Origin of the sequence: Serratia sp. OS31 (assembly GCF_014164835.1) — a bacterium.
In the GTDB taxonomy this organism is placed as follows: domain Bacteria; phylum Pseudomonadota; class Gammaproteobacteria; order Enterobacterales; family Enterobacteriaceae; genus Serratia; species Serratia liquefaciens_A.
In genome coordinates, this window is the sequence record NZ_JACJFQ010000005.1 from 114,910 (window position 1) to 169,932 (window position 55,023).

At 55.3% G+C, this 55,023-nt stretch carries 59 protein-coding genes (1 of these 59 only partly in view); 36 read left to right on the forward strand and 23 right to left on the reverse strand.

All coding sequences use genetic code 11. The features are described from left to right. On the forward strand, positions 1-534 hold the 3' portion of the coding sequence (locus H5P17_RS06580) for a glycosyltransferase (protein WP_182821987.1). The gene continues 474 nt to the left of window position 1, outside the view; 534 of the gene's 1,008 nt are visible here — the last part of the coding sequence; its start codon lies off the left edge, out of view; the stop codon is at positions 532-534. 63 nt (positions 535-597) lie between these two features. After that, positions 598-843, forward strand: a complete 246-nt coding sequence (locus tag H5P17_RS06585; protein ID WP_044551884.1) for a YoaH family protein — start codon at positions 598-600, stop codon at positions 841-843. A gap of 33 nt (positions 844-876) precedes the next feature. On the opposite strand, the gene purT is transcribed toward H5P17_RS06585, so the two are convergent. Next, positions 877-2,055, reverse strand: coding sequence for a formate-dependent phosphoribosylglycinamide formyltransferase (gene purT, locus H5P17_RS06590; protein WP_182821989.1), 1,179 nt, complete (start codon positions 2,053-2,055; stop codon positions 877-879). A gap of 241 nt (positions 2,056-2,296) precedes the next feature. On the opposite strand from purT, the gene dbpA reads away from it, so the two are divergent. The 4 genes from dbpA (at position 2,297) to yebF (ending at position 4,869) form a co-directional block, all read left to right on the forward strand. Next, positions 2,297-3,679: an ATP-dependent RNA helicase DbpA gene (gene dbpA, locus H5P17_RS06595; protein ID WP_182821991.1), complete on the forward strand. Its 1,383-nt coding sequence runs from the start codon at positions 2,297-2,299 to the stop codon at positions 3,677-3,679. A gap of 88 nt (positions 3,680-3,767) precedes the next feature. Then, complete coding sequence (locus H5P17_RS06600) at positions 3,768-4,091, forward strand: YebG family protein (protein ID WP_182821993.1); 324 nt, start codon at positions 3,768-3,770, stop codon at positions 4,089-4,091. Between the two features lie 39 nt (positions 4,092-4,130). Further along, positions 4,131-4,439, forward strand: coding sequence for a N(4)-acetylcytidine aminohydrolase (gene yqfB / locus H5P17_RS06605; RefSeq protein ID WP_182821995.1), 309 nt, complete (start codon positions 4,131-4,133; stop codon positions 4,437-4,439). 70 nt (positions 4,440-4,509) lie between these two features. Continuing rightward, a complete protein-coding gene (yebF, locus tag H5P17_RS06610) occupies positions 4,510-4,869 on the forward strand; it encodes a protein YebF (RefSeq protein WP_044551875.1) in 360 nt (119 codons plus the stop codon). 82 nt (positions 4,870-4,951) lie between these two features. On the opposite strand, the gene H5P17_RS06615 is transcribed toward yebF, so the two are convergent. The 5 genes from H5P17_RS06615 to mdtH form a co-directional block, all read right to left on the reverse strand. Then, a complete protein-coding gene (locus H5P17_RS06615; protein ID WP_044551874.1) occupies positions 4,952-5,515 on the reverse strand; it encodes a lipoprotein in 564 nt (187 codons plus the stop codon). A gap of 154 nt (positions 5,516-5,669) precedes the next feature. Then, positions 5,670-7,310, reverse strand: coding sequence for an AarF/ABC1/UbiB kinase family protein (locus H5P17_RS06620; protein ID WP_182821997.1), 1,641 nt, complete (start codon positions 7,308-7,310; stop codon positions 5,670-5,672). Between the two features lie 26 nt (positions 7,311-7,336). Then, positions 7,337-7,984 (reverse strand): glutaredoxin 2, encoded by a 648-nt coding sequence (gene grxB, locus H5P17_RS06625; RefSeq protein WP_182822000.1) that lies wholly within the window; start codon positions 7,982-7,984, stop codon positions 7,337-7,339. Between the two features lie 129 nt (positions 7,985-8,113). Beyond that, complete coding sequence (locus tag H5P17_RS06630; RefSeq protein ID WP_044551868.1) at positions 8,114-8,362, reverse strand: hypothetical protein; 249 nt, start codon at positions 8,360-8,362, stop codon at positions 8,114-8,116. An 86-nt stretch (positions 8,363-8,448) separates the two neighbouring features. Continuing rightward, a complete protein-coding gene (gene mdtH / locus H5P17_RS06635) occupies positions 8,449-9,654 on the reverse strand; it encodes a multidrug efflux MFS transporter MdtH (RefSeq protein WP_182822002.1) in 1,206 nt (401 codons plus the stop codon). A gap of 345 nt (positions 9,655-9,999) precedes the next feature. On the opposite strand from mdtH, the gene rimJ reads away from it, so the two are divergent. The 4 genes from rimJ to murJ all read left to right on the forward strand — a co-directional run bounded on the left by rimJ (position 10,000) and on the right by murJ (position 13,809). Beyond that, positions 10,000-10,584 carry a ribosomal protein S5-alanine N-acetyltransferase gene (gene rimJ / locus H5P17_RS06640; protein WP_153860958.1) on the forward strand — a complete coding sequence of 195 codons (585 nt, stop codon included), beginning with the start codon at positions 10,000-10,002 and terminating at the stop codon, positions 10,582-10,584. Positions 10,585-10,593: 9 nt separating this feature from the next. Then, positions 10,594-11,238 carry a YceH family protein gene (locus H5P17_RS06645; RefSeq protein WP_182822004.1) on the forward strand — a complete coding sequence of 215 codons (645 nt, stop codon included), beginning with the start codon at positions 10,594-10,596 and terminating at the stop codon, positions 11,236-11,238. Next, positions 11,231-12,151, forward strand: coding sequence for a Gfo/Idh/MocA family protein (locus H5P17_RS06650; protein WP_255477862.1), 921 nt, complete (start codon positions 11,231-11,233; stop codon positions 12,149-12,151). The genes H5P17_RS06645 and H5P17_RS06650 overlap by 8 nt, the downstream gene beginning before the upstream one ends. Positions 12,152-12,273: 122 nt before the next feature. Further along, positions 12,274-13,809, forward strand: coding sequence for a murein biosynthesis integral membrane protein MurJ (gene murJ, locus H5P17_RS06655; RefSeq protein WP_182822006.1), 1,536 nt, complete (start codon positions 12,274-12,276; stop codon positions 13,807-13,809). Between the two features lie 71 nt (positions 13,810-13,880). On the opposite strand, the gene argS is transcribed toward murJ, so the two are convergent. Further along, positions 13,881-15,611, reverse strand: a complete 1,731-nt coding sequence (argS, locus tag H5P17_RS06660) for an arginine--tRNA ligase (protein WP_044551858.1) — start codon at positions 15,609-15,611, stop codon at positions 13,881-13,883. A 918-nt stretch (positions 15,612-16,529) separates the two neighbouring features. On the opposite strand from argS, the gene H5P17_RS06665 reads away from it, so the two are divergent. Further along, positions 16,530-17,093 carry a VOC family protein gene (locus H5P17_RS06665; RefSeq protein WP_182822008.1) on the forward strand — a complete coding sequence of 188 codons (564 nt, stop codon included), beginning with the start codon at positions 16,530-16,532 and terminating at the stop codon, positions 17,091-17,093. Here the strand turns inward: H5P17_RS06665 and H5P17_RS06670 are convergent. Then, positions 17,090-18,241: a MalY/PatB family protein gene (locus H5P17_RS06670; RefSeq protein WP_182822010.1), complete on the reverse strand. Its 1,152-nt coding sequence runs from the start codon at positions 18,239-18,241 to the stop codon at positions 17,090-17,092. The genes H5P17_RS06665 and H5P17_RS06670 overlap by 4 nt on opposite strands. 100 nt (positions 18,242-18,341) lie before the next feature. Between H5P17_RS06670 and cutC the strand changes: the two genes are divergently transcribed. Both cutC and H5P17_RS06680 read left to right on the forward strand, forming a co-directional pair. Then, positions 18,342-19,100 (forward strand): copper homeostasis protein CutC, encoded by a 759-nt coding sequence (cutC, locus tag H5P17_RS06675; protein WP_182822012.1) that lies wholly within the window; start codon positions 18,342-18,344, stop codon positions 19,098-19,100. Positions 19,101-19,450: 350 nt separating this feature from the next. After that, positions 19,451-19,948 carry a hypothetical protein gene (locus tag H5P17_RS06680; protein ID WP_182822014.1) on the forward strand — a complete coding sequence of 166 codons (498 nt, stop codon included), beginning with the start codon at positions 19,451-19,453 and terminating at the stop codon, positions 19,946-19,948. 51 nt (positions 19,949-19,999) lie between these two features. On the opposite strand, the gene cmoB is transcribed toward H5P17_RS06680, so the two are convergent. From cmoB to H5P17_RS06705, 5 genes are all read right to left on the reverse strand, one after another. Further along, a complete protein-coding gene (gene cmoB, locus H5P17_RS06685) occupies positions 20,000-20,971 on the reverse strand; it encodes a tRNA 5-methoxyuridine(34)/uridine 5-oxyacetic acid(34) synthase CmoB (RefSeq protein WP_182822016.1) in 972 nt (323 codons plus the stop codon). Further along, positions 20,968-21,711, reverse strand: coding sequence for a carboxy-S-adenosyl-L-methionine synthase CmoA (gene cmoA / locus H5P17_RS06690; protein ID WP_182822018.1), 744 nt, complete (start codon positions 21,709-21,711; stop codon positions 20,968-20,970). Before cmoA ends, cmoB begins: the two co-directional genes overlap by 4 nt. Before the next feature lie 103 nt (positions 21,712-21,814). Further along, positions 21,815-22,210: an MAPEG family protein gene (locus H5P17_RS06695; RefSeq protein ID WP_044551845.1), complete on the reverse strand. Its 396-nt coding sequence runs from the start codon at positions 22,208-22,210 to the stop codon at positions 21,815-21,817. Positions 22,211-22,312: 102 nt separating this feature from the next. Beyond that, the gene (locus H5P17_RS06700; protein WP_182822019.1) at positions 22,313-23,128 is read right to left on the reverse strand and encodes a DUF72 domain-containing protein; all 816 of its coding nucleotides are present in this window, start codon (positions 23,126-23,128) and stop codon (positions 22,313-22,315) included. 78 nt (positions 23,129-23,206) lie between these two features. Next, positions 23,207-23,785, reverse strand: a complete 579-nt coding sequence (locus H5P17_RS06705) for a hydrolase (RefSeq protein ID WP_182822021.1) — start codon at positions 23,783-23,785, stop codon at positions 23,207-23,209. 241 nt (positions 23,786-24,026) lie between these two features. Here H5P17_RS06705 and H5P17_RS06710 point away from each other — a divergent pair, with 241 nt between their 5' ends. The 7 genes from H5P17_RS06710 (at position 24,027) to ruvB (ending at position 29,635) form a co-directional block, all read left to right on the forward strand. Next, on the forward strand, positions 24,027-24,218 hold the full coding sequence (locus H5P17_RS06710; RefSeq protein ID WP_044552971.1) for an FmdB family zinc ribbon protein: 192 nt from the start codon (positions 24,027-24,029) through the stop codon (positions 24,216-24,218). Positions 24,219-24,292: 74 nt separating this feature from the next. After that, positions 24,293-26,083 (forward strand): aspartate--tRNA ligase, encoded by a 1,791-nt coding sequence (aspS, locus tag H5P17_RS06715; RefSeq protein WP_182822023.1) that lies wholly within the window; start codon positions 24,293-24,295, stop codon positions 26,081-26,083. Then, on the forward strand, positions 26,083-26,529 hold the full coding sequence (gene nudB, locus H5P17_RS06720; protein WP_020827265.1) for a dihydroneopterin triphosphate diphosphatase: 447 nt from the start codon (positions 26,083-26,085) through the stop codon (positions 26,527-26,529). The genes aspS and nudB overlap by 1 nt, the downstream gene beginning before the upstream one ends. Positions 26,530-26,548: 19 nt before the next feature. Continuing rightward, a complete protein-coding gene (locus H5P17_RS06725) occupies positions 26,549-27,292 on the forward strand; it encodes a YebC/PmpR family DNA-binding transcriptional regulator (protein WP_182822024.1) in 744 nt (247 codons plus the stop codon). A gap of 73 nt (positions 27,293-27,365) precedes the next feature. After that, positions 27,366-27,887 (forward strand): crossover junction endodeoxyribonuclease RuvC, encoded by a 522-nt coding sequence (ruvC, locus tag H5P17_RS06730; protein ID WP_044551835.1) that lies wholly within the window; start codon positions 27,366-27,368, stop codon positions 27,885-27,887. Between the two features lie 108 nt (positions 27,888-27,995). Beyond that, a complete protein-coding gene (gene ruvA / locus H5P17_RS06735) occupies positions 27,996-28,610 on the forward strand; it encodes a Holliday junction branch migration protein RuvA (RefSeq protein WP_020827262.1) in 615 nt (204 codons plus the stop codon). A 20-nt stretch (positions 28,611-28,630) separates the two neighbouring features. Then, on the forward strand, positions 28,631-29,635 hold the full coding sequence (gene ruvB / locus H5P17_RS06740; RefSeq protein ID WP_182822026.1) for a Holliday junction branch migration DNA helicase RuvB: 1,005 nt from the start codon (positions 28,631-28,633) through the stop codon (positions 29,633-29,635). A gap of 69 nt (positions 29,636-29,704) precedes the next feature. Here ruvB and znuB read toward each other — a convergent pair whose 3' ends face one another. Together znuB and znuC are read right to left on the reverse strand one after the other, a co-directional pair. Then, positions 29,705-30,490: a zinc ABC transporter permease subunit ZnuB gene (gene znuB, locus H5P17_RS06745; protein ID WP_182822028.1), complete on the reverse strand. Its 786-nt coding sequence runs from the start codon at positions 30,488-30,490 to the stop codon at positions 29,705-29,707. After that, on the reverse strand, positions 30,487-31,245 hold the full coding sequence (znuC, locus tag H5P17_RS06750) for a zinc ABC transporter ATP-binding protein ZnuC (protein ID WP_182822030.1): 759 nt from the start codon (positions 31,243-31,245) through the stop codon (positions 30,487-30,489). The genes znuB and znuC overlap by 4 nt, the downstream gene beginning before the upstream one ends. 78 nt (positions 31,246-31,323) lie before the next feature. On the opposite strand from znuC, the gene znuA reads away from it, so the two are divergent. From znuA to lpxM, 3 genes are all read left to right on the forward strand, one after another. Next, positions 31,324-32,289, forward strand: coding sequence for a zinc ABC transporter substrate-binding protein ZnuA (gene znuA, locus H5P17_RS06755; protein WP_182822032.1), 966 nt, complete (start codon positions 31,324-31,326; stop codon positions 32,287-32,289). 21 nt (positions 32,290-32,310) lie between these two features. Further along, positions 32,311-33,633, forward strand: coding sequence for a murein DD-endopeptidase MepM (gene mepM, locus H5P17_RS06760; RefSeq protein WP_182822034.1), 1,323 nt, complete (start codon positions 32,311-32,313; stop codon positions 33,631-33,633). 149 nt (positions 33,634-33,782) lie between these two features. Continuing rightward, entirely contained in the window at positions 33,783-34,751 is a 969-nt protein-coding gene (gene lpxM / locus H5P17_RS06765) for a lauroyl-Kdo(2)-lipid IV(A) myristoyltransferase (RefSeq protein ID WP_182822036.1), read from the forward strand. A gap of 67 nt (positions 34,752-34,818) precedes the next feature. Here lpxM and H5P17_RS06770 read toward each other — a convergent pair whose 3' ends face one another. The 3 genes from H5P17_RS06770 to H5P17_RS06780 form a co-directional block, all read right to left on the reverse strand. Beyond that, positions 34,819-35,703, reverse strand: a complete 885-nt coding sequence (locus tag H5P17_RS06770) for a leucine-rich repeat domain-containing protein (protein WP_182822038.1) — start codon at positions 35,701-35,703, stop codon at positions 34,819-34,821. 107 nt (positions 35,704-35,810) lie between these two features. Beyond that, positions 35,811-37,253 (reverse strand): pyruvate kinase, encoded by a 1,443-nt coding sequence (gene pyk, locus H5P17_RS06775; protein ID WP_044551827.1) that lies wholly within the window; start codon positions 37,251-37,253, stop codon positions 35,811-35,813. A gap of 188 nt (positions 37,254-37,441) precedes the next feature. Continuing rightward, entirely contained in the window at positions 37,442-38,314 is an 873-nt protein-coding gene (locus H5P17_RS06780; RefSeq protein ID WP_182822114.1) for a MurR/RpiR family transcriptional regulator, read from the reverse strand. 418 nt (positions 38,315-38,732) lie between these two features. On the opposite strand from H5P17_RS06780, the gene zwf reads away from it, so the two are divergent. From zwf to mdtI, 4 genes are all read left to right on the forward strand, one after another. Further along, complete coding sequence (zwf, locus tag H5P17_RS06785) at positions 38,733-40,208, forward strand: glucose-6-phosphate dehydrogenase (RefSeq protein ID WP_020827252.1); 1,476 nt, start codon at positions 38,733-38,735, stop codon at positions 40,206-40,208. A 154-nt stretch (positions 40,209-40,362) separates the two neighbouring features. After that, the gene (locus H5P17_RS06790) at positions 40,363-41,004 is read left to right on the forward strand and encodes a bifunctional 4-hydroxy-2-oxoglutarate aldolase/2-dehydro-3-deoxy-phosphogluconate aldolase (RefSeq protein WP_182822040.1); all 642 of its coding nucleotides are present in this window, start codon (positions 40,363-40,365) and stop codon (positions 41,002-41,004) included. Between the two features lie 565 nt (positions 41,005-41,569). Further along, positions 41,570-41,938, forward strand: coding sequence for a multidrug/spermidine efflux SMR transporter subunit MdtJ (gene mdtJ, locus H5P17_RS06795; RefSeq protein ID WP_046373350.1), 369 nt, complete (start codon positions 41,570-41,572; stop codon positions 41,936-41,938). Continuing rightward, positions 41,925-42,254: a multidrug/spermidine efflux SMR transporter subunit MdtI gene (mdtI, locus tag H5P17_RS06800; RefSeq protein ID WP_182822042.1), complete on the forward strand. Its 330-nt coding sequence runs from the start codon at positions 41,925-41,927 to the stop codon at positions 42,252-42,254. Before mdtJ ends, mdtI begins: the two co-directional genes overlap by 14 nt. 57 nt (positions 42,255-42,311) lie before the next feature. Here the strand turns inward: mdtI and H5P17_RS06805 are convergent, their stop codons facing one another. Continuing rightward, the gene (locus H5P17_RS06805) at positions 42,312-42,656 is read right to left on the reverse strand and encodes a RidA family protein (RefSeq protein WP_044551823.1); all 345 of its coding nucleotides are present in this window, start codon (positions 42,654-42,656) and stop codon (positions 42,312-42,314) included. Positions 42,657-42,789: 133 nt separating this feature from the next. On the opposite strand from H5P17_RS06805, the gene H5P17_RS06810 reads away from it, so the two are divergent. The 5 genes from H5P17_RS06810 to rnd all read left to right on the forward strand — a co-directional run bounded on the left by H5P17_RS06810 (position 42,790) and on the right by rnd (position 49,279). After that, a complete protein-coding gene (locus H5P17_RS06810; protein ID WP_044551821.1) occupies positions 42,790-44,694 on the forward strand; it encodes an ATP-dependent DNA helicase in 1,905 nt (634 codons plus the stop codon). A gap of 80 nt (positions 44,695-44,774) precedes the next feature. Beyond that, positions 44,775-45,476 carry a tRNA (adenosine(37)-N6)-threonylcarbamoyltransferase complex dimerization subunit type 1 TsaB gene (tsaB, locus tag H5P17_RS06815; protein ID WP_182822044.1) on the forward strand — a complete coding sequence of 234 codons (702 nt, stop codon included), beginning with the start codon at positions 44,775-44,777 and terminating at the stop codon, positions 45,474-45,476. 102 nt (positions 45,477-45,578) lie between these two features. Continuing rightward, positions 45,579-46,169 (forward strand): Slp family lipoprotein, encoded by a 591-nt coding sequence (locus H5P17_RS06820; protein WP_304621576.1) that lies wholly within the window; start codon positions 45,579-45,581, stop codon positions 46,167-46,169. Between the two features lie 210 nt (positions 46,170-46,379). Continuing rightward, positions 46,380-48,068, forward strand: coding sequence for a long-chain-fatty-acid--CoA ligase FadD (fadD, locus tag H5P17_RS06825; RefSeq protein ID WP_182822047.1), 1,689 nt, complete (start codon positions 46,380-46,382; stop codon positions 48,066-48,068). 89 nt (positions 48,069-48,157) lie between these two features. Then, on the forward strand, positions 48,158-49,279 hold the full coding sequence (gene rnd, locus H5P17_RS06830) for a ribonuclease D (protein ID WP_044552967.1): 1,122 nt from the start codon (positions 48,158-48,160) through the stop codon (positions 49,277-49,279). Positions 49,280-49,512: 233 nt separating this feature from the next. Here rnd and minE read toward each other — a convergent pair whose 3' ends face one another. From minE to minC, 3 genes are read right to left on the reverse strand one after another with little or no spacing between them, the layout of a single operon-like run. Next, entirely contained in the window at positions 49,513-49,782 is a 270-nt protein-coding gene (gene minE, locus H5P17_RS06835; protein WP_012145482.1) for a cell division topological specificity factor MinE, read from the reverse strand. 3 nt (positions 49,783-49,785) lie between these two features. Continuing rightward, positions 49,786-50,598 (reverse strand): septum site-determining protein MinD, encoded by an 813-nt coding sequence (minD, locus tag H5P17_RS06840; RefSeq protein ID WP_020827242.1) that lies wholly within the window; start codon positions 50,596-50,598, stop codon positions 49,786-49,788. A 25-nt stretch (positions 50,599-50,623) separates the two neighbouring features. After that, the gene (minC, locus tag H5P17_RS06845; RefSeq protein ID WP_044551817.1) at positions 50,624-51,325 is read right to left on the reverse strand and encodes a septum site-determining protein MinC; all 702 of its coding nucleotides are present in this window, start codon (positions 51,323-51,325) and stop codon (positions 50,624-50,626) included. Between the two features lie 136 nt (positions 51,326-51,461). On the opposite strand from minC, the gene H5P17_RS06850 reads away from it, so the two are divergent. The 3 genes from H5P17_RS06850 (at position 51,462) to H5P17_RS06860 (ending at position 53,594) form a co-directional block, all read left to right on the forward strand. Beyond that, positions 51,462-51,734, forward strand: a complete 273-nt coding sequence (locus H5P17_RS06850) for a YcgL domain-containing protein (protein WP_182822049.1) — start codon at positions 51,462-51,464, stop codon at positions 51,732-51,734. 66 nt (positions 51,735-51,800) lie between these two features. Continuing rightward, positions 51,801-52,853, forward strand: a complete 1,053-nt coding sequence (locus tag H5P17_RS06855; RefSeq protein WP_182822051.1) for a lytic transglycosylase domain-containing protein — start codon at positions 51,801-51,803, stop codon at positions 52,851-52,853. A gap of 84 nt (positions 52,854-52,937) precedes the next feature. Continuing rightward, positions 52,938-53,594 (forward strand): fumarylacetoacetate hydrolase family protein, encoded by a 657-nt coding sequence (locus H5P17_RS06860; protein WP_182822053.1) that lies wholly within the window; start codon positions 52,938-52,940, stop codon positions 53,592-53,594. Between the two features lie 67 nt (positions 53,595-53,661). Here the strand turns inward: H5P17_RS06860 and H5P17_RS06865 are convergent, their stop codons facing one another. Continuing rightward, entirely contained in the window at positions 53,662-53,910 is a 249-nt protein-coding gene (locus tag H5P17_RS06865; protein WP_182822055.1) for a CsbD family protein, read from the reverse strand. Positions 53,911-54,320: 410 nt separating this feature from the next. Here H5P17_RS06865 and H5P17_RS06870 point away from each other — a divergent pair, with 410 nt between their 5' ends. After that, on the forward strand, positions 54,321-54,767 hold the full coding sequence (locus tag H5P17_RS06870; RefSeq protein WP_044551809.1) for a YcgN family cysteine cluster protein: 447 nt from the start codon (positions 54,321-54,323) through the stop codon (positions 54,765-54,767). Positions 54,768-55,023: the final 256 nt, after the last annotated feature.

Genomic DNA, 55,023 nt, shown 5'->3' on the forward strand with positions numbered 1-55,023 from the left:
TTTATTCATGTGGTCTGGCTGGCGGTATATCGCCTTGATTTTATTAAACAGCATCGGTTGTATTTTGAACCGGGTTTGCACCACCAGGATATTCCCTGGACCACCGAGGTGATGTTTAATGCGCAGCGGGTGAAATATCTAAGTAAAACGTTGTATCGCCAACGAGTGCACGATAAATCGATCAGCAACCGTCGTCGAACCGGTCAGGCCAACGTCGAATATCAACGCCATTATATGAAAATAGTGGAGATGCTGGTGGCGCTGAACCAGCGCTATGCGCGGAAAATCAGTATCCGCCCGGCTTTTCACTGGCAGATCACCCGTGAAGCCCTAGGGATCTGTCACAGTATTCGCCGCGAACCCGAACTGGCGGCGCAGTGCCGGATCACCGATGAGTTCTATCAGCGTGGTATCGATCGGGCGATGGCCACCAATGCGCGCGGCCTCAAGCAGAATTGGCACGTCATGCTCTGGTTACACCGCCTGAAACAGTGGCGACATGGCGATCATTGCTCACAACCCGCCGCTGAATAACAGGCGTTGGGATCCGCCGGTTTAAGGGGTATACTCGCCCTCCATTTTACCGGAGAGAAACACATGCTTGCAGGTATGCCGTCGTTAAGCCATCTAGAGCAGCAGGAAGCTGCGGATCGTATCCATCAGCTGATGGAACAAGGCATGAGCAGTGGTGAAGCCATCGCGCGCGTCGCGCAGGAAATCCGCGAAAAACATCAGGGTGACCAGGTCAGCGTGATGTTCGATGACGAAGATGACGATGAAGAGTATCAGGAACGCCCGGAAGACCAGGGTGATGACGACTCGGAAGAAGACGAAAACTATTGATGTTGCAGGGGCCGGCCAGCCGGCCCCAAAGCCTTAACCTTCAATGACCACCGCAGCGGCGGCCTGCTTGGCCGACTCTACCGCCAACTCGATATTTTCAGCTGTCGCCAGCGCGACGCCCATCCGACGTTGACCTTCAATTTCCGGCTTGCCGAACAAACGTAGCTGATTGTGACCGGTCAGTGCTCGATCCAGCCCGCTGAAACGCAGGTCGCTGCTGGTAAGCTGTGGCAGGATCACCGCCGAGGCAGAAGGGCCGAACTGACGGATCGCGCCAATCGGCAGACCGAGGAAGGCACGCACATGCAGCGCAAATTCAGACAGGTCTTGTGAAATCAGGGTCACCATGCCGGTATCGTGCGGGCGCGGTGAAACCTCGCTGAAAATCACTTCATCACCACAGACAAACAGTTCGACGCCGAACAGGCCAAAACCACCCAGCGCCTTCACCACGTTTTCCGCAATTGCCTGCGCGCGGCTGAGCGCCAGTTCGCTCATCTGCTGCGGCTGCCAGGATTCGCGGTAATCCCCGTCTTCCTGACGATGTCCGATCGGTGCGCAGAAATGTACGCCATCGACGGCGCTGATGGTCAGCAGAGTGATTTCAAAATCGAACTTCACCAGGCCTTCGACAATCACCCGCCCCCCGCCGGCACGGCCACCCTGTTGAGCGTAATCCCAGGCGGTTTTCAGCTGTTCCGGGCTGCGGATCAGGCTTTGGCCCTTGCCGGAAGAACTCATGACAGGTTTGATTATGCACGGATAGCCGATTTCGTCGACGGCCTGACGGAAGGCATCTTCACCGTCGGCAAAACGGTAGCTGGAGGTCGGCAGACCGAGGGTTTCTGCCGCCAGGCGACGGATGCCTTCGCGGTTCATGGTCAGGCGCGTCGCTTCTGCGCACGGCACCACGCGGTGCCCTTGCTGCTCCAGCTCAACCAGCATGCCGGTGGCGATAGCTTCAATCTCCGGCACGATATAGTCAGGGCGTTCCTGTTCAATCACGGCTTTCAGTGCGTTGCCGTCCAGCATGTTAATAACGTGGCTGCGATGGGCCACGTGCATGGCCGGGGCGTTGGCGTAACGATCTACGGCAATCACTTCCAGCCCCAAACGCTGGCATTCGATGGCAACTTCTTTACCCAGCTCGCCGGAGCCGAGCAGCATAACGCGGGTGGCGGAGGGGCGCAGGGCGGTTCCAATAGTTAACATAGTCTCGTACCTGGATCTGTGGAGAGTAACGCGGTCTGATTGTGGGCGAGCAGTATATACGAAAACGATTGCGTGTGCAGCCGGCGGCAAACGCGTTGTCGGTTTCTGGATTAAAACCCCGGCTGGCGGCTTTTTTTATGCATGAAATCCGTAATCCTGACTATCTCTGTTATCATCTGCGGTTGATTCGGTGCCGCCGTGGGCGCGCCGCCATTCCATTTGCCATATAAGAGTTATCGCCGTGAGCACAGTTTCTTTTTCTTCCCTGCCGCTGCCAGCCGAACAGTTGGCCAACCTCAACGAACTGGGGTATGCCGAAATGACACCGGTGCAGGCTGCTGCACTGCCCGCCATCCTGAAAGGGCAGGACGTACGTGCCAAAGCAAAAACCGGCAGCGGTAAAACGGCGGCGTTCGGCATTGGCCTGCTGGACAAAATCAACGTTTCCCAAGTGGCGGCCCAGGCGCTGATCCTGTGCCCGACGCGTGAGCTGGCGGATCAGGTCAGTAAGGAATTGCGTCGTCTGGCGCGCTTCACCCAGAACATCAAAATTCTGACCCTGTGCGGGGGCCAACCGATGGGGCCACAGCTCGATTCGCTGGTGCATGCGCCGCATATCGTGGTGGGTACGCCGGGGCGTATTCAGGAACACCTGCGCAAGAAAACGCTGGTGTTGGATGAGCTGAAAGTGCTGGTGCTGGACGAAGCCGATCGCATGTTGGATATGGGCTTTGCCGACGATATCGACGATGTGATCAGTTACACGCCGCCGCAACGTCAGACGCTGCTGTTCTCCGCAACCTATCCGAGCGGGATCGAACGTATCAGCGCTCGCGTGCAGCGCGATCCGTTGAATGTGGAAGTGGACGACGGTGAAGAGCAAACCACCATCGAACAACGTTTCTACGAAACGACCCGCGATCAACGCCCGGCGGTATTGGTGTCGGCGATCCGTCATTACCAACCTTCTTCTTGCGTGGTGTTCTGCAACACCAAACGCGATTGCCAGAGCGTGTATGAAGCGCTGGAAGCGCGCGGCATTAATGTCCTGGCGCTGCATGGCGATCTGGAACAGCGCGATCGCGACCAGGTGCTGGTGCGTTTTGCCAACCGCAGCTGCCGTGTGCTGGTGGCGACTGACGTTGCTGCGCGCGGTCTGGATATTAAAGAGCTGGAGTTGGTGGTCAACTACGAGCTGGCGTTCGATCCGGAAGTGCACGTGCACCGCATAGGTCGTACCGGCCGTGCCGGTTTGAGCGGCCTGGCGATCAGCCTGTGTACGCCACAAGAAATGACGCGCGCGCATGCGATTGAAGAGTATCTGCAGATCAGAGTTAACTGGGCCCCGGTATCCGAGTTAAGCGGTGCAGGAAATACCACGCTGGAAGCCGAAATGGTCACCCTGTGCATCGACGGCGGGCGTAAAGCCAAAATCCGCCCCGGCGATATTCTCGGCGCACTGACCGGCGAGGCTGGGTTGACGGCGGCAGAAGTCGGTAAAATCGACATGTTCCCGGTACATGCCTACGTGGCGATCCGCAAGGCCAGCGCGCGCAAGGCACTGCAGCAGCTGCAGCAAGGCAAAATCAAGGGTAAGAACTGCAAGGTGCGGTTGTTGAAATAAGTCGCGTCAGGGGTGCGCTTGCATCCCTGCGTAAAATCACCTTATACTGTATATAAATACAGTATTCTAACCTTTGAGGAATGCACACATGGCGGTTGAAGTTAAATATGTGGTGGTGAGAAACGGTGAGGAAAAGATGACTTTCGCGACCAAGAAAGAAGCCGACGCTTACGACAAAATGCTGGATCTGGCCGACAGCCTCGGTGAGTGGCTGCAGCAGGCTCCGCTTGAGCTGGATGACGAACAGCGAGAAGGCCTGAGCTTCTTCCTGGCGGAAAACAAAGACGTTCTGGGGCAGATTTTGCGCGGAGCGACACCGACTGAAACACCGAAGAAAACGGCCAAAGTGAAATCGGAAAAACCTGCTGCTACCTCAAAAGAGGGATCTGCGTCAGAAAAGCAGGCAGCATAATGACTTATGTTGCGGTAATGTGATGAAAAAGGATCTAGAATGAGCCGTGAAATAACTTTCTTCACTCGCTTTGAGCAAGACATTTTGGCCGGGCGCAAGACCATCACCATCCGGGACGTCAGTGAGTCTCACTTTCAACCCGGTGAGGTTTTACGCGTTAGCCGCAATGAAGACGGTGTTTTCTTCTGCATGATTGAAGTGTTGTCGGTTACGCCGGTGCGTTTGGATGCGTTAACCGAGCAGCACGCCCAGCAAGAAAACATGTCGCTCAGCGAACTGAAGCAGGTGATCAAGGAAATCTATCCGGGGCTCGATGAGCTGTTTGTCATCACCTTCGTCAAACGCTGATCTTTTGCCAGACCAGTTGTGAGCCAAGGGCTGGCGCCCGCGGATAGCGTAAATCACAACTGGAGGGAATATGAAAGCAACGGGACTGAGTTTGGCCGTAGCACTGTTGGCCACGGTAGGTTTTACCACCACGGTGCAGGCGCAGGAGCAACGTAGTGCAAAAGTGGCGCAGTGTGCAGGGTTACAACCGGCAGACGTCGCCGCTCAGGTGAAACGCGATTACCTGCAGAACCGCATCACGCGCTGGGAATCGGATAAAAAACTGTTGGGGACGGCCACCCCGATAGCCTGGATCAGTCCGGAGGCGATTACCGGCAAGGACGCGGTATGGCAGGTGCCGTTAACGGTACGCGGCACCAAAATGGATAAAACCTACAATGTCACCCTCGACTGCAACGCCGGTAAAATCACCTACAGCGAACCACAATAATTTCACCGTTTTCCGGCGCATTAACGTCTGAAAAATATCTAGCCCGCCTTAACAGCGGGCTTTTTGTTTTTGAGCGTCAGTATCAGTCCGTAAACGGAATAACCAGTTCACCTGGCTTCACTTCCAACCCTTTAGCCAACTTCTTGGCCATGGCTTCCGTTTTACTGTTATCCGGGTTCAGCACATAGGCCGGTTTTTGGTCGAAATAGGATTTCAGCGACTGATTCAGGTAAGGGGTCAGGGCCTTCATCACCGTCTGCATTTTCTCCGGCTGCACGCTGTAGTCGGTCAACTCCATGTCTTTGAGGAACACCGCGCCTTGCTCACGGTCATACACCGGTTGCGCCTTCAGCGTCAGCTTCAGGTCCGCAGTCTGCGGGCCGAGAATGGAGGTGATGTTCACTTTCGCATCGCCGGAAAGGGTAACCTTGCCCGGTTCGCTTCGCCCAATTTGGCTCTGTAACTGAGTCAGCACGATATTGGCGTCCAACAGCCCCGGCACGCCGATCTGCTTCTGGTAATCGTTGTGCTTTTGCAGGTAATCATTCACTTCCTGCTCGCTGAGCGTGTACTGGGTCAGCTGATTGCAGCCGACTAATGCGCCGGCGAACAGCAGGGCGGCTGCGCCCATCAGGATCTTTTTCATTTGTGCCTCATAGCTACTGCCAACGAAAATGCTGCAGATAATTGATTTATCATTATAAACGCTCGCTGACTGCGAAGGAAACCGTTGATGTCAGCAAACAGGGGGATAGTGCGCGCGAAATGCCTGGCTACCTATCGGATAACGCTGAAACTGTTCAGCGCCGCAGTCGCAGCACCAGCAGCAAGACGCCGCCCAGGCAAGCGAGGGCTCCCAGCGCCGGAAACAGCGGAATGCCCCACAACCGCAGCGAGGAGTGCATCAGATAAGGGGCCAGGCCCAGTGCGAAGGCGGCGGTGACAATGGCGATGGCCAGGGTGAGGGCAGCCCGTTCCAGCGCCTTGCTCAACTGATCGATGTTTTTGACGTTAATATCGGCGCTGATTTTCCCGCCTTTGAGGCGGCGCATCAGCAGGCGTAAGGTTTGCGGCAGCTCTTCACTGGCATCCAGTGCCTCACCGCCCAACGCCAGCATGCGCCGACGCACCGCCTCCGGGGTATAACGCTGCAGCATCACCTGTTGCAGCATAGGTTTCAGGGTGGCGATGATATCGAAATGGGGATCCAGCCGATGCAGCACGCCGTCGGCCGTGATTAACGCCTTGAACAGCAACACCAGGTCCGGCGGCAGTGCCAACTGATGTTCACGTACCATCACCAACAAATCGGTCAGCGCCTTGCCCAGCGTGAGAGTGGAGGAAGACTGCTTATCGAGAAAGTTTTGCGCCGCCAGCTCCAAATCCAACAGATCCAAAGGATCGCTGTCCGACCAGGCGATCAAGGTGTTGACGATGCCAGCGGATTCTCGCTCGGCGATGGCCTGCAGCAACAGCAGCAATTGATTACGTCGCCGTTCGGAAAGCTGGCCGACCATACCGAAATCGATAAAACCGACGCGATTATCCGCTAACGCCATTACGTTACCCGGATGAGGATCGGCATGATAAAGACGGTGCTCCAGCACCATTTTCATAAAGGCCTGTGCGCCATGTCTTGCGAGCAAGGGGCCATCTAATCCTGCCGCTGCCAGTTGCTGTGGATTTTCCGGTGCGATACCCGGCAGAAATTCCTGTACCAGCAGGCGTTGGGACGACCATTGCCAGTAAATCTTGGGGATGACCACATTGGGCTGCTGGGCAAACTGTTGGGCGACCCGTTCGCAGTTGTTGCCCTCGTGAGTCAGGTCCAGTTCATGAGTCAGCGCGGTTGCCAGGGCTCTGACCATCTGCCGCGGACGATAACGGGCCAGCGCCGGGCTCTGTTGCTCCACGGTTTCCGCCAGATAGGTCAGCAGGCGCAGGTCGGCCTGAATGGTTTTGGCCAGGCCGGGACGTAACACCTTGATCACTACCGCTTCGCCGCTGTGCAGGCGGGCGCGGTAGATCTGTGCCATCGAAGCAGCGGCCAGCGGCGTTTCGTCAAATTCGGCGAACAGACTGTGCGGATCACCCTTCAAGTCTGCCCGCATCTGCGGTGCCAGTTGCTCCCACGAAAGGGTGCTTGCCTGGCTGTGCAGACGGTCAAGTTCGTCGGTCCAGCTTGAGTCCAACAGATCTGAACGGGTCGCCAGGATCTGGCCGAATTTGACAAAGGTCGGCCCCAAGGCTTCCAGCGCCGCACGCAGACGCTGCGGCAACGTTTGGCCGTCTTGCTGCTCGCTGCCGCCATCACCACCGCTCAACAGGCTGCTCAGCCCCAGCAGACGAATCACATCCTGCAATCCATAACGGATCAGCACGGCGGAGATTTCTTTCAGCCTTGCCCGATCGCGGGCAGTGACCAGCACCATTTTCAACATTTGCGCGCTATATCCTTATCGCGGAGCTACTGTTCCATATCGAACAGCAGTGGGACGTCACTGCGTTGCGCCATACGGTTGCGATAGGCTTCCACGTTTTCCGGCAGCGTCAGTCCGGCGACGATCGACAGCGATCGCAACAAGGGGAACAGATGGATATCGTCTTCCGACAGCGAGCCATTCACCGCGTCTGCAGAGACGACGAGGCCGGAAAGGGTCTGCAGGTCGCCCTCCAGTTGGGCAATCAGATCGGCGCTGTCGGCAAGGTGCTCGGAAAAATCCCCAATTGAGGCCTGCTTTTTGTCGCTAAAGTACTGGCGTGCACTGTCAGTGGCGAACTCTTCGAAGTCGGCATTGGCAAAGCGCGGCAGCAGTAGATTGATGCTGTAACCTCCGACCCGTTGCAGCCAGTCGGCGATCGCCGGGTTGGTTTTACCGGTCAGCAGTGGCTTGCCGTCGAGGTTATCAACGTAGTGCACGATATCCATGCTTTCCGGAAGATAGCTGCCGTCATCCTTTTGTAAAATCGGCGCCATTTTTTTGCCAATCATGCCGACAGGCGTCGCTTCATCGTCGTTGAGCAGGGTGACCAGGCGGACGGGCAGTTTTTTCAGGCCGAAAATCATGCGGGCTTTAACGCAGAATGGGCAATGATCGTAGATAAACAGTTTCATGCTTGCTCCGGTTGTCAGGTTTTAACAGCAATAGTTATCACAGCATACTGAGGCTGTCGCGAAAAGTTCTTGCTGGAAGGTGCGTAATTGTTGTCTGGCCCGTACAGACTGTGCGGGCCAAAGCAGGGATTATTTTTTTGTCGGAACGGAATTGATCACTTCTATCAAATGCATGCGTGCTTCTTCCAAATCGATTTTATCACGCTCATTGCTGGCGTTGACTATCTGCAGCTGTTTGATGATGTCGCTCTTTAAAGCGGCATTGTCAGCGATGACGTGGGCCAGCGCTTTTTCCACCAATGTTGAGCGCGCGTAGATCATGCGCAGGTTCAGTACCATGTGTTCCAACAGCTGCGGTAATTTGTCTTCGTCACTCATCGCCAACTTCTCCCGTTTATGTTTTTACTATCAGGATAGCAGCTGTGGGTAATTCGGCTGATTTTCTGGCAACTTAGAGAAAAATCTCAGCCGCCGGGCAGCACCTCCGATGCGATGCTGCGCGGATTGAACTGCCAATAAAGGGCGAACAGGGTTATCAGCCCCACGATGCCCAGCAGTATCCAGGGCAGTTCCGGCATGCCTACCGCATGGCCGGTGTCGTACATCCAACCGCCGCCGGTGTAACCCACAGCGCCGCCCAGCGCCAGACCAAGCCGGCTGAATCCCATATAACTGCCGCGTGCGCGTGGATCCGCCAGCGAAGCGCTGAGGGTTTCACGCGCCGGTTCGGCGATGATGGAGCCGAGATAGAAGCAGCAAATCAGGGTAAATACGCCCTGAAGGCTAGTGGCCAGCCCGACCGGGATCAGGCTGAGGGTCATCAGCAACAGCCCGGCCATCAGGCGTTGCTCCAGGCGAAAGCGTTTTTCGCTCCAGCGCGCCAGCGGGTAGAGCAGCGACAATGACAGCGCGGCCTCAATGGCATACATCCATTTCACCGCCGCCGGTGAGCCAGCGATTTCATTGACCACGATCGGCAGCATCAACATCACCTGTACCGACAACATGTAGTAACCGGTCAGGGTCAGCACATAGGTCAGGAAACGGCGATCTCGCAGTACGCGCATCATGCCTTCTTTCATGGGGGCGCGAACGGTAGAAATTCGGTATGCCGGCAGCAGCCAGACGTTCCAACCCGCCGCCAACACGAAAATACCCGCGCCGACCCAGCAGACAAAGTGGAAATCATATTGCAGCAGCCAACTGCCGATCAGGGCGCCGATGACCGCCCCGGCGCTGTCTTGCATCATCAGCAGCGAGTAAAAACGGCCGCGCTCGTGCGGGCGGGTAAGCTTAATCACCAATGCGGTACGCGGCGGGTCAAACAGCGTGCCGCCGAGGGCGGAAAGGGCACAGGAGAACCACAGTATCCAGGGTTGGTCGGCCATCGCCATGGTGGCGAAGCCTGCTGCGCGCATCAGCATGCCGGTGACAATCATCGGTTTGGCGCCGAATCGGTCGGCTATTGCGCCGCCGAAGATCCCCAGGCCTTGCTGGATTAACTGCCGTAACCCCAGCGCTGCGCCGACCACCACCGCCGCCCAGCCAAGCTGATCGACAAAGCGAATCGAAATAAGCGGGAAGACCACAAAAAAGCCTAAAACCACCAACAGATTATCGAGTAATAGAAAATATTTACCCAAGCTCCGAGCTTGCGATACCAGAGACATGCTTCACCACGAGCAATTAAGAGGGAGAGGAGTGCGACCGCTCTAGTGTGTACCCAATCCCGTATTGCCGATAGGGGCGGGATAGATAATATTTTTTTATCGTCAATACGTTACCTGCGCGGCAAAACAACACGAAAATAGTCCTAAAATGACTAATCGCTTATTTACTGAGCTGCCGGGGTTTTACCTCCGGGGCAGGCTGCGGTTATATTAAATGAGGGTAAGTGCGGTTCTGCGCCGAGGATTGAGAAATAGTGGCTCAGAATAGGTTCGTCGCCGGATTATTGTCCAAACGTGCGCCCAATAAATACTTCTTATCGAACCGTTCTGACCGCGGGGGAAATGATGTTTGGCTACCGCTCTGCATCACCAAAAGTACGCCTGACCACCGATCGGCTGGTTGTCCGTTTAGTTCATGAACGCGATGCTTACCGGCTGGCGGAATACTATGCCGAAAACCGAAGCTTCCTTAAGCCCTGGGAACCGGTTCGGGATGAAAGCCATTGTTATCCTTCCGGCTGGCAGGCGCGGCTGGGGATGATCACCGAAATGCAAAAGCAGGGCAGTGCCTACTATTTTATCCTGCTCGATCCGGAAGAAAATGAGGTGCGCGGCGTGGCCAACTTCAGCAATGTGCTGCGTGGCTCATTCCATGCCTGTTTCCTCGGGTATTCACTGGCCGAGAAATGGCAGGGCCAGGGGTTGATGTTTGAAGCGCTGCAGTCCGCCATCCGCTATATGCTGCGTCAGCAGCGTATGCACCGCATCATGGCCAACTATATGCCGCACAATCAGCGCAGCGGCGCGTTGCTGACCCGCCTGGGATTCGAACGTGAAGGCTATGCCAAGGACTATCTGCTGATCGACGGGCAGTGGCAGGATCACGTACTGACGGCTTTAACCAATAAAGAATGGCTACCGCCACGCTGAGGCAAAATAATGAAATACGAATTAAGCGCCAAAGAGGCCAGGGTGATTGGCTGCCTGCTGGAAAAGCAGGTCACCACCCCGGACCAGTATCCCCTTTCCCTCAACGCCATCGCTCTGGCCTGTAATCAGAAAACCAACCGCGAACCGGTGATGGATCTTGCTGAAAACGAAGTCCAGCAGGTGCTGGATCTGCTGTTAAAGAAACACTTTCTGCGCACCCTAAGCGGTTTCGGCAATCGGGTGGTCAAATATGAACAGCGTTTTTGCAATTCAGAGTTTGGTCAGCTCAAGCTGAGCGCCGCTGAATTGGCGGTGATCGCCACTTTACTGCTGCGTGGCGCGCAAACCCCTGGGGAATTGCGCACCCGAACCAACCGCATGCATGAATTTAATGATGTTACCGAAGTGGAGCAGGTGCTGGCGCAGCTGAGTGCGCGTGAGGATGGCCCCTTTGTGGTGCGGCTGGCGCGGGAGCCGGGCAAGCGTGAAAGTCGATTTATGCATTTGTTCAGCGGCCAGATTGACGAGGCTCCTGCGGAAGCATCGCCGGCCAATGACAGCGATTTGCACGAGCGCGTGAATGCGCTGGAAAACGAAGTGGCGCAGCTTAAACAGCAGGTGCAGGCGTTATTGGAGCGGGGATCGCATGAATAAATTACGCGTTGGCGTGGTGGGGTTGGGCGGTATCGCGCAAAAGGCTTATCTGCCGATCCTCAGCCAGGCGGCAGACTGGACGTTAGTCGGCGGTTTCTCTCCGAATCAGCAAAAGGCACAGCCCATTTGCGACAGCTATCGCATGGCCTGTTTTTCGAGGCTCGACAGCCTGGCGCAGCAGTGTGACGCAGTGTTCGTTCACAGCAGCACCGCCAGCCATTTTCAGGTGATTGGCGAGTTGTTGCGATATGGCGTTCACGTTTATGTCGACAAACCGTTGGCGGAGAACGTGGAGCAGGGCGAACAGCTACTGGCCCTGGCTGAAAAACAGGGCAAGGCGCTGATGGTCGGGTTTAACCGTCGCTTTGCACCGCTGTACCGTCAGTTGAAGCAGGACATGCAGCAACCGGCGTCGATTCGCATGGATAAGCACCGTGCCGACAGCGTCGGACCTAACGATGCGCGCTTTACCCTGTTGGACGATTATCTGCACGTGGTGGACACCGCACTGTGGTTGGGTGGAAACGCAGGGCAATTGCTCAGCGGCAGCCTGCGGACTAACGATGCCGGTGAGTTGGTTTATGCCGAACATCATTTTGAATGCGGAGAAACGCTGGTGACCACCAGCATGCATCGTCGGGCTGGCAGCCAGCGTGAAAGCGTTCAGGCGGTGACGGACGGCGCGGTTTATCAGTTGAACGATATGCGTCAGTGGCTGCGGGAAGACTCGCAGGGCGTGCTGGAACAACCTGCTCCCGGCTGGCAAACCACGCTGGCACAGCGCGGTTTTGACGGCGCGATCCGCCATTTCCTGGCCTCCGTCAGTAACCAAACGCTGCCGGACACCGCCGGAGAGCAGGCAATCGCAGCCCAGCGGGTGATTGAACGCCTGTTGCGAGATGCCAATTTGTAACATAACTCCATGTAACATATGAGAGTAGCTATTCTGCGACGTAAGGGTAAACTTAGCCGATAGTTTTACTGACGCCTGCTGATGCAGGCGTCGACATTTACAGGGCACATCAGAAAAACCACATGAACCTACTAAAATCACTGGCAGCCGTCAGCTCTATGACGATGTTTTCACGGGTGCTGGGCTTTGCCCGTGACGCCATCGTGGCGCGGGTATTTGGTGCCGGTATGGCAACGGACGCCTTCTTCGTGGCGTTCAAACTGCCTAACCTGCTGCGGCGCATCTTTGCCGAAGGGGCCTTTTCGCAAGCCTTTGTCCCGATCCTGGCCGAATACAAAAGCCAGCAGGGAGAAGAGGCCACGCGTACCTTTATCGCTTACGTTTCCGGACTGCTGACGCTGGTGTTGGCCGTGGTGACGGTGTTGGGGATGCTGGCCGCCCCATGGGTGATTTACATTACCGCGCCGGGCTTTGTCGATTCACCGGACAAATTCGCGTTGACCTCGTCACTGCTGCGGGTGACCTTTCCGTATATTCTGCTGATCTCGCTGGCGTCATTGGTGGGGTCAATCCTCAATACCTGGAACCGTTTTTCGATCCCGGCGTTTGCGCCGACGTTGCTTAACGTCAGCATGATTGGCTTTGCGCTGTTTGCCGCACCTTACTTCAACCCACCGGTGATGGCGCTGGCCTGGGCGGTCGTCGTGGGCGGCGTGCTGCAGTTGGGTTATCAGCTCCCGCATCTGAAGAAGATCGGCATGCTGGTGCTGCCGCGCCTCAAGCTGGGCGACGCCGGCGTATGGCGAGTGATGCGTCAGATGGGTCCGGCCATTTTCGGCGTCTCGGTCAGCCAGATCTCACTGATCATCAATACCATTTTCGCCTCTTTCCTGGTCTCCGGATCGGTGTCCTGGATGTACTATGCCGACCGCCTGATGGAGTTTCCCTCCGGCGTGCTGGGCGTAGCGCTGGGAACCATCCTGTTGCCGTCGCTGGCGAAAAGTTTTTCCAGCGGCAACCACGATGAATATTCGCGTTTGATGGATTGGGGGCTGCGCCTGTGCTTCCTGCTGGCGTTGCCGAGCGCCATCGCTCTGGGCATTTTGGCCAAACCGCTGACCGTCTCTTTGTTCCAGTACGGCAAGTTCAACGCCTTCGATGCCGCCATGACCCAGCGTGCGCTGGTGGCCTATTCGGTAGGGCTGATGGGGCTGATCGTCGTGAAGGTGCTGGCGCCGGGGTTCTATTCGCGTCAGGATATTAAAACGCCGGTTAAGATTGCCATTATCACGCTGATTTTAACCCAGGTGATGAACCTGATGTTTATCGGTCCGTTAAAGCATGCCGGGCTTTCGCTGTCGATTGGTCTGGGAGCCTGCATTAACGCTTCGCTGCTGTATTGGCAGTTGCGCAAGCAGAGGATTTTCCACCCGCAGCCGGGTTGGGCGTTATTTCTGACCAAGCTGGTGATTGCGGTGATCGTGATGTCGGTGGTGCTGGTTGGCGTAATGTGGCTGATGCCGGCCTGGGATCAGGGGAATATGTTGGCTCGGTTGCTGCGTTTGGCAGTGGTAGTGGTTGCTGGCGTGGTGGCTTACTTTGGCGTATTGGCCGGGTTGGGCTTCCGTCCGCGTGATTTCGCCCGGCGGGTGGCCTAAACGGTTTTTGCCGCCGTCAGAGCATAAAAAAGGGTCGCCTCGGCGACCCTTTCTCGTTTTAAGCCAGCGGCTTACATACGCTCGACGGTTTCGATACCCAGCGTATCCAGACCGATTTTCAGCGTTTTGGCGGTTAACAGTGCCAGTTTCAGGCGGCTCTGACGTGCTTCTTCGCTGTCTGCATTCAGGATCTGGCAGTGCTCGTAGAAGCCGGAGAACAGGCCCGCAAGATCGTACAGGTAGCTACACATCACGTGCGGAGTACCCTCGCGCGCCACGGTGGTGATCACTTCTTCAAACTGCAACAGGCGGGTCGCCAGCGCAATCTCGCGCTCTTCGGTCATCACCAGCGGCAGGGTCAGATTGCTTTCGTCGACACCGGCACGTTTGAATACGGAGGCCACGCGGGTATAAGCATACTGCATATAAGGCGCGGTATTGCCTTCAAACGCCAGCATGTTGTCCCAGTCGAAGATATAGTCGGTGGTACGACTTTTTGACAGGTCGGCGTATTTTACCGCCCCGATGCCCACGGCGTTAGCCAGATTCTGCATCTCTTCTGCCGGCATGTCCGGGTTTTTCTCGGCGATCAGTTTGCCTGCACGATCAACCGCTTCATCCAGCAGATCGGACAATTTCACCGTGCCGCCTGAACGGGTTTTGAACGGCTTGCCGTCTTTACCCAGCATCATGCCGAACATGTGGTGCTCCAGCGAGAGGCTGTCCGGGATATAACCGGCTTTGCGCACGATGGTCCAGGCCTGCATTAAATGCTGATGCTGACGGGAGTCGATGTAATAGAGCACGCGATCGGCACCCAGCGTTTCATAACGGTATTTTGCGCAGGCGATGTCGGTGGTGGTGTACAGGTAGCCGCCATCTTTTTTCTGGATGATGACGCCCATAGGTTCGCCGTCTTTATTCTTGTATTCGTCGAGGAATACCACGGTGGCGCCTTCGCTTTCCACCGCCAGCCCCTTGGCCTTGAGATCGGCCACGATACCCGGCAGCATCGCGTTGTACAGGCTTTCACCCATTACGTCGTCTTCGGTGAGTGTGACGTTCAGACGGTTATAGGTCAGCTGGTTTTGTGCCATGGTGATGTCGACCAGCTTGCGCCACATCTTCAGGCAGTATTGATCGCCGCCTTGCAGTTTTACCACGTAGGCACGGGCGCGTTCGGCGAACTCGGCGTCCTCATCATAGTGTTTCTTTGCTTCACGATAGAACTGTTCCAGATCGGACAGGCCCATATCGCTGGCGTTTTCGTTCTGCATTTTTTCCAGATAGGCAATCAGCATGCCGAACTGGGTGCCCCAGTCGCCAACGTGGTTGGCGCGGATCACTTTATGCCCCAGGAACTCCTGAGTACGTGCCGCAGCGTCACCGATAATGGTGGAGCGCAGGTGGCCGACGTGCATTTCTTTCGCCACGTTGGGCGCCGAGTAGTCAATCACGATGGTTTGCGGTTTGACGGGGGCAATACCCAGTTTTGGCGCGCCAAGCACCAAATCAGTTTGCTGCGCGACCCAGTCGCTGTTCAGGAAGATATTGATAAAGCCGGGACCGGCGATTTCCACTTTGCTGGCGACGTCGCCGAGATCAAGCAGTTGCACCACTTTTTCTGCCAACTGGCGTGGCGGCATGCCGAGTTTCTTGGCAACGGACATCACGCCATTGGCCTGATAGTCGCCAAACTGCGCTTTTGCGGATTGACGGACCTGCGCTTCGCAATCGGCTGGCGCGCCTGCGGCAATCAGCGCCTGGCTGACTTTATCTGAAAGAAGAACCTGAATATTCACCGGGTTACCTTAATGACGAACGAGGGGCCGTATGCCATGCCCCTGCGGGATTCAAAGGTGGTTTTACTGGCCTTGCGTCAACACGCCGACCCACCACAAAACAGCCTGTAATTGTAACCGATCTGATGGGGCACGTCAGCAGTTGGCTCGGGGGAAGGTGAAAGTCGGCGTGATAAGGCATTGCGTTGTGTCTGGCCCACCAAGGGGCGAAGAGGATGGGTCACGAAGCGGATAATTCAGACGAGCAAAAAGAATAGGCTGATGGAAAAATCAAATAGCAAACTCAGTGTTTTTTGTTTCTGCGCCCAGCGTCCAGCGTATTATTACGACGCGATTTGAAGTGACGGTATATCGCATAGGCAGCAATAATCACTAATAACAGGGATATTATTAAAAGGAACATAATGGATAGTCTCTGGGTCAATTTTCACTAAAGTAGCCCAATTGATATTTTCACGCAATTACCCACGAAGCGTTTAGGAGGATTCTCATGCTTGATATAAAGTAAATCATTTTAAAACAGTATGTTAATTATGCTGTATCTTAGTGGTATTATTTTCATGGTCTTTTTTCTACGCTGGCGTTAACTATTTTTTAAGCATATATGAATGCCGAAATAGGAGAATTATCAGGCTTAATAAGTTAGTAGCATTCTCAATCCATCAGTCATAAGAAAAAGCTATAAACTTATGCGTTAACTTTCATCTGAAATTGGATTCTGGCGGGTGTCAATTGGTGCGGTAATAGCGTCTGCGTTAATATTTATTACGTACTTTGGAAGGGCTTCGCGGGAGGGGGCGCACCCTTTTGCACATTGCGGTTAAAAATTTCAGTTTCCTGAACCGGCCGGGTGGATAGCAACGTCTCAGGCGTGTAAATTACCCCCCTGAAAACCGCTTTTGTTGTTTCGAGGACCCTATGACTAGCTTCCCGGCCATTGCCGAACTTCACGATTTAGCGCTGGATCTGCCGCGTTTTGAGCGGGCGCTGAGCCAGTTTGCCGAAAAACTGTGTCTGGATCTGTCCCAGTTCACGGCAGACCACGTTTCGCTGCGTTGCCATCAAAACACTACCGCTGAACGCTGGCGACTGGGGTTACAGCAGTGTGGTTCACTGCTGTCAGAGGCGATGATTAATGGCCGTCCGATTTGCCTGTTTGATCTCCAGCAACCGCTCAAGATGGGACCTTGGCTGATCGACTGCGTGGAGCTGCCTTATCCCGGTGACAAGCGCTACCCGCACGAAGGTTGGGAACACGTAGAGTTGGTGCTTAGCGGCGAACCGGCCACGCTTTATGCGCGTGCGTTGGCCCACTTGCCGGATGAAGCGCTGCTGGCGCCGGGCATCAAACTGAAACAAAGTTCACCTAAAGGGGAAGGCGAACGTTTGCCGAACCCAACGCTGGCGATCACCGACGGCACCGTGACGATCAAATTCCATCCTTATTCCATCAGAGATATTGTCGCCAGCGAACAGGGTTAATTGGGCTGCAGCGAGCGGGTGGCCAGCTGCATGCGGTCTAGCGCCTGGCTGAGCAGTTCGCGCCGACAACCAAAATTCAACCGGACAAAGCGCCGGTTGCCAAAATCCAGACCCGGGCTTAACCCTACGCCGGCCTGCTCAAAGAAGGCGTGCGGGTTATCGACCGGCAGCTGGCTGCAATCAATCCAGGCCAGATAGGTGGCTTCGACAGGCTGCAACGTCAGGCCGGGCATGGCATTAATACGTTCGGTCACCCAATCACGGTTGGCGCGCAGATAGATCAACAACGCGTCCAGCCACTCTTGCCCATGTTGGTAAGCGGCCTGTGCGGCAACCAATGCGAGCACGTCCACCTCCGGCACAATGCCGCTGCGCGCCCGGACCAGCTTCTTGCGCAGCTCCGGGTTGGGAATAATCGCCATTGAGGCACCGAGACCGGCGATATTGAAAGTTTTCGACGGCGACATCAGCGTGACGCTGCGCTGGGCGGCATCCTCATTCAACGTGGCGAAGGGGATGTGTTCACAACCCGGTTCAAGCAACAGGTCGCAATGAATTTCATCCGAACAAACAACCAGATTATGGTTTTTGGCAAACTGATGCTGTTGCAACAGTTCCTGCCTGCGGTAGACGGTGCCGCCCGGGTTTTGCGGGTTGCACAGCATCAATAATCTCTCTGCACCGCTGAGTTGCGCTTCGACAGCGCTGAAATCCAATAGCCAGCGCCGGTCCTGCAGCACCAACGGCACCGGTAGCTGCGTGCGGCCGGCAAATTTCGCTGCTTTGCGAAACGGTGGATAGATAAGTGAGGGAGCCAGCGTGCCTTCTCCCTCGGCGGTAAAAGCCCGCACGCATAAATTCAGGCCGCAAACCAGGCCAGGCAGGAAAACCAGCCATTCGGGATTGATACGCCAGCCGTAGCGCTCTAGCATACGGTGGGTAAAAACCTCAATCAGCTCAGGGGAGGGATGACCGTAGCCGAACACGGCATGCGCAACGCGCTGCTGCAAGGCATCGATAATCGCCGGCGGTGACGGGAAGTCGGTATCGGCGACCCAGAGCGGAATAATGTCGCGTCCACGATATTTATCCCACTTAACGCTGTCACTGTGACTGCGGTCTACCCACAGATCAAAATTGAATGCCATAGTTATTACCCTGAGCTGGCTTATGGTTACTATGAGCCTACGTGAGAAATTGAAAAATTAACAATGGCCGTCGCAAGTTAGCCGTCATCTGGGGGGGACAATGATTAAACTGGAAGTTTGCTGCTATAGCGTCGATTGTGCGCTGACGGCCGAGCGGGCAGGAGCCGATCGCATAGAACTGTGCGCCAGCCAAAGTGAGGGAGGTTTGACACCGAGCTACGGTTCTTTACGCCTGGCGCGCGACAGAGTCAGCGTGCCGGTGCATCCTATTGTTCGTCCGCGCGGCGGGGATTTTTGCTACGGCGCGGTGGATTTTGACGTGATTAAGCATGATATCGCCCAGATCCGCGATATGGGCTTTGCCGGTGTGGTGGTGGGCATGCTGGATGAAGAAGGGCATATCGATCTGCCGCGCATGCAAGAAGTGATGCGTTTGAGCGGTAATATGGCGGTGACGTTCCACCGTGCTTTCGACATGTGCCAAAATCCGCTGGTGGCGCTCGATCAACTGACCCAGTTGGGCGTGGCGAGAATACTCACCTCGGGCCAGCAGCAAAATGCGGAATTGGGGTTGCCCTTGCTGCGCGACCTGGTGCAGGCCAGCCAGGGGCCGGTCATTATGGCCGGTGCCGGCGTACGGCTCAGCAACCTGCACAAGTTTGTCGATATCGGTATTCAGGAGCTGCACAGCTCCTCCGGTCATGCGGTGCCTTCGACCATGCGCTATCGCAAAGCCGGTGTCACCATGTGTTCAGACAGTGAGTTTGACGAGTTCAGCCACTATTGCGTAGACGGCGACATGGTAGAAGCGATGAAAAGCTCGCTGGCCCTGGTTGATCCTTTCGCGCAAAGCGCCTAAAGCGCATTGCTAACCCGCAAGCCCCGGTTTTCCTACCGGGGCTTTTTTATTTCCCCCCACGGCCTTGTCCTGCCAGTGCTGGCACTGATGGCGTCCAATGACAGCACCACAATAAGTGCAATAACCTCTGTCGTCAGCCAGCTCGTATGGTTGGATAAAACACAGGGATTTGTACGGTTATGGAGGAGTCATGAAGTGTTATTTGATTTTGTTGTTGATGACCTGTCTTGCATTGTCCGGCTGCGTCGCAGCTTATTACCGCTAAGGAGAGTGGCATGCGTTATCTGATGATTTTATCGCTGATTTGTTGTTTAAGCGCCTGTGCCTCTTTGTATTACAGGTGAATAAAGATGAGACAACTAACCGCTATTGCATTGCTGATGCTGACAGGCTGCGTGTCGGTGTATGGGCCGACAAAAACCGGTAATCAACCCGCCGAGGGCACGACAGGTGATGCATCCGTTCCCCCTGCAGCCGATGACGGCAGCCTGATCGGCAACAGAAAGCCGGATGAGCTGTTCACGCGAACCCTCGCCATTTTAAGCGCGAAAGGGATAACCCCGACGTTGGCCGACAGTCGCCTTGGCGTTATCGGGGCTGCCGGGAGCGAATCCGAACTGGCGGGGCTTTATCTGGATTGTACCGACCAGGCGACCCCGTCGAATCTGACGGAGGAATACCGAATTCTGGTGCAGATTTACAGCGCCGGGGAGGGAAGTCACGTTAAGGTGCAGGTCAACGGCATTGCCGGGCTGACGACCGCGGATGGCAATGACAAAGTGAAACCTTTTGAATGTAAATCCAGCGGCGTGCTGGAAAAGGACTTGCTGGAGGCCTGGCGAAAATAACGGATGTAACGTCATCACCCCGATGGGTGCGAGGTGATGACGTTTTTTGCTTTAGGGCTTCTTGGCTACCAGTACGGCGCGCAAGGGCGCGGGGTAGCCTTCGACGGTTTTGCTCGGGTCTTGCGGATCGAGGAATTCAGCCAGTGATTCGCTGGTCATCCAATCGGTACGGCGTTGCTCTTCGGTACTGGTGACGCACATGTCGGCGATTTTAACGTCGACGAAGCCACACTTCTCCAGCCAGCATTTCAATGCTTCGGCTGACGGAATAAAGTAAACGTTACGCATTTGCGCGTAACGATCGCCCGGCACCAGAACCTGATGGCGATCGCCTTCCACCACCAACGTTTCCAATACCAGCTCACCTTCGGAAACCAACTGGTTTTTCAACTGATACAAATGGTCCAACGGCGAACGGCGGTGGTACAGCACGCCCATCGAAAACACCGTATCGAACGCCGCCAGTTCAGGCAGTTGCTCAATGCCTAGCGGCAACACATGGGCGCGCTGATCGCCACCCAGCAGCTTGCGCACCGCTTCGAACTGGCACAGGAAAAGCTGCATCGGATCTATGCCTACCGCCAGATGCGCACCGGCGCCAACCATGCGCCACAGGTGATAACCGCTGCCGCAGCCGACGTCCAGAATGGTGCGGCCAGCCAGCGGTGAAATGTGCGGCAATACGCGATCCCATTTCCAGTCGGAATGCCATTCGGTATCGATATCAATACCGTACAGCGAGAACGGACCTTTGCGCCACGGCATCATGGTGCGCAGCATCTTTTCGATGCCTTCCAACTGGCCAGGCGACAGGCGGGGTTCCATCTCGGCGCGTACGCCGTGCAGCAAATCAAGGTGGGTCGGCGTCAGTTCCGGCAGATGTTCAACCGAATTAAACCACTGCTTGAACTTGCCGTGCAGCGATTCGCGTTGCCAGGCGCTGAGCTGTGCCGGCAGGGTATCCAGCCAGTGGCTGAGATTGCTTTTCGCGATGCGTTGATAAAAATCACCAAACTCAATCATGCTGCGGCTCCCGCTTTCAACGCGATCAGTGAACCGAAGTTAAAACACTGGAACCAGACTTCCGCATGCTCAAAACCGGCCTGTTTCAAGCGCGCCTTGTGGGCGTCCACGGAGTCGGTCAGCATGACGTTTTCCAGCATGCTGCGTTTTTGGCTGATTTCCAGCTCGCTGTACCCGTTGGCACGTTTGAAATCGTGATGCATGTTGAACAACAGCTCACCGACATCGGCATCTTCAAAGCTGAACTTTTCCGACAACACCAGCGCGCCGCCAGGGCGCAGGCCGCGGTAAACCTGTTCCAGCAGGCGCAGGCGGTCGGCGGGTTCCAGGAATTGCAGGGTAAAGTTCAGGACCACCATCGAGGCGTTTTCGATGTTGATATCAAGGATATCGGCTTCAATAACTTCTACCGGGGTGTCGGCGCGGAAGGCATCAATATGACGGCGGCAGCGTTCGACCATGGCCGGAGAGTTGTCGACGGCGATGATGTTGCAACCCGGCACCTTGATATTCCGCCGCATCGACAGCGTGGCTGCGCCCAGTGAACATCCCAGGTCGTAAACCTGGCTGTCGGGCTGCACGAAACGCTCGGCCAGCATGCCAATCATGGAAATGATATTGGAATAGCCGGGAACGGAGCGCTGGATCATGTCCGGGAACACTTCAGCGACGCGTTCGTCGAAGGTCCAGTCGCCCAATTTGGCGATCGGGGCAGAAAAAAGAGTATCGCGGTTTGGCATAGCGGAAAATCAGTTCAGAATTCGAAGGGGCGTATTCTAACAGATAATGGCGAGAAAGCGCAGCGGAAGCAGGCGGCGTAGCCGCCTGAGGACGAGCTGGAGATTAATGCAGGCTAAAAATAAGATCCCAGGGAAGATAGAAAATATTGGCCAGCACCATTAACACTAACGAAATGTAGGTGGCCGCCATGCCCGAACGACGCCAGCGCACCTCGCGGTTACGCAGACCGTAGTAATGCACCAAACGGCCGGCCATCAGCATCAGACCACAAATATGGATCATCCATATTTCAGCGCCGTTCATCTCCATGATCACCAACAGCACTGTGGCGATAGGAATGTATTCTACGGCATTGCCGTGAACGCGGATTGCAGTTTGCAGCTCATAGAAACCGCCGTCCCCGTAGGCGACACGGTATTGCATCCTTAACCTAACCACGTCATAAGAGAGTTTGATCAACAACAATGCGCCGAGCACTACATAAAGCGCGCTTACCATTTTTAACTCCATTCCCTAACCAAAACTGGCAGCCAGCATCATAGCCGCCATTGCAATCACTGTCGCGAGGAAAAATCTGATGTAATTGGTCAGATTAATCGGTCAAAACAGCGCATCCTGCTCAGGCCAGTCCGGGGGCAGGGGTAAATTCGGAATAGCCTGATGCAGTTGCTGCCAGATTTTCTGTGCCTGCTGGGGCGAGTCGCCGTTATCCGGCGTATGTATAAACAGATAAGGGCAGTGTTTTTGCTGCCAAAGGGGCAGTTTCTGCTGCCAGGCGTCGAACCAGCGCAGGTTATCTTGCAGCACATCGCCGCCGATGAAACGCACCAGCGGGTTGTTGGCGGTGACCAGAGCATGCACCGGCAGCTTGGGTTTTTTCTGCTGGGCATCGCGCACGGCGGCGCTGTTGGGAAGGGCGTGATGCACCGGCCGGCTGTCGAGGATAACCCGGTTGATACCCCGTTGATGTAACCCCTGATTCAGCAGCCGCTCTTCTTCACCCTTATCGAAAAACGCCGGATGCCGCACCTCTACGCCGTAGGTGAATTCTTTCGGCAAAGCGTCGAAAAACTGCCACATCGCCGGTAATTCCGCCGGGCCGAACGCCGCCGGTAATTGCAGCCACAGCTGGCCTATGCGCTGATGCACCGGGCCCAGGCAGTGGTAAAATGCCTGCAGGTCGGCGGCGCAGTTACGCAGCGCGGCCTGATGGCTGATGGTGGCGGGGAACTTGAAACAGAAGCGAAAATCATCGGTGGTCATATCGCGCCAGCGCTGGACTATTTCCAGTTTGGGCAACGCGTAGAAGGTGGTATTGCCTTCCACGCAGTTAAAATAGCGGCTGTAATCCGCCAGATCGCGCAGGCCGATACGATTCCAGGCCGGGTGTTGCCACTGTGGGAGTCCGATATACATCAAGCTTGCATCTTCCTTAATTAATTTTCCCTGCCAGTCAAAGGTGGGCGCAGCATACGGCGCCCCTACAAGTTAGCGTTACTGGTCGAGTGCGGCAACAATTTCACTGGTGCTGCGAACACGTGCCAGCCGCGGGAAGATATTGTCGAAAGCAAACTGGTGCATTTCCGCATTTTGCGCACTGCACAAATCTTCGGCTATCACTAATTCGTAGCCGTGTTCCCAGGCGGCGCGAGCCGTGGATTCCACGCCAATGTTGGTGGAGATACCGCCCAACACCACCGATTTAATGCCGCGGCGACGCAGTTGCAAGTCAAGATCGGTGCCGTAAAACGCACCCCATTGGCGCTTGGTCACCAGAATGTCGCGGTCGCTCACCGCCAGGGATTCCGGGAATTCCCACCAGTTGGCAGGCAAGCCGCCGGCAGGGGCGGGAGACGGCTTGTCCACCGGCTGTTTCAGCGCTTCGGCGAAGGAGTCGGACCAGCCGACGCGTACCAGGATCACCGGCGCTCCCAGCGAACGGAAATGTGCCGCCAACTGCGCGCCATTGGCCACCACGCTGGCGGCGCTGTGTGGGCCACCGGCGAAGGGCAGGATGCCGTTTTGCAAATCGATTAACACCAGGGCGGTGGTTTGAGCATCAAGTTTCAACATGGAAATATCTCGTGACAAGGTGGATGAAATACGCGCAGCTTAGATAGCGCGCTAAACAAGCATCGATTCAGGCTACGTGAAAAAAGCATCACCGGTTAATGGGAAATTTGTTAATCAATGTGTTACTTCGGTGAAAAACACGTCATTTAGTGCTGCAACAAAGCTGTGTTCGCACTTATCTGGCGCATGAATTTCCTTTATAATGATCGCCTTTTTTCAACTCACTTTACTCCAACGACCTATGCCGATTTATGAATATGCATGCGGTGCTTGCAGCCACCGGTTAGAGAAGTTGCAAAAATTTTCCGATGCGCCGCTGACGGATTGTCCGGCGTGTAGGCAGCCCGCGTTAACCAAGCTGATTTCTTCCACCGGTTTCCAGTTAAAGGGTACCGGTTGGTATGCAACCGACTTCAAACCGGGTAATAAGTAGAGTTCATCAGAAAACAGCCGCGTGGCAGGCGCCAAAAGCCCGCGCGGCATCGGCTTAAGCCAAAAGGATAGCGTATGCGTACTGAATATTGCGGGCAGTTGAATCTGTCCCACGTGGGCCAGGAAGTCACTCTGTGTGGTTGGGTCAACCGTCGTCGCGATCTGGGCGGCCTGATCTTTATTGATATGCGCGACCGCGAAGGCATCGTGCAGGTGTTCTTCGATCCGGACCAGAAGGCCGCGTTCGACAAGGCGTACGACCTGCGCAATGAATTCTGCATCCAGATCGTCGGCACCGTGCGTGCCCGTCCGGACAGCCAAATCAATAAAGATATGGCCACCGGCGAAGTGGAAGTGTTCGCCCATGCTCTGGAGATTATCAACCGCTCCGAGCCACTGCCGTTGGACTCCAACCAGGTCAATACCGAAGAAGCGCGCCTGAAATACCGCTACCTGGATCTGCGTCGCCCGGAAATGGCAGACCGCCTGAAAACCCGCGCCAAAATTACCAGCTTTGTTCGCCGCTTTATGGACAGCCACGGCTTCCTCGACATCGAAACCCCGATGCTGACCAAAGCCACGCCGGAAGGCGCCCGTGACTATCTGGTCCCGAGCCGCGTACATAAAGGCAAATTCTATGCGTTGCCGCAGTCGCCTCAGCTGTTCAAACAGCTGTTGATGATGTCCGGTTTTGATCGCTACTACCAAATCGTCAAATGCTTCCGCGACGAAGACCTGCGTGCCGACCGTCAGCCTGAATTTACCCAGATCGACGTGGAAACTTCCTTCATGACCGCCGATCAGGTGCGTGAAGTGATGGAGAAACTGGCGCGTGAGCTGTGGCTGGACGTGAAGGGCGTAGACCTGGGCGACTTCCCGGTGATGACCTTCGAAGAAGCCATGCGTCGCTATGGCTCGGACAAGCCGGATCTGCGTAACCCGCTGGAGCTGGTGGACGTTGCCGATCTGGTGAAGGATGTGGAATTCAAGGTGTTCTCCGGCCCGGCTAACGATGCCAAAGGCCGCGTTGCCGCGATCTGTGTCCCAGGCGGCGCGCAGCTGACCCGTAAGCTGATCGACGAGTACGGCGCTTTCGTTAACATCTATGGTGCCAAAGGCCTGGCCTGGCTGAAGGTCAATGACCGCGCCGCCGGCATGGAAGGCGTGCAAAGCCCGATTGCTAAATTCCTCAGCGCAGAAGTGCTGGAAGCGATTCTGGCGCGTACCAACGCGCAGAGCGGCGACATTCTGTTCTTCGGCGCCGACAGCTTCAAGATTGTGACCGATGCAATGGGCGCGCTGCGTCTGAAGCTGGGCCGCGATCTGGAACTGACCAAGCTGGACAGCTGGGCACCGCTGTGGGTTGTGGACTTCCCGATGTTCGAAGAAGACGGCGAAGGCGGTTTGTCAGCGATGCACCATCCGTTCACCGCGCCGCGCGACATGAGCCCGGAAGAGCTGGCCAGCACGCCAATTAACGCTATCGCCAATGCCTACGACATGGTGATTAACGGCTACGAAGTGGGTGGCGGTTCCGTGCGTATTCACCGTAGCGAAATGCAGCAGACGGTGTTCGGCATTCTGGGGATTAATGAACACGAACAGCGCGAGAAGTTTGGCTTCCTGCTGGACGCGTTGAAGTACGGCACACCGCCGCACGCCGGTTTGGCGTTTGGCCTGGATCGTCTGGTGATGCTGCTGACCGGCACCGACAACATTCGTGACGTGATCGCCTTCCCGAAAACCACCGCCGCGGCCTGCTTGATGACCGAAGCGCCAAGCTTCGCGAACCCTGCGTCGTTGCAGGAGCTGGCAATCAGCGTGGTAAAGAAAGCGACTGACGATTCAAATGTAGAGAACCAGTAATGAACTACAAGCGTCCCGAGTCTATTCTGGTAGTGATTTATGCCAAATCCAGTGGTCGGGTGCTGATGTTACAGCGGCGCGATGATACCGAATTCTGGCAGTCGGTGACCGGCAGCCTGGAGGAAGATGAGTCGCCGCCGCATGCCGCGCGGCGTGAGGTCATGGAAGAAGTCGGCATCGATATCGAAGCAGAGAAACTGCCGTTGTTCGATTGCCAGCGCTGTGTGGAGTTTGAACTCTTTGTCCATTTGCGACATCGCTATGCCCCGGGAACCACGCGCAATAAAGAGCACTGGTTCTGTCTGGCTTTGCCTGAAGAGCGCGATCCGGTAATCACCGAGCATCACGCCTACCAGTGGCTTGAGGCGGCGGAAGCCGTGAAGTTGACCAAGTCCTGGAGCAATCAGCAGGCGATTGAAGAGTTTGTGATTAATTCAGTCCAGTAATTTTTTTCGGAGATTTTTTATGGCAGGTCATAGTAAGTGGGCCAACACAAAGCACCGTAAAGCAGCGCAGGATTCCAAGCGCGGTAAAATTTTCACCAAAATTATTCGCGAGCTGGTGACCGCCGCGAAACTGGGCGGTGGCGATCCGGGGGCTAACCCGCGTCTGCGTGCGGCGATCGACAAGGCGCTGTCCAACAACATGACGCGCGACACCCTCAACCGTGCCATCGCGCGTGGTGTAGGCGGTGATGATGATACCAATATGGAAACCATCATTTATGAAGGCTACGGCCCGGGCGGCACTGCCGTCATGATCGAGTGCCTGAGTGACAACCGCAACCGTACTGTTGCCGAAGTGCGTCATGCCTTCACCAAGTGTGGCGGTAACCTCGGCACCGACGGCTCCGTGGCTTATCTGTTCACCAAAAAGGGCGTGATCACTTACGCACCGGGCCTGGACGAAGACGTGGTGATGGAAGCGGCGCTGGAAGCCGGCGCTGAAGATATCGTCAGCTACGACGATGGCGCTATCGACGTCTTCACCGCCTGGGAAAACCTCGGCGAAGTGAAAGATGCGCTGACCGCAGCCGGCTTCACCGCCGATTCGGCAGAAGTTTCCATGATCCCATCGACCAAGGCCGATATGGATGAGGAAACCGCGCCTAAGCTGTTGCGCCTGATCGACATGCTGGAAGACTGCGATGACGTGCAGGAGGTTTACCACAACGGTGAGATCTCCGACGAGGTTGCTGCGACGCTGTAATGGGGTTGAAGTACGGCGCTGCCTTGTGGCAGCGCCTGGCGAAGTTAATGCTTAACGCAAGGTGGGTGTAGGGATGACGATCATACTCGGTATCGATCCCGGATCGCGCGTCACCGGTTACGGCCTGGTTCGTCAGCAGGGTCGCCAGTTGAGCTATATTGCCAGCGGTTGCATTCGCACCGTGGTGGACGACATGCCGACGCGCTTAAAGCTGATTTATGCCGGCGTCAGTGAAATCATTACCCAGTTTAAACCGGATTTTTTCGCCATTGAGCAGGTGTTTATGGCGAAAAACCCGGATTCGGCGCTCAAGCTTGGGCAGGCGCGCGGCGTGGCGATTGTCGCTGCGGTGAACCAGGATTTGGAAGTGTTTGAATATGCGGCACGCCAGGTAAAGCAAACGGTGGTCGGTACCGGCGCGGCAGAAAAGGCGCAGGTACAGCATATGGTGCGTTCGCTGCTTAAACTGTCGGCCAATCCCCAGGCCGATGCCGCCGATGCGCTGGCGATCGCCATTACCCACTGTCACCTCAGCCAAAACGTGCTGCGGATGAGCGAAGGGCGATTGAACCTGGCGCGTGGACGTTTAAAGTAGCGCTTAATCAGTTCTGAGGCTGGATATTCATCCAGCCTTTTTTATGTTATAAGCTTTAGCAGCACGGCATGGCAGAAGGTCATGCTCAGGAATTCAGCAGGAGGGTAAATGATAGGTCGTCTCAGAGGTTATATTCTGGAAAAGCAGCCGCCACTGGTGTTACTGGAGGCAAATGGCGTGGGCTATGAAGTGCATATGCCGATGACCTGCTTTTATGAACTGCCCGAACTGGGGCAGGAGGCTATCGTGTTTACCCAATTTGTGGTGCGCGAAGATGCCCAACTGCTGTATGGCTTCAACGATAAACAAGAGCGTGCGCTGTTTCGCGAGTTGATCAAAGTGAACGGCGTAGGCCCTAAGCTGGCGCTGGCCATTCTGTCCGGCATGTCGGCGCAGCAGTTTGTCAGTGCGGTTGAGCGCGAGGAGATCACTTCGCTGATCAAATTGCCGGGCGTAGGCAAGAAAACCGCAGAGCGCCTGGTGGTCGAAATGAAAGACCGCTTCAAAGGGCTTAATGGCGATCTGTTTAACAGCAGCAGCGAAATCACGCTTCCTGCCACGGCGGCGAAAGCTGCCGAACTGGATGCGGAAGCCGAAGCGGCCTCTGCGCTGGTGGCGCTGGGCTACAAACCGCAGGAGGCCAGTCGCATGGTCAGTAAAATCGCCAAGCCGGGTGCAGATTGCGAAACCCTGATCCGCGACGCGCTGCGTGCCGCGCTGTAAGCGCTGATAAGGGGTAGAGAATGATTGAAGCCGATCGCCTGATTTCTGCCGAGCCGATCAATGAAGAAGAAATTCTTGATCGCGCCATCCGGCCGAAGCTGCTGACGGAGTATGTCGGTCAGCCGCATGTCCGCGAGCAGATGGAAATCTTTATTCAGGCTGCCAAGCAGCGTGGCGACGCTCTGGACCATTTGCTGATCTTCGGCCCGCCCGGGTTGGGGAAAACCACGCTGGCCAACATCGTTGCCAATGAAATGGGCGTTAACCTGCGCACCACCTCCGGGCCGGTGCTGGAAAAGGCGGGCGATCTGGCGGCGATGCTGACCAACCTGGAACCGCACGACGTTCTTTTTATCGATGAAATCCACCGTCTGTCTCCGGTAGTGGAAGAAGTGCTGTATCCGGCGATGGAAGATTACCAACTGGATATCATGATCGGTGAAGGCCCGGCCGCACGCTCGATCAAACTCGATTTGCCGCCGTTCACGCTGGTGGGGGCAACTACCCGCGCTGGTTCCCTGACTTCGCCACTGCGCGATCGCTTCGGCATTGTGCAGCGTCTGGAGTTTTATCAGGTTGCCGATCTGCAGCACATCGTTTCACGCAGCGCTAACTGTCTGGGGCTGGATCTATCGGACGAGGGCGCACATGAAGTGGCTCGCCGTGCGCGCGGTACACCGCGTATCGCCAACCGGTTACTGCGTCGAGTACGCGATTTTGCCGAAGTCCGCGCCAATGGCGTGATCAATTGCGAGGTGGCGATGCAGGCGCTGGATATGTTGAACGTTGACGCCGAAGGCTTCGATTACATGGACCGTAAACTGTTGCTGGCGATAATCGACAAGTTCACCGGCGGCCCTGTGGGCCTGGATAACCTGGCGGCAGCGATCGGCGAGGAAAGGGAAACTATCGAGGACGTGATCGAGCCGTTTCTGATCCAGCAAGGTTTCATCCAGCGCACGCCGCGCGGGCGCATGGCCACCAATCATGCCTATAAGCACTTTGGCATGGTGCGCGAAGAGTAAATATTGCTCCGTAATCCATATTAAAAAGGGCCGCTAGTTGCGGCCCTTGTGCTATCTGTAAGAGGAAGGTCAGGCTTGCTGCTTCCTGGACAAGCTCAGGACGAACAGCACCGCCGCGCTCAGCACCACCGATGGGCCGGCCGGAGTATCGTAAAAGGCCGAGAAGGCCAATCCGCCGGTTACTGCCAGCACACCCACCAACACCGCGTAGGCGGCCATTTGTTCAGGGGTCCTGGCGAAGCGTCGTGCGGTCGCGGCCGGAATAATCAGCAGAGAGGTAATGATCAGCGCGCCGACGAATTTCATCGCCAGGCCAATGGTCAGAGCGGTAACCAGCATCAGTACGGTGCGCGCACGAACCAGATTGACGCCGTCGACGTGGGCCAGTTCTGGGCTGACGGTCATCGACAGCAGGTTGCGCCACTGCCACCACAGGATCAACAGGACAACGCTAACCCCAATGGCAATCATCCAGATATCGGTGAGGGTGACCGACAGCAGATCGCCAAACAGATAGGCCATCAGATCGACCCGCACGTTGGACATCAGCGCCACCACCACCAAACCCAACGACAGCGCGCTGTGTGCCATAATGCCGAGCAGAGTATCAACGGATAGTTGCGGACGACGCTCCAGCCACACCAGCACCAACGCCAGCACCAGCGTCACGGCAATCACCGCATAGAAAGGATTCACGTCCAGCAGCAGCCCGAAGGCCACACCCAGCAAAGATGCGTGCGCCAGGGTATCGCCGAAATAAGACATCCGGCGCCAGACCACAAAGGAGCCTAATGGACCGGCAGCGGCGGCCAACAACACCCCGGCCAGCCAGCCGGGTAATAACAGTTCGATCATGCCTCACGGCCCCCGGTTTTCTTCAACACAATTCGTCCTTGCAGGTCGTGACGGTGATTATGGTGGTGACGATAGACCGCCAATTGCTCCGCACCGCGGTTGCCGAACATGGCGATAAACTCAGGATGCATCGAGACCACTTCCGGCGCGCCGGAACAGCAGATGTGTTGGTTGAGGCACAGCACTTCATCGGTTTTCGCCATGACCAGGTGCAGATCATGGGAAACCATCAGGACCGCGCAGCCCAGTTCTTTGCGCAGTTGGTCGATGAGATCGTACAGCGCCAGTTGGCCGTTGACGTCAACCCCTTGCGTTGGCTCATCCAGCACCAGCAGTTGCGGCTTGTTCAGCAGCGCCCGCGCGAGCAGTACGCGCTGATTCTCGCCGCCGGAGAGTTTTTGCATCGGTTGATCGAGCAGGTGCGCTGCCTGCACGCGTTGGAGCGCGGGCAGAATATCGGCTTTCCTGACGCCGGGTTTCAGGCGCATAAAGCGGCTGACGGTGAGCGGCAGGGTGGCATCGAGGTGCAGTTTTTGTGGCACATAACCGATGCGCAGGCCCGGTTCGCGTTCAAGCGTACCTTCCGTTGGCGCAACCAGCCCGAGCACCACGCGGACCAGCGTGGATTTGCCCGCGCCGTTTGGACCGAGCAGCGTCAGAATACGGCCCGGCTGCAGGCTGAGCGAAATATTCGACAGCACCTTGCGGTTACCAAAGGAGACGGAGATATTTTTTAGCGTTGTCAGTGTGGACATCTCATGATTACATTTTGCAGAACTAACCGAATGTTATAATATCACGCCTCGCTGATGAAAACGACGGGATTACTGATAATGGCACATAAAAATAAATGGCTGCAGCGCACGTTGCTGGCTACTGCACTGATGATGGCCGGACCGCTGAGCAGCGCCTCTGCGGCGGTTGTGACCTCCATTCGCCCACTGGGCTTTATTGCATCCGCCATCGCCGACGGCGTAACGCCGACCGAGGTGCTGTTGCCGGATGGCGCCTCGCCGCACGATTTCGCTTTGCGACCTTCCGATATCCAACGCCTGCGCGCCGCCGATCTGGTGGTGTGGGTAGGCCCGGACATGGAAGCTTTTCTGACCAAATCCCTCACGCCGGTATCGGCAAATCGTCAATTGGCCATCAGCGAACTGAGCGGAGTAAAACCGCTGTTGATGAAGGGAGAAGACGACGACCACGAGCATGAACACGACCATGATCATGCAACAGATGCGCATAATCATGCCGTTCATGATGAGGGCGATGGCCACCATCATGGCGAGCATAACATGCACGTTTGGCTGTCTCCGGAAGTGGCAAAAGTGACCGCGATCGCGATTCACGACAGGTTATTGGAACTTATGCCGCAGAATAAGGACAAATTAGACGCAAACCTGCGCCAGTTCGAGAATCTACTGACGCAAACTGACAAAAATGTTGGTAACATGCTCAAGCCTGTGCAAGGCAAAGGATATTTTGTTTTTCATGATGCTTACGGCTATTTTGAGAAACATTTCGGTTTGAGCCCGCTGGGCCATTTCACCGTGAATCCCGAAATCCAACCTGGAGCACAGCGCTTACACCAAATTCGAACACAGTTGGTTGAGCAGAAAGCAGTCTGCGTTTTTGCTGAGCCACAATTCAGGCCGGCCGTAATCAATGCCGTTGCCAAGGGGACCAAAGTGCGTTCTGGAACGCTGGACCCGTTGGGCACCGGCATCGCACTGGGGAAAGACAGCTACGGGAACTTCCTGACTCAGCTGTCGAACCAGTACGTGAGCTGCCTGAAGTAAAGATTATGAGGATAAAATCGAGTGCAGCAGATAGTCCGAACTATCGCTCTGGCGTATAACAATCTGCCACGGCCCCACCGCGTCATGCTGGGGTCGCTGACAGTGGTTACATTGGCCGTTGCCGTCTGGCGGCCTTTTGTTTATCACCCAGAACATAACCCCATCGTTAAAAGCATTGAGTTAGAATCCAGCCAGTTACGTTCCTTGCTGCCAGAAGCCAGCGAACCGATCGATCTCGACCAAGCCACCCCCGATGATGACATCCCACAGGATGAGCTGGACCAGAAGGTCGCCGGCGAGGATGGCGTGCATGAATATGTCGTTTCTACCGGTGATACGCTGGGCAGTATTCTGACCCAATACGGCATAGATATGTCGGATGTCACGCTGTTGGCATCGCAAAACCGCGATCTGCGTAATCTGAAAATTGGCCAACAGCTGTCATGGACGGTGAACGATGCCGGCGATTTGCAGCGTTTGACCTGGGAAGTTTCCCGGCGTGAAACCCGCACCTACGACCGTGTCGGTAACAACTTCAAAGAAACTCAGGAATCGCAGCAGGGCGAATGGCGCAACAACGTGATCAGCGGTCGGCTGAACGGCAGCTTCGTCAGCAGCGCCGGCGATGCCGGTTTGAGCCGTACAGAAATCAATGCGGTGATCAAAGCGCTGCAGTGGCAGCTGGATTTCCGTAAACTGCGCAAGGGCGATCAGTTCTCGGTATTGATGTCCCGCGAACACTTTGACGGCAAGAGCGCACAAAGCCAGCTGTTGGGGGTGCGTATGCGCACCGGCGGCAAAGACTATTACGCCATCCGTGCCGAGGACGGTAAATTCTACGATCGTCAGGGCTCGGGCCTGGCGCGCGGCTTTATGCGTTTCCCTACCATGAAGCAGTTCCGCATCTCTTCAAACTTCAACCCGCGTCGGGTGAATCCGGTCACCGGGCGCATTGCGCCGCACAAAGGCGTCGACTTCGCGATGCCGGTGGGCACCCCGGTGCTTGCTGTGGGTGACGGTGAAGTGTTGATCGCCAAACGCAGCGGTGCCGCAGGCAACTACGTGGCGATCCGCCATGGTCGCCAGTACACCACGCGTTATATGCATCTGAAAAAGCTGCTGGTTAAGCCTGGGCAGAAGGTGAAACGGGGTGACCGTATTGCGCTATCCGGCAACACCGGACGCTCTACCGGCCCGCACCTGCACTTCGAAATGTGGACCAACCAACAGGCGGTCAACCCGCTGACGGCGAAACTGCCGCGTTCAGAAGGGCTGAGCGGCAAAGATCGCAGCGATTATCTGGCGCAGGTGAAAGAAGTGGTGCCTCAGCTGCAGCTGGATTGATCCCTTTGCCCCGGCGCGTTACCGCGCCAGTGATTCCATCGGCCTGATTACGGGCCGATGTTGTTTTATATTGGTGCTTCGCCGTTGTGAATTGCAAAATCACCCTTTGCAATTATGATTAGCCGAACCGCTATGTTAAGAGCTTGTGCATGCAAAACGAGAAAAAATCGAACTCAGAGTTCATCCCGCAATTTCAGAAAGCCTTTTACCATCCGCGCTACTGGGGCGTTTGGCTGGGAACCGGGTTAATGGCCGGTATTTCACTGGTGCCTGCACGCCTGCGCGATCCGGTGCTCGGCGCCGTGGGCAAGTTGGCCGGCAAGGTGGCAAAAGGCGCTCGACGTCGTGCACGCATCAACCTGTTGTACTGCCTGCCTGAGCTGCCGGAAAACGAGCGCGAACATATCATCGACGAGATGTTTGCCACCGCGCCGCAATCGATGATCCTGATGGCGGAGCTGGCCTGTACCCAACCAGAGAAAGTATTGAGGCGCGTTCGCTGGCACGGTGAAGAGGTGCTGGATAAAATCCGTGAAGAAGGGCGTAACGTGATTTTCCTGGTACCGCACGGGTGGGCGGTGGATGTTCCGGCGATGCTGATGGCCGCACGTGGTCAGCCGATGGCAGCGATGTTCCATAACCAAAGCAACCCGCTGGTCGATTATCTGTGGAACACCGTACGTCGCAAGTTTGGCGGTCGCATGCATGCGCGCAATGACGGTATCAAGCCGTTTATCAGTTCAGTACGCCAGGGGTATTGGGGCTATTATCTGCCGGATCAGGATCACGGAGCAGAGCACAGCGAATTCGTGGATTTCTTTGCGACTTATAAAGCTACGTTGCCTGCGGTCGGGCGTCTGATGAAGGTCTGTCGTGCGGCCATTGTGCCGTTGTTCCCGGTGTATGACGGTAAAACCAGCATGCTCGATATCTATATACGACCGCCGATGGACGACCTGGCTACGGCCGACGATCACACCATTGCCCGCCGGATGAATGAAGAAGTAGAGAATCTGGTCGGTCCTAACCCGGAACAGTACACCTGGATCCTCAAACTGCTGAAAACGCGCAAAGAAGGGGAAATCGAACCCTATTCACGCGACGATTTATACCGCTAAGCTCAGTTTTGGCGTCAGGCAAGGGGCAGTCATCTTCGGGTGGCTGCCCCTTGGTGCTTTAAGGGCCTTAAATATGCACCAGGCAACCTTGGGCAATCAGCGGGTCCAGTACGGCAGGCATTTCGGCAAAGTTGTTCCAGCGCAGATCCAATCGTTGTAGCTGGGTCAATTCGGCCAGGCTGTCGGGCAGGGCGCTTAGGCGGTTAGCGCGCAGATCCAACGTGGTCAGTGCCTTAAGCTGCCCAAAGGACGCCGGTAGCTGTTGCAAGCGGTTGGTTCTGAGGTTGAGGTGAGTCAGGTTGACCAGCCGCCCAAAAGTGGTGGGTAGCTGGCCGATAGCGTTATTTTCCACATCCAGCACCCTGAGCGCAGAGAGCTGGGCTATTTGCTCTGGCAGGGCAACCAGACGATTGTTCATCAGGTGCAGTTCCCGAAGAGCGCTCAACTGCCCGAACGTCTCAGGCAACGAGGCAATCTGGTTATTGTAAAGCCGCAGTTCCTGCAGCGCACCGAGTTGCATAATGGCCGTAGGCATTTCACTGAGCTGATTATCCGTCGCATTCAAATACCGCAGTTTATGTAATCGCCCCAGTTCGACGGGCAGATCGCGAAAGGTGTTATCGCTGAGGTATAAATAAGTCAGTTCCCGCAGCTCACCGATCCCGGCGGGTACCTGGTTGGCCTGGTTGTGACCGCAATCGAGCATGGCCAGCTGTTTCAACAGGCCTATTTCAGTGGGCAGTTCGCTGAGTTGGTTGCAAGAGATGTTCAACACCTGCAGATCGGCATGCTGCAAAATCTGCCGTGGGAATTGACGAAGCCGATTGTTGTAAAGACTGATTTTCAGCAGTGAGTTGCCTTGTAGGCAGGCATCGTCCAGGTTTTCCAGCCCCTGATCGTCCAGATCCAGACTTTGTGCCGTGCGGTTTTGCTGTGGGTGTTGATGAAGCATCGAAGGCTCTCCGTTTGCCATGGCGGCGACAGGAGACGAGTTTAACAGGGGGAAAGGGCGGTGCGGGAAAAAATGCCGGCCGCGTTAACGGCCGGCAGCAGGACAGATTACTCGACGCGCAGAATGCGGCTGGTGTTGGTGGTGCCAACGGTTTCCATCACGTCACCCTGGGTGACGATCACCAGGTCGCCTGAGACCAGGAAGCCTTTATCACGCAGACGATTAACCGCGTCATTAGCGGCGATGACGCCATCTTCGTGGCTGTCGAAGTACACAGGGGTAACGCCACGATACAACGCGGTCAGGTTCAGCGTGTGTTCATGGCGCGACATGGCGAAGATCGGCAGGCCGGAGCTGATGCGCGACATCATCAGCGCGGTGCGGCCAGATTCGGTCATGGCGATCAGCGCGGTAACCCCTTTCAGGTGGTTGGCCGCGTACATTGAAGACATGGCGATAGCCTCTTCAATGTTGTCGAACTGTACGTCCAGGCGGTGCTTGGAGACATTGATGCTTGGGATCTTCTCAGCACCGAGGCAAACGCGCGCCATGGCCGCCACGGTTTCTGCCGGGTATTGGCCAGCAGCGGTTTCGGCAGATAGCATCACGGCGTCGGTACCGTCCAGCACGGCGTTCGCCACGTCCATCACTTCGGCGCGGGTCGGCATTGGGTTGGTGATCATCGACTCCATCATCTGGGTCGCGGTGATCACGGCACGGTTCAGGGTGCGGGCACGGCGGATCAGCTTTTTCTGGATGCCGACCAGCTCAGGATCGCCGATTTCGACGCCCAGATCGCCACGGGCAACCATCACTACGTCGGAGGCCAGAATGATGTCATCCATGGCTTCGTCACTGCAGACGGCTTCGGCACGCTCAACCTTGGACACGATCTTTGCGTGGCAGCCAGCATCGCGCGCCAGACGGCGGGCATAGTTCAGGTCTTCGCCGGTGCGCGGGAAGGAAACCGCCAGGTAATCGACGCCGATTTTGGCTGCGGTGACGATATCGGCCTTGTCTTTCTCGGTCAGGGCCTCTGCGGACAGGCCGCCACCCAGTTTGTTAATGCCCTTGTTGTTGGACAGCGGGCCGCCAACGGTCACTTCGGTAAAGACTTTCATGCCCTGAACTTCGAGCACCTTCAACTGTACGCGGCCGTCGTCCAGCAGCAGTACGTCGCCCGGCACCACGTCGGCAGGCAGGCCTTTATAGTCGATACCGACTTTTTCTTTATCGCCTTCGCCCTTGGACATGTTGGCATCGAGCAGGAATTTATCACCGATGTTAAGGAAGATTTTGCCTTCCTTAAAGGTGGAAACACGAATTTTCGGCCCTTGCAGGTCACCCAGAATAGCGACGTGACGTCCCAACTTGGCAGCGATTTCGCGCACTTTGTCGGCGCGAGCCTGATGATCTTCTGCCGTGCCGTGGGAAAAGTTAAGCCGAACTACGTTAGCGCCTGCGGCAATGATCTTTTCCAGATTATTGTCGCGGTCAGTAGCCGGACCCAGGGTGGTAACAATTTTGGTTCTTCTGAGCCGTCTGGACATGTATTACTCCGTTGACTGGTGAAGCAAATTATTGGTGTTGCGATAACGTCGGATAACGAAACCTGGAGTGAAATGTAATTTTACTACACTGATGTTTCACTTGGGTTACCCGCATGAGCGTTGTAACAGGGTACTGCCTCTAATGCCGCCGTTCAGATGATCTTGAACGACAGGTTTTTTCACATCGGTTACGAGTCGAAATTGTTGGGGATAACGACACCCATATCAAAGCGCGATTCTTTCAACGCTTCCTTGACCCGCTTCAAGTTATCTCTGAATTTGGCCCCTCTGCGCAAGGTAAATCCGGTGGCGAGCACGTCTATGAGCGTTAATTGAGCAATTCGTGACACCATCGGCATATAAACGTCGGTATCTTCGGGAACATCAAGCAGCAACGCCAGGGTTGCCTCGTGCGCCAGAGGGGTATCGCGTGAGGTGATGGCGATAACCGTGGCGTCGTTTTCACGCGCCAGCTGCGCCATTTCCACCAGGTTTTTGGTACGGCCGGTGTGGGAGATTAACACCACTACGTCTCCCTCGCTGGAATTCATGCATCCCATACGTTGCATGACGATGTCGTCGAAGTAGACCACCGGGATATTAAAGCGAAAAAATTTGTTCATCGCGTCGTGAGCGACGGCCGCTGAGGCCCCCAGACCGAAGAAAGAGATTTTTTTTGCCTGGGTAAGCAGATCAACCGCACGATTGATTGCGGCAATATCCAAATTTGCCTTTACTGTATCCAGACTGGCCATTACCGATTCGAATATTTTACCGGTATAGGCATCGACGCTGTCATCTTCCTCTACGTTACGGTTTACGTACGGAGTGCCATTGGCCAGGCTTTGGGCAAGATGCAGTTTAAAATCAGGGAAGCCTTTGGTATCTAGACGGCGACAAAAGCGGTTGACGGTGGGTTCGCTGACGTCTGCCATTCTGGCCAGCGTCGCGATACTGGAGTGGATGGCGGTCTGTGGGGAGGCCAGGATCACCTCAGCGACTTTCCGTTCAGATTTGCTCAGCAGCTCCAGATGACTCTGGATTTTTTCCAGCGTATTCATATAACGAGGGTCACTCATGGTTTATACCCGTCGCATTTCAAGCTACAGCGGGGGCGATCGCACTGGCTATAACTTGAAATCCATAGGGTATGTCGATTTCAATCAAAGGAGAAATCAATGCCGGTTTAGTGGAAATATACTACGTGCTGGTAACCGTTGGCAGTGTCGACAGAGGGTATGCAGGCTTTTTTCATCAGAACATGACCTGTGTCTAACTTTCATAATGGTAAAAGAGCATCAAAAAAGACAGAAAATTACAGTTTTTGGCTCGGGCTCCTACGTTTAGAGCCGGTAGCACTTAACACTGCATTTTCTGGGGCTTTTTTTCTACTTTTGATCCGGGTTTACTGGCCGTAGTCAAAGAGAGTACATTAGTAATGTAAGAAAATTACAAATATCCTGCAACGAGGAGATGAACATGGCGGTAACCTCTACAGCCCAGGCGTGTGACCTGGTTATTTTCGGCGCGAAAGGCGATTTGGCGCGTCGTAAGCTGTTGCCTTCCCTGTACCAGTTAGAGAAAGCCGGTCATATCCATCCGGATACCCGCATCATCGGCGTCGGCCGTGCCGAGTGGGATAAAGAAGCCTATATCAAGGTGGTCAAGGAAGCGCTTGGCACCTTTATGAAAGAAAAACTGGATGACGAACTCTGGGCAACGCTGAGCGCGCGCCTGGATTTCTGCAACCTGGATGTGAACGACAGCAAGAACTTTACCAAATTGGGTAAAATGCTGGACCAGAAACATCGCACCACCATTAACTACTTTGCCATGCCGCCAAGCACCTTCGGCGCGATTTGCAAAGGCTTGGGTGAAGCCAAGTTGAACCACGAGCCGGCACGCGTGGTGATGGAAAAACCGCTGGGCACCGATCTCGCTTCTTCACGCGTGATCAACGATCAGGTGGCGGAATACTTCAACGAGAGCCAGGTTTATCGTATCGACCATTATCTCGGTAAAGAGACGGTACTGAACCTGCTGGCGCTGCGTTTCGCCAACTCGTTGTTCGCCTCCAACTGGGATAACCGCACCATCGATTCCGTACAGATCACCGTAGCGGAAGAGGTGGGTATTGAAGGGCGCTGGGGCTACTTTGACCAGGCCGGTCAGATGCGCGACATGATCCAGAACCACCTGTTGCAAATCCTGACCATGATTGCCATGTCGCCACCGGCGGACCTGACGACTGACCGCATTCGCGACGAGAAAGTGAAGGTACTGCGTTCACTACGCCGCATCGATCAGACCAATGTACGTGAAACCACAGTGCGTGGTCAGTACACCGCCGGCTTCGTGCAGGGCAAAAAGGTACCGGGTTATCTGGAAGAAGAAGGGGCGAATAAAAGCAGCAACACTGAAACCTTCGTCTCAATCCGCGTTGATATCGACAACTGGCAGTGGGCCGGCGTGCCGTTCTACCTGCGTACCGGTAAGCGTCTGCCGACCAAATGTTCTGAAGTGGTCGTCTACTTCAAGAACCCGCCGTTGAACCTGTTCAGCGATTCTTACCAGCAGTTGCCGCAGAACAAACTGACCATTCGCCTGCAGCCGGATGAAGGCATCGAAATTCAGGTGTTGAACAAGGTGCCGGGCCTGGATCACAAGCACCGCCTGCAAACCACCAAGCTGGATCTGAGTTTCTCCGAAACCTTTAACCAGGAGCATGTGGCTGACGCCTATGAGCGCCTGTTGCTGGAAACCATGCGTGGCATTCAAGCGCTGTTTGTACGCCGTGACGAAGTGGAAGAAGCCTGGAAGTGGGTTGACTCCATTATGGACGCGTGGAAAGCGGATAACGAGGCACCGAAGCCGTACCAATCCGGCACCTGGGGCCCGGTCGCTTCAGTGGCGATGATCACCCGTGATGGCCGTTCCTGGAACGAGTTCGAGTAATCACCCTGCCGGCAGCTTATCTGCCGGCATTTTTTTGCCCGCAGTACCGGGGCGCAACATCACTTGGGGTACGGCCGGACGCCCGCGCTTTAACGCGTGGGGCCCTGTGGCAGGGGCGTGCCATTGATAACCCGTAAGTAATGGAGAAGTAACGATGAAAAACTGGGAAACCAGCGCAGAACAGATCCTGACCGCAGGCCCGGTAGTACCGGTCATTGTGATCAATAAGCTGGAGCATGCGGTACCGCTGGCCAGGGCGCTGGTAGCCGGTGGCGTGCGCGTGCTGGAAGTCACATTGCGCACCGACTGCGCCATGGAGGCGATCCGCGCTATCGCGGCAGAGGTACCGGAGGCGATCATCGGTGCAGGTACGGTGATTAATCCGCAGCAGCTGCAGGCAGTGACCGAGGCAGGCGCGCAATTCGCTATCAGCCCCGGCCTGACGGACGCGCTGCTGAAGGCCGCTACCGCAGGGGCTATCCCGTTAATTCCGGGCATCAGCACCGTTTCAGAGCTGATGCTGGGTATGGATCACGGGCTGCGTGAGTTCAAATTCTTCCCGGCGGAAGCCAACGGTGGCGTGAAGGCATTGCAGGCGATCGGCGGCCCATTCCCGCAGGTGCGTTTCTGTCCGACCGGGGGCATCACGCCCAACAACTACCGTGATTACCTGGCTCTGAAAAGCGTGTTGTGTATCGGCGGCTCTTGGTTGGTACCGGCCGATGCGCTGGAAAATGGCGACTACGCTCGCATCACCGAACTGGCGCGTACCGCCGTCAGCGGCGCTGCGGTCTAACCCGCGCCGGGCCTGGGGCAGGCGAATATTTGGCCGTGCCGATTTAAACCGAGGTTCAACAACATGTTGAGCCTTTTTTTATTTTTAAATTACTTAACTTTCTTATTTTTAAACTTTTTTTTAATCGTTTTTGTGAAAACGGCGGTTTGCTTTCTTTTTTTGGCTATGGTACAACTATCGCAGTTGAAAATTTTACTTGATGAGGATATTGGGCAAATCGCACTCCGTGTAACAAGATAATGTGCGGCTGAGAATAGAGAATAATTATGATGACAACTAATGGAATTACCCTCAGAACCTCTACTTGCCAGCTTTTCCTGTCTGCCATCCTTGCCAGTGAGCATCACTGGTGCAGCGAGCTATAGCGTCTTTCTCCCTTAACCGGTGCTGGTGACAGGCTCAGTCCTCCGTCATTCCGCGTAGCCGGGCAAACTTCTTTATTACGTTTGGGTCAGTTTATCCCCAGGGATCTCTGCGTCGTCAGCGCCTCGTTGCGCCTGTCTGACGAGATAAATCGGGATAAATATGCCTTAGCGTGCGTTATTCGCCGTTTGGGAGAGAAATTATGATTTATTGGATCTTTTTAGGCTTGGCCATCGTGGCCGAAATTATCGGTACCCTGTCCATGAAATACGCCAGCGTCAGCGGCGGCATGACCGGTCATATTGTGATGTATGTGATGATCACTGCGTCGTACGTCATGCTGTCGTTGGCGATAAAACGCGTCGCTCTGGGCGTTGCTTATGCGCTGTGGGAAGGGATCGGTATCCTGTTTATTACCCTGTTCAGCGTACTGTGGTTCGACGAGCCAATCTCGGCTTTGAAGGTCCTGGGTCTGGTGACATTGATCGCCGGTATCCTGCTGGTGAAGTCCGGTACCCGCAAACCACGAAAACAGGCCAGCCCGCGAGGTGACAACCATGCAACAGCTTGAGTTGTACCACATTGGGTTTTTGGGACTGGCGATTGTGTTGGAAATTGTTGCCAACATCTTCCTGAAGATGTCAGACGGTTTCCGTAAAATTTGGTTAGGCCTGCTGTCGTTGCTGTCGGTGCTGGGGGCATTCAGTGCCCTGGCGCAGGCGGTGAAGGGGATTGATCTGTCGGTGGCCTATGCGTTGTGGGGTGGTTTCGGTATCGCCGCGACGATTGCCGCAGGTTGGATCCTGTTCGGTCAGCGCCTGAATGCCAAAGGCTGGATTGGCCTGGTGCTGCTGCTGACCGGTATGGTGATCATCAAACTGGCTTAATCAGCGCAAGAGTACGAAAAATGAAACCGCAGGCGTCAGCGTCTGCGGTTTTTTGTTTTACAGCGCAGCAATGATTTTGATTTCAACCTTGTACTTCGGGTTCATCAATTTGGCCTGCACGGTGCAACGCACCGGCGCGCTGCCGGCAACCACCCAGGCATCCCAGGCTGCGTTCATGGCAGCAAAATCGGCGCCGTCGGCCAGAAAGATAGTGGCGTCCAGCACCCGACTTTTGTCGGAGCCCACGCGCGCCAGGATCACGTCAATCGCCGCCAGGGCATTTGCGGTCTGGGCGGTAGCGTCATCATCCAGGTTTTCCGGCACGCTGGTGTAATAAACGGTGTCGTTATGAACTACGGCTTCGGACCAACGTTGGTCCGGGTCAATGCGTTCGATATTCATGCAATTATCTCCATATCATCATCGCGTTAAGGGTAACACAGCCATCGGCAGAAATGTGCGACGATAAAGTCGGTGGTAGCCGCGCGGCAGGATAGGCATAATTAGCGCTGAATTACATCGGCAGAGAGATAGCGTGGCAGACGATTTCGCAACAGACGGCGCCCTGGCGCAGGCAATCAAGGGTTTCAAACCGCGTGAAGCACAGCGGCAGATGGCGGAAGCGGTCACCGAAGCCATTAACTTCAAGCAGGAACTGGTGGTCGAAGCGGGCACCGGGACCGGCAAAACCTACGCCTACCTGGTGCCGGCACTGCGGGCCGATCGCAAAGTGATTATTTCCACCGGATCAAAAGCGTTGCAGGATCAGCTTTATGCACGCGATTTGCCCACTGTGGCCAAAGCACTGAAGTACAAAGGCAAGATGGCGCTGCTGAAAGGGCGCTCCAATTACCTGTGTCTGGAACGTCTGGAGCAACAGTCGATGGCCGGCGGCGAACTGGCCGGGCAAACGCTGATCGATCTGGTCCATCTGCGCAAATGGTCGTCGATGACCAAAGAGGGCGACATCAGCAGTTGCAGCGACGTGGCGGAAGACAGCTTCGTTTGGCCGCTGGTGACCAGCACTAACGACAACTGTCTGGGCAGCGATTGCCCCTTGTATAAAGATTGCTTTGTGGTCAAGGCGCGTCGTCGTGCCATGGATGCTGATGTGGTGGTGGTGAACCACCATCTGTTCCTGGCCGATATGGTGGTGAAAGAGGGCGGCTTTGCCGAACTGATCCCTGAGGCCGATGTGATGATCTTCGATGAAGCGCATCAGATCCCGGATATCGCCAGCCAGTATTTCGGTAAGCAGCTGACCAGCCGCCAACTGCTGGACCTGGCGAAAGACATCTCCATTGCCTACCGCACCGAAGTGCGCGATGCCGCACAGCTGCAAAAAAGCGCCGACCGCCTCAGCCAAAGCACGCAGGATTTTCGTTTGATGCTGGGGGAGCCGGGATTTCGCGGCAACCTGCGCGAAGTGCTCAGCCAGCCCAATGTGCAGCGTGCTTTGCTGCTGCTCGATGACGCGCTGGAGCTGTGTTATGACGTGGTCAAACTTTCCCTTGGCCGTTCGGCCCTGCTGGATGCCGCCTTTGAGCGTGCTACGCTGTACCGGGCCCGACTCAAACGCTTGAAAGAGGTCAACGAACCCGGTTTCAGCTATTGGTATGAGTGCAACTCACGCCATTTTGTGTTGGCGCTGACCCCGCTGACGGTGGCCGATCGTTTTCGCGAGCTGCTGGATGAAAAGCCGGGCAGCTGGATTTTTACCTCGGCAACCCTGTCGGTTAATGAGCAAATGGGGCACTTTACCGAGCGCCTGGGCCTGAACAAGGCCAAAACGCTGCTGCTGGCCAGCCCATTCGACTACGCCAAACAGGCCTTGTTGTGCGTGCCGCGTTTTTTGCCTTCACCAAATCAACCCGGCGGCGCAAGACAATTGGCACGCATGCTACGGCCGCTGATTGAAGCCAATAACGGCCGCTGCTTCTTCCTTTGTACTTCGCACCAGATGATGCGTGAGCTGGCGGAGGAGTTCCGCGCTACCATGACGTTGCCGGTGCTGCTGCAGGGAGAAACCAGCAAGGGCCAGCTGTTGGCACAGTTTGTTGAGGCCGGTAATGCGCTGTTGGTGGCGACCAGCAGTTTCTGGGAGGGCGTAGATGTCCGCGGCGATGCATTGTCTTGCGTGATTATCGACAAACTGCCGTTCACCTCGCCTGACGATCCGTTGCTGAAAGCTCGGATTGAAGACTGCCGGTTGCGCGGCGGCGACCCATTCAACGATGTGCAACTGCCGGATGCGGTCATTACCCTGAAACAGGGAGTTGGACGCCTGATCCGCGATACCGACGATCGCGGCGTGCTGGTGATTTGCGACAATCGGCTGGTGATGCGCCCCTATGGCGAAGTGTTTCTTAACAGCCTGCCGCCGACGCCGCGTACCCGCGACATCGCCCAGGCGATTGCCTTCCTGCAGGCGGAACGCTAGCGGATAGGCGCGACCCCGGGGCTGTGCTACAATGCGCGCCCTGTATGAAAAACCCTGTTTTTTTCCCGCCTGAGGTTGGCATGTCCACGCGAATTTTAGCGATCGATACAGCGACGGAAGCCTGTTCCGTTGCTATCTGGAGTCAAGGCGAAATCCACGCCCTGTTTGAGCTGTGCCCACGTGAGCATACGCAACGTATTTTACCTATGGTGCAGCAGGTGCTGGCGGAATCCGGGGTCACCCTTGGCCAGCTCGATGCGCTGGCTTTTGGCCGTGGGCCGGGCAGCTTTACCGGCGTGCGTATCGGCATCGGCATTGCTCAGGGGCTGGCGCTGGGCGCCGACTTACCCTTGCTGGGCGTCTCCACGCTGCAAACCATGGCGCAGGGCGCCTGGCGACTCACCGGGGCTGACCGCGTGCTGTCGGCGATAGATGCGCGTATGGGGGAAGTCTACTGGGGGCAGTTTGAACGTCAGCAGGACGGTAACTGGCTTGAAAGTGAAGGTGAAGCGGTACTGACCCCGGCGCAGGCGCTGGTGCGTGCGCAAGGTCTGCAAGGCCACTGGGCGCATGTCGGCACCGGCTGGCAAACCTACCCGGATTTGGTTGCCGGTTCTACGTTAACCCTGAGCGATGGGCAAATGTTGTTGCCGCAGGCAGAAGATATGCTGCCTTTGGCGCTGCATGCCTGGCAACAGGGGTTGGCGGTGGCGGTAGAAAATGCCGAGCCGACCTATTTGCGCAATGAGGTCACCTGGAAGAAATTACCGGGCCGCGAATAGTCGCCACCGATTTGTGCTGTGGCGGCCATCGGGAGAGGAATGATCTGCAACTTGCTCTGTGAATTGATGTCAAAGTTACAGCCATTTCAGGAGATTGCGATGATGTTAACCCGCACTGTTTGTAAAAAAATGTCGCTGCTGGCCATTGCCGGCAGCGTGCTGGCGTTGTCAGGGTGTGTCACCGTGCCTGACGCGATTAAAGGCAGCACGGCAACGCCGGTCCAGCAGTTGTCTTCGGTACAGAATGCGCCGAACCTGTTTGTCGGGGCTGAAGCTCGCTTTGGCGGTACGGTAGTGAACGTTGCCAATGAGCAGGGGCGCACGCTGTTGGAAATTGCCGCTGTGCCGCTCGATTCCGGCGCCCGGCCGATATTGGGTGAGCCGTCACGGGGGCGTCTGATAGCCTCGATTAATGGCTTCCTGGAACCGGTTGATTTCAAGGGCCAGTTAGTAACGGTAGTAGGGCCAATCACCGGCGTGAAAGACGGCAAGATCGGCATGACCCCGTACAAGTTTGTTACCATGAATGCCACCGGCTACAAACGCTGGCATCTGGCTCAGCAGGTGATGATGCCACCGGCGCCAATGGGCCCTTGGGGCTGGCGTAGCGGTACCTGGGGCCCCGGTTGGGGCGTGGGGTACGGCTGGTATAATCCTGGCCCGGCACAGGTGCAAACTATCGTTACCGAATAATGCTCGTAGGATGTTAACAATTTTACTAGGGCGGCTCCGGCCGCCTTATTCTTTTGGCGTAGGGAAAGACCGCCAATTAGTGACGTACATCGCAACCTGAATATTGTTTAAAACTCAAACTGGTCTGCTGAGTTAAAATATTGTTATGGTTTAGCTGCATATTTGGGGGCTGCGATGATGATAATGAATAATGATTTCAGGAGTAATACCTTGGATAAGGTCTGGTTAAAACGTTACCCGGCGGATGTTCCGGCAGAGATCGACGCCGATCGTTATTCATCTTTGGTCGAAATGTTTGAAAATGCGGTTCAGCGCTACGCGGATCAACCGGCTTTCATTAACATGGGCGAGGTGATGACCTACCGCAAGCTGGAAGAACGTAGTCGGGCTTTCGCGGCTTACCTGCAAAATGAGCTGGGGCTGCAGAAAGGCGATCGCGTTGCTCTGATGATGCCGAATCTGTTGCAGTATCCCATCGCGCTGTTTGGCATTTTACGTGCGGGTATGGTGGTGGTGAACGTTAACCCGCTGTATACGCCGCGTGAACTGGAACATCAATTGAACGACAGTGGCGCAAGTGCCATTGTGATCGTGTCAAACTTTGCCCACACGCTGGAAAAAGTGGTGTTCAACACGCAGATAAAGCACGTGATCCTGACGCGCATGGGCGACCAGCTCTCCGCTGCCAAAGGCACGCTGGTTAATTTCGTAGTGAAATACATCAAACGGCTGGTACCGAAATACCATTTGCCGGCTGCCGTTTCTTTTCGCAGTGCGCTCCAGCGCGGGCGTCGCCAACAGTATGTTAAACCCGATATTATCAACACCGATCTGGCGTTCCTGCAATATACCGGCGGGACTACCGGCGTCGCAAAGGGCGCGATGCTGACGCACCGCAACATGCAGGCCAACCTGGAGCAGGCCAAAGCTGCCTATTTGCCGCTGTTTCGTGAAGGGCAGGAGCTGGTGGTCACGGCGCTGCCGCTGTATCACATTTTTGCGCTGACGGTGAACTGCCTGCTGTTTATCGATTTGGGTGGGCGCAATTTGCTGATCACCAACCCGCGTGATATTCCGGGGATGGTGAAAGAACTGGGTAAATATCCGTTCACCGCCATGAGCGGGGTGAACACCCTGTTCAATGCGCTATTGAACAACGAGGACTTCCACAAGCTGGATTTCTCCACGCTGCGTTTTTCCGTCGGCGGCGGCATGTCGGTACAGAAATCGGTGGCGGACAAGTGGGAGAAAACCACTGGTAAGCACCTGCTGGAGGGATACGGCCTGACGGAGTGCGCACCGCTGGTGGCAGGGAACCCTTACGATCTGAAACACTACAGCGGCAGTATCGGCTTGCCGGTGCCGTCGACGGACATTCGTCTGGTGGACGACAACGGTCAGGATGTGCCGATCGGCGAGCCGGGCGAACTGTGGGTCAAAGGGCCGCAAGTTATGTTAGGCTACTGGCAGCGGCCGGATGCCACCGATGAAGTATTGAAAGAGGGCTGGCTCGCGACCGGGGATATCGTTACAGTGGACGAGATGGGTTTTGTCCGCGTCGTCGACCGTAAGAAAGACATGATCCTGGTTTCCGGGTTTAACGTATACCCGAACGAGATAGAAGACGTAGTCAGTCAGCATCCGAAAGTGTTGGAATGCGCGGCGATTGGCGTGCCGAATGAGGTCACCGGTGAAACGGTCAAAATTTGTGTGGTGAAGAAAGACGCTTCGCTGACCAAAGAAGAGTTGTTGACCCACTGCCGCCGGCAGTTGACCGGGTATAAAGTGCCTAAAATTGTTGAGTTCCGTGACGAGTTGCCGAAGTCTAACGTCGGCAAAATTTTGCGGCGAGAACTGCGTGATGAGCAGAAAAAACCTGCGGCGGCCGATGCCGCCTAGGTTATCATCCACGCCCTGCAGATCAACAACGCCGGTGAATGCCGGCGTTGTTGTGTTTGAATCATGAAAGCGACCAAGAGAATGACGTTTTGAACTATCAGTTGATCACTACCGATGCCGGATTGCAGCAGGTCTGCGAGCAGGCGAAAAAGCATGCCCAGATAGCGCTGGACACCGAATTTGTCAGAACGCGCACCTACTATCCGCAGTTAGGCCTGATTCAGTTATACGACGGTGAACAACTCTCTCTGATTGACCCCTTGCCAATCAAGCAATGGCAGCCGTTTATCGAGCTGCTGAGCAACACCCAGATTGTTAAGTTCCTGCATGCCGGCAGTGAGGACCTGGAAGTTTTCCTCAACGCCTTTAAAACCTTGCCGACGCCAATGGTAGACACCCAGATCCTGGCGGCTTTCACCGGTCGGCCGCTGTCTTGCGGGTTTGCGACCCTGGTGGCGGAGTATATGCAGGTGGAACTGGATAAAAGTGAAGCCCGTACCGACTGGCTGGCGCGACCGCTGACGGAAAAACAGTGCGTTTATGCGGCTGCGGACGTGTTCTATCTGCTGCCGATGGCCAAACGCCTGGTTCAGGAGACGGAAGAAGCCGGTTGGACCGCCGCAGCCAACAACGAGTGCCTGTTGTTGTGCCAGCGCCGTAGCGAGACGCTGGCGCCGGAATTGGCCTACCGTGAAATCACCAATGCCTGGCAACTGCGTCCGCGCCAGTTGGGCTGCTTGCAGAAACTGGCTGAATGGCGCCTGCGTCAGGCGCGTGAGCGCGATCTGGCGGTGAACTTTGTGGTGCGCGAGGAAAACCTCTGGCAGGTGGCGCGGCATATGCCGACATCGCTGGGGGAATTGGACTCGCTGGGTCTCAGTGGCCCGGAAATTCGTTATCACGGTAAAACGCTGTTGGCACTGGTGGCAGAGGCCAGCGAGCTCGATGAGGCTGCACTGCCTGCACCGTTGTCGAACCTGATCGATCAGCCGGGCTACAAGAAAGTGTTCAAGGATATCAAGGCGGCGATCGTCATCGTCAGTGAGCAAAGCGGGTTGAGCAGCGAATTACTGGCATCGCGCCGACAGATTAACCAACTGCTGAATTGGCATTGGAAGTTGAAAGGCGCTGACAGCCTGCCAGAATTAATCAGCGGTTGGCGCGGTGATTTATTGGCGTCGCCGCTGCAGGCTATTTTGAAGGATTATTAATCGAGCGGTAAAACTTGGGGCAGGGTAAGGAAACGCTGCTCCGATTATTTATTAGAAATAATCATAGCAACACTTACCGACAGCATTTACTTTAAACAACGGTGACGCAAGATTAATTGAGATTAATCCCAAAGGGTAAAAACGATTATTAGGCGCTTTTTATCTCAATAACTGGTTATGCATACAGTTACCCCCTGCAAGAAAATATACAGGGGGTAATTAGTGCGTCACACTCATTTAGTTACTTCTTCCGATTCCGGTAATGTCACGTTGAGTTCAAGAACCGAAATATCATCCCCTTTCTGCTCAAACTGCACGTGCAGCATTTCAGGGTCGATTTGAATATATTTGCAAATTACCGCCAGAATATCGCGTTTCAAATCAGGCAGATACGGGGGCTCACTGTCCCCGCGACGACGCTCTGCGACGATAATCTGCAGCCGTTCCTTGGCTATATTGGCTGTCTGCTTTTTGCGGGACAGAAAGAAGTCTAGTAATGCCATGGTTTATCCCCCAAAAAGGCGTTTCAGGAAACCCTTCTTCTCTTCTTCAATGAAGCGGAAGGGGCGTTCTTCCCCTAACAAGCGGCTCACGGTATCGTCGTAGGCTTTGCCGGCATCCGACTCAGCGTCGAGGATCACCGGTTCACCCTGGTTGGATGCACGCAGTACGGATTGGTCTTCCGGGATTACGCCGACCAATGGAATGCGCAGAATTTCCAGCACGTCTTCCATGCTCAGCATGTCGCCACGGCTGACGCGACCTGGGTTGTAGCGGGTCAGCAGCAGATGTTCCTTGATTGGCGATTCGCCTCTCTCGGCACGGCGAGATTTGGAAGACAAAATGCCCAGGATACGGTCAGAGTCACGTACCGAGGAAACTTCCGGGTTGGTGGTGATGATGGCTTCATCAGCAAAGTACAACGCCATCAGCGCGCCGGTTTCGATGCCTGCCGGAGAGTCACAAACCACAAAATCAAAATCCATTTCGCCCAGGTCGTTAAGGATCTTCTCAACGCCTTCGCGGGTCAGTGCGTCTTTGTCACGCGTTTGCGAAGCTGGCAGGATAAACAGATTTTCAGTGCGCTTGTCTTTGATCAACGCCTGATTCAGCGTGGCATCACCCTGAATAACGTTAACGAAATCGTAAACAACCCGGCGTTCGCAGCCCATGATCAGGTCCAGATTACGCAGGCCGATATCAAAATCGATCACTACGGTTTTCTTTCCTTTTTGGGCTAAACCGGTAGCGATGGCCGCGCTTGAAGTGGTCTTGCCAACGCCCCCTTTACCCGATGTAACAACAATAATGCGTGCCATGAAATGGATTCCTTGTCAAAAGGGCTTAATTTAAAGGTTGTATGGTTAAAGCGTTATCCAACAGGCTGAGTCGTACTGCCTGCCCGACATAGTCGGACGGGATTTGGTCGCTCAACCAGTACTGCCCTGCGATAGAGACTAGCTCAGCACCCAGGTGCGTGCAAAAAATCTGGCACTGTGTATCACCTGATGCACCGGCCAGCGCACGACCACGCATCATGCCGTAGACGTGAATGTTGCCATCGGCAATTAATTCAGCGCCGGCGCTGACGCTGCTGGTCACGATCAGATCGCTGTTGCGGGCATAAATTTGTTGGCCAGAACGGACAGGGGTACTGATGATGCGCGTCTTGGCGGGGGCGTTGGGATCCACCACCGGGGCTGGCGCGGGCGCCGGTTCCGGGGCAGCCATCTTTTGGCCTTTGCCTTCGTTCAGTAACGGCAGCCCGGCACGGGTTATTGCGCGTTTCTGCCGCTCATCTCTGCAACCGCTGATACCCACAACGCGCAGACCTGCTGCCGTGACAGCCTGTTGAAGTTCTTTCCAGTTTGCGTCGCCGTTCAGCGTTGCAACGTTGATAACAACAGGGGCGTTTTTCAAAAAAGCGGGCGCTTGCTCTACTTTTTCCAGTAACGCCTGACGAATTACCTCGGGTTCCGAATTATGCAAATGAACAACCGATAGGGTAAAACTGCTGCCTTTTAGCTCAATTGGCGATTGTGACATCTATCCTGACTCAGTCTCAGCAACTTTAAATCCCCGGAATACCAATCGGGGTGCGATATTCCGAAGTACTATAAGCATGTTATAGTCAGAGTTATATCCAGGCAAGACGCTGCCCCAATTAAATAGAGTTAAAAACATGCTTTGTGTGATCTATAGAAGCCCTAAACGCGATCAAACTTATCTTTATGTCGAAAAAAAAGACGATTTCTCCCGAGTACCGGAAGATCTGATGAAAAGTTTCGGCACGCCGCAATTGGCAATGACGCTTTCTCTGGAAGGGCGGGAAAAGTTAGCCTCGGCGGATATTGAAAAAGTGAAAGAGGCCCTGAAAGACGAAGGGTTTTATCTGCAGGTTCCGCCGCCGCTGGAAAATTTATTAAATCAGCATCTGTCTGCTGACAAAAAATAACCTACTCAGGCGTACAGGGTGACGCTGGAACGGCGGCCCTCAGCAGAGTGATAAAGGAGCCGCGTGATGAGATTTTCAGCGATAACCGTGCTGTCGACTCTGTTGGCGCTGGGATACGGCGTGGGTCCGCAGGCCAGGGCGCAGGTTGCCACACCGGCGTCGGCTACCGCTACTCCTGCAACGCAGAGCCGGCTTTCTGAAACGGGTCGGGATCCTGCACAGTTCCCGGCCTATGTTGAACAGCTAAAACGTCAGGCGCTGGCACAGGGCATTAAACCGACCATTGTCGAAAGCGCCTTCGCCGACGTGCATTTTGTCGATCGGGTGATCAAGGCGGACCGTAATCAGCCGGAAAAGAAAATCACGCTGGACGACTACCTCAAACGCGTATTGCCACCGGCCAAGATCGCGCAAGGCCGAGGACTGTATCGGCAGTATCACCCGCAGCTTTCGCGGCTCACCGCACGCTATGGCGTGCCGGGACGTTATGTTGTGGCACTGTGGGGCATGGAAAGCGCCTTCGGCAAAATCCAGGGGCGTGAAGATGTGATTTCTGCGCTCGCCACTTTGGCTTTTGAAGGGCGGCGCGAGGCGTTCTTCAGTCAACAGCTGATGGCAGCGCTGCAAATTCTCGAGCAGGGGCATGTCAGTCGCGAACAGTTGAAAGGCTCCTGGGCCGGTGCCATGGGACAGTGCCAGTTTATGCCGACCTCGTTCCTGAATTATGCTGCGGACGGCGACGGTGACGGCCGCATTGATATCTGGAACAACGTTGACGATGTCTTTGCCTCTACGGCCCACTATCTGTCGAGCGAAGGCTGGCAGCGTGGTATTGGCTGGGGCAGAGAGGTCAGACTGCCTGCCGGGTTCAGCGCCGAGGCCCTGGGGCTGAAAGATAGCCAGGCGCACAGCGTCAATGAATGGCAAAAGCGTGGAGTGCGGCGTCCGGATGGTTCAGCGCTGCCGCATTCCAGCCTGCGCAGTTGGCTGATCACACCGGATGATATGCAAGGCCGTGCATTCCTGGTTTATGATAATTTTCGCACGATTATGCACTGGAATCGCTCTTACTATTTTGCGATCGGTGTGGGTATGATGGCTGACGGTATCGGGCAATAGGCAAAAGGCTACGGTGCCTCCACCAGCGCGTGGAATAACGGGCTTAGCATGCTAAGCCCCTACATGATTGTAGGGAGAGGCGGTATGTATCAACATAGAGATTGGCAGGGTTCATTACTTGATTTTCCGGTAAATAAAGTGGTCTGCGTTGGCAGCAACTACGCCGATCACATCAAGGAAATGGGCAGTGCAACCTCGGCAGAGCCGGTAGTGTTTATCAAGCCTGAAACGGCGCTGTGCGATATTCGCCAGCCGGTGGCGATCCCCAAAGAGTTTGGTTCGGTACATCATGAAGTGGAGCTGGCTGTGCTGATCGGCACGCCGCTAAAGCAGGCTAATGAAGATCGCGTGGCGCGTGCTATCGCCGGATACGGTGTTGCGCTTGATCTGACGCTGCGGGAACTGCAGGCGGGCTTCAAGAAGGCAGGACAACCCTGGGAAAAAGCCAAGGGATTCGACGGTTCTTGCCCGATTTCCGGCTTTATACCGGTGGCAGAGTTTGGCGATCCGCAAAATGCTGATCTGTCCCTGACGGTCAATGATCAGGTGCGCCAACAAGGCAATACTCGCGATATGATCACGCCGATCCTGCCGCTGATCAGCTATATGAGCCGCTTTTTCACGTTGCGCGCAGGCGATATTATCCTTACCGGTACGCCGCAGGGCGTCGGCCCGATGAGCTCTGGCGATATGCTGAAAGTGACTCTCAACGGCAAGTCATTGACGACACGCGTGATTTGAAACCGGATAAAAAACAATAAAAAAAGGCCCCACAGGGCCTTTTTTCAGTGCAGTCAGATCAAAAAGCTTATTTACGGCCCAGCAAGAAACCGAAAACAATCCCCACGGCGGCGGCGATAGCTACGCCGGCAAGCGGGTTGGATTCAACCTGAGTTCGCACCGTATCGGCAGCGTCTCTGGCCGCATAGCTGGCCTGAGAGGCATATTTACGGGCCGCGCCTTTGATTTGATGATCCGGTGAATCCGTTGCCTTACCAAAGGCTTCTTCGACGGCGCCGGCAGCTTCATTGACTTTATCTTCTGCTTTCCCAAACATACTTGGCTCCTTAGCTTCATTCAAAAGGCGAACATTAAACATAGCAGGGTTATGCGACTCTTGGCGGCAAAATGTGCTTTATGAGATGAATCTTACCCGTGAATAATGATGAACAGGGATACGGGAGAGGAGGAAAACGAAAGGATGATAGACCTGATTTTTGTACGTATAATTAGACGATAAACTTGGTGTGTTTTATCCCTTTCAGTATCAAGGGTAACGGCCTGATAATGCTGGCCGAAAATGTTGAATACCGTTGTTTTAAATAGCGTTTTTTTTAAGCGAACATATTGTTATCGCTATGATTATATTGTGTTTTCAGCCTTTCCATTTGGCTGGGATATCTATATAGTGCACCCTCAAAACCTGCAAGCAGGTTATCTATTCATTTACCTATACCGGACGCGAACATGTCACAAACCCCTTTTTGGCAACAAAAATCGCTGGCTGAAATGTCAGAACAAGAGTGGGAATCGCTTTGCGACGGTTGTGGGCAATGCTGTCTGAATAAGCTGATCGACGAAGATACCGACGAGATTTATTTCACCAACGTAGCCTGTAACCAGCTGAATATTAAGTCGTGCCAGTGCCGCAACTATGAGCGTCGCTTTGAGCTGGAAGAGGACTGCATCAAACTGACGCGTGAAAACCTCACGACCTTTGATTGGCTGCCGCCGACCTGCGCATACCGTTTGATCGGCGAGGGCAAGCCGCTGTTTGCCTGGCATCCGCTGGTCAGCGGTTCTAAAGCTGCGATGCACGGGGAGCGTATTACGGTACGACATATTGCGGTGCGGGAAAGTGAAGTGGTGGACTGGCAGGATCACATCCTGAACAAACCGAGCTGGGCGAGATAAGGAAAAAAGCCCCTGCAAAGATGAGGGGCAAGACACACAACAACACCAGGGAAATCGTTAAATATTAACTTGCGGATATTATAGGGATTCTCTGATAAAACTTCATCAAAATATCGATGCAATAATGCATCGCTATGATGAATTTTTTTGTATGAAGTGATTTAAGGGGGAATCATTGCCCCGTGCTTTTGTGAGATAAGGTCGAAAAAGTGCCGTATGGCTTTCGAAGATCGGGCTTTTTACTCTTCTAACTTAA

What these genes read in the sequence shown, in the direction of transcription:
- H5P17_RS06585 (WP_044551884.1), top strand. Translation starts at nt 598, where the DNA reads ATGCTTGCAGGTATGCCGTCGTTAAGCCATCTAGAGCAGCAGGAAGCT.
- purT (WP_182821989.1), bottom strand. Translation starts at nt 2,055, where the DNA reads ATGTTAACTATTGGAACCGCCCTGCGCCCCTCCGCCACCCGCGTTATG.
- H5P17_RS06600 (WP_182821993.1), top strand. Translation starts at nt 3,768, where the DNA reads ATGGCGGTTGAAGTTAAATATGTGGTGGTGAGAAACGGTGAGGAAAAG.
- yqfB (WP_182821995.1), top strand. Translation starts at nt 4,131, where the DNA reads ATGAGCCGTGAAATAACTTTCTTCACTCGCTTTGAGCAAGACATTTTG.
- yebF (WP_044551875.1), top strand. Translation starts at nt 4,510, where the DNA reads ATGAAAGCAACGGGACTGAGTTTGGCCGTAGCACTGTTGGCCACGGTA.
- H5P17_RS06615 (WP_044551874.1), bottom strand. Translation starts at nt 5,515, where the DNA reads ATGAAAAAGATCCTGATGGGCGCAGCCGCCCTGCTGTTCGCCGGCGCA.
- H5P17_RS06620 (WP_182821997.1), bottom strand. Translation starts at nt 7,310, where the DNA reads ATGTTGAAAATGGTGCTGGTCACTGCCCGCGATCGGGCAAGGCTGAAA.
- grxB (WP_182822000.1), bottom strand. Translation starts at nt 7,984, where the DNA reads ATGAAACTGTTTATCTACGATCATTGCCCATTCTGCGTTAAAGCCCGC.
- H5P17_RS06630 (WP_044551868.1), bottom strand. Translation starts at nt 8,362, where the DNA reads ATGAGTGACGAAGACAAATTACCGCAGCTGTTGGAACACATGGTACTG.
- mdtH (WP_182822002.1), bottom strand. Translation starts at nt 9,654, where the DNA reads ATGTCTCTGGTATCGCAAGCTCGGAGCTTGGGTAAATATTTTCTATTA.
- rimJ (WP_153860958.1), top strand. Translation starts at nt 10,000, where the DNA reads ATGTTTGGCTACCGCTCTGCATCACCAAAAGTACGCCTGACCACCGAT.
- H5P17_RS06645 (WP_182822004.1), top strand. Translation starts at nt 10,594, where the DNA reads ATGAAATACGAATTAAGCGCCAAAGAGGCCAGGGTGATTGGCTGCCTG.
- H5P17_RS06650 (WP_255477862.1), top strand. Translation starts at nt 11,231, where the DNA reads ATGAATAAATTACGCGTTGGCGTGGTGGGGTTGGGCGGTATCGCGCAA.
- murJ (WP_182822006.1), top strand. Translation starts at nt 12,274, where the DNA reads ATGAACCTACTAAAATCACTGGCAGCCGTCAGCTCTATGACGATGTTT.
- H5P17_RS06665 (WP_182822008.1), top strand. Translation starts at nt 16,530, where the DNA reads ATGACTAGCTTCCCGGCCATTGCCGAACTTCACGATTTAGCGCTGGAT.
- H5P17_RS06670 (WP_182822010.1), bottom strand. Translation starts at nt 18,241, where the DNA reads ATGGCATTCAATTTTGATCTGTGGGTAGACCGCAGTCACAGTGACAGC.
- cutC (WP_182822012.1), top strand. Translation starts at nt 18,342, where the DNA reads ATGATTAAACTGGAAGTTTGCTGCTATAGCGTCGATTGTGCGCTGACG.
- H5P17_RS06680 (WP_182822014.1), top strand. Translation starts at nt 19,451, where the DNA reads ATGAGACAACTAACCGCTATTGCATTGCTGATGCTGACAGGCTGCGTG.
- cmoB (WP_182822016.1), bottom strand. Translation starts at nt 20,971, where the DNA reads ATGATTGAGTTTGGTGATTTTTATCAACGCATCGCGAAAAGCAATCTC.
- cmoA (WP_182822018.1), bottom strand. Translation starts at nt 21,711, where the DNA reads ATGCCAAACCGCGATACTCTTTTTTCTGCCCCGATCGCCAAATTGGGC.
- H5P17_RS06695 (WP_044551845.1), bottom strand. Translation starts at nt 22,210, where the DNA reads ATGGTAAGCGCGCTTTATGTAGTGCTCGGCGCATTGTTGTTGATCAAA.
- H5P17_RS06700 (WP_182822019.1), bottom strand. Translation starts at nt 23,128, where the DNA reads ATGTATATCGGACTCCCACAGTGGCAACACCCGGCCTGGAATCGTATC.
- H5P17_RS06705 (WP_182822021.1), bottom strand. Translation starts at nt 23,785, where the DNA reads ATGTTGAAACTTGATGCTCAAACCACCGCCCTGGTGTTAATCGATTTG.
- H5P17_RS06710 (WP_044552971.1), top strand. Translation starts at nt 24,027, where the DNA reads ATGCCGATTTATGAATATGCATGCGGTGCTTGCAGCCACCGGTTAGAG.
- aspS (WP_182822023.1), top strand. Translation starts at nt 24,293, where the DNA reads ATGCGTACTGAATATTGCGGGCAGTTGAATCTGTCCCACGTGGGCCAG.
- nudB (WP_020827265.1), top strand. Translation starts at nt 26,083, where the DNA reads ATGAACTACAAGCGTCCCGAGTCTATTCTGGTAGTGATTTATGCCAAA.
- H5P17_RS06725 (WP_182822024.1), top strand. Translation starts at nt 26,549, where the DNA reads ATGGCAGGTCATAGTAAGTGGGCCAACACAAAGCACCGTAAAGCAGCG.
- ruvC (WP_044551835.1), top strand. Translation starts at nt 27,366, where the DNA reads ATGACGATCATACTCGGTATCGATCCCGGATCGCGCGTCACCGGTTAC.
- ruvA (WP_020827262.1), top strand. Translation starts at nt 27,996, where the DNA reads ATGATAGGTCGTCTCAGAGGTTATATTCTGGAAAAGCAGCCGCCACTG.
- ruvB (WP_182822026.1), top strand. Translation starts at nt 28,631, where the DNA reads ATGATTGAAGCCGATCGCCTGATTTCTGCCGAGCCGATCAATGAAGAA.
- znuB (WP_182822028.1), bottom strand. Translation starts at nt 30,490, where the DNA reads ATGATCGAACTGTTATTACCCGGCTGGCTGGCCGGGGTGTTGTTGGCC.
- znuC (WP_182822030.1), bottom strand. Translation starts at nt 31,245, where the DNA reads ATGTCCACACTGACAACGCTAAAAAATATCTCCGTCTCCTTTGGTAAC.
- znuA (WP_182822032.1), top strand. Translation starts at nt 31,324, where the DNA reads ATGGCACATAAAAATAAATGGCTGCAGCGCACGTTGCTGGCTACTGCA.
- lpxM (WP_182822036.1), top strand. Translation starts at nt 33,783, where the DNA reads ATGCAAAACGAGAAAAAATCGAACTCAGAGTTCATCCCGCAATTTCAG.
- H5P17_RS06770 (WP_182822038.1), bottom strand. Translation starts at nt 35,703, where the DNA reads ATGCTTCATCAACACCCACAGCAAAACCGCACGGCACAAAGTCTGGAT.
- pyk (WP_044551827.1), bottom strand. Translation starts at nt 37,253, where the DNA reads ATGTCCAGACGGCTCAGAAGAACCAAAATTGTTACCACCCTGGGTCCG.
- H5P17_RS06780 (WP_182822114.1), bottom strand. Translation starts at nt 38,314, where the DNA reads ATGAATACGCTGGAAAAAATCCAGAGTCATCTGGAGCTGCTGAGCAAA.
- zwf (WP_020827252.1), top strand. Translation starts at nt 38,733, where the DNA reads ATGGCGGTAACCTCTACAGCCCAGGCGTGTGACCTGGTTATTTTCGGC.
- H5P17_RS06790 (WP_182822040.1), top strand. Translation starts at nt 40,363, where the DNA reads ATGAAAAACTGGGAAACCAGCGCAGAACAGATCCTGACCGCAGGCCCG.
- mdtJ (WP_046373350.1), top strand. Translation starts at nt 41,570, where the DNA reads ATGATTTATTGGATCTTTTTAGGCTTGGCCATCGTGGCCGAAATTATC.
- mdtI (WP_182822042.1), top strand. Translation starts at nt 41,925, where the DNA reads ATGCAACAGCTTGAGTTGTACCACATTGGGTTTTTGGGACTGGCGATT.
- H5P17_RS06805 (WP_044551823.1), bottom strand. Translation starts at nt 42,656, where the DNA reads ATGAATATCGAACGCATTGACCCGGACCAACGTTGGTCCGAAGCCGTA.
- tsaB (WP_182822044.1), top strand. Translation starts at nt 44,775, where the DNA reads ATGTCCACGCGAATTTTAGCGATCGATACAGCGACGGAAGCCTGTTCC.
- H5P17_RS06820 (WP_304621576.1), top strand. Translation starts at nt 45,579, where the DNA reads ATGTTAACCCGCACTGTTTGTAAAAAAATGTCGCTGCTGGCCATTGCC.
- minE (WP_012145482.1), bottom strand. Translation starts at nt 49,782, where the DNA reads ATGGCATTACTAGACTTCTTTCTGTCCCGCAAAAAGCAGACAGCCAAT.
- minD (WP_020827242.1), bottom strand. Translation starts at nt 50,598, where the DNA reads ATGGCACGCATTATTGTTGTTACATCGGGTAAAGGGGGCGTTGGCAAG.
- minC (WP_044551817.1), bottom strand. Translation starts at nt 51,325, where the DNA reads ATGTCACAATCGCCAATTGAGCTAAAAGGCAGCAGTTTTACCCTATCG.
- H5P17_RS06850 (WP_182822049.1), top strand. Translation starts at nt 51,462, where the DNA reads ATGCTTTGTGTGATCTATAGAAGCCCTAAACGCGATCAAACTTATCTT.
- H5P17_RS06855 (WP_182822051.1), top strand. Translation starts at nt 51,801, where the DNA reads ATGAGATTTTCAGCGATAACCGTGCTGTCGACTCTGTTGGCGCTGGGA.
- H5P17_RS06860 (WP_182822053.1), top strand. Translation starts at nt 52,938, where the DNA reads ATGTATCAACATAGAGATTGGCAGGGTTCATTACTTGATTTTCCGGTA.
- H5P17_RS06865 (WP_182822055.1), bottom strand. Translation starts at nt 53,910, where the DNA reads ATGTTTGGGAAAGCAGAAGATAAAGTCAATGAAGCTGCCGGCGCCGTC.
- H5P17_RS06870 (WP_044551809.1), top strand. Translation starts at nt 54,321, where the DNA reads ATGTCACAAACCCCTTTTTGGCAACAAAAATCGCTGGCTGAAATGTCA.